The sequence below is a fragment of the Streptomyces venezuelae genome (assembly GCF_008642355.1).
GTDB classification, from domain to species: Bacteria; Actinomycetota; Actinomycetes; order Streptomycetales; family Streptomycetaceae; genus Streptomyces; species Streptomyces venezuelae_B.
The window spans coordinates 1,880,040-1,936,086 of sequence record NZ_CP029193.1 but is presented as its reverse complement, the minus strand read 5'-3'; the positions used below and the strand labels follow the sequence as shown (position 1 = coordinate 1,936,086).

The following is a 56,047-nucleotide window of genomic DNA, read 5'->3' as shown; positions in this document are numbered from 1 at the left end:
GTGATCGCCACGCTGGCCACGCAGGCGGAGGCGGCCGGTTTTGACGTGCTGATCGTCACGGGTGACCGTGACTCGTTCCAGCTGATCACGGACCACGTGACGGTGCTGTATCCGACGAAGGGCGTGTCGGAGCTGACGCGTTTCACGCCGGAGAAGGTCCAGGAGAAGTACGGGCTGTCCCCGAGTCAGTACCCCGACTTCGCGGCGCTGCGCGGCGACCCGTCGGACAACCTGCCCGGCATCCCCGGTGTGGGTGAGAAGACGGCCGCGAAGTGGATCAACCAGTTCGGTTCGTTCGCCGAGCTGGTCGAGCGTGCCGAGGAGGTCAAGGGCAAGGCGGGGCAGAACTTCCGCGACCACCTGGAGTCGGTCAAGCTGAACCGTGTGCTGACCGAGATGGTGCGTGACGTCGAACTGCCCAAGACCGTCGCGGACTTGGAGCGCGCTCCGTACGACCGTACGGCGCTGGCGATGGTCCTGGACACCCTGGAGATCCGCAATCCGTCACTGCGGGAGCGGCTGCTCGCCGTCGACCCGGGCGCGGCGGAGGCCGAGCAGGCCCCGGCGGAGCCGGGTGTGGAGCTGGACGGTTCGGTGCTCGGCGCGGGTGAGCTCGCGCCGTGGCTGGCGGAGCACGGCAAGGCGGTCCTGGGTCTGGCCACGGTCGACACATGGCAGCTCGGTACGGGCACGGTCACCGAGGTGGCGCTCGCCGCGGCCGGCGGGGCGGCCGCCTGGTTCGACCCGGCGACCCTGGACGAGGCCGACGAGAACGCGTTCGCCGCGTGGATCGCCGACCCGACGAAGCCGAAGGTGCTGCACAACGCCAAGGCGGTCATGCGCGTCTTCCCCGAGCACGGGTGGTCGGTGGCGGGCGTCACCATGGACACGGCACTCGCCGCGTACCTGGTGAAGCCGGGCCGTCGCTCGTTCGCACTGGACGCGCTGTCCCTGGAGTACCTGGGCCGTGAGCTGGCCCCCGCCTCGGCGGCCGACGGGCAGCTCGCCTTCGGTACGGAGGAGGACGACCGGGCCGAGGCCGACTCCCTGATGTCGCAGGCCCGCACCATCCTCGACCTCGGCACCGCGTTCGGCGAGAAGCTGAGGGAGGTCGGCGCGAGCGACCTCCTCACGGACATCGAGCTGCCGACGTCCGCGCTCCTGGCCCGTCTGGAGCGGCACGGCATCGCGGCGGACCGCGAGCATCTGCAGGCCATGGAGCAGCAGTTCGCGGGTGCGGTGCAGCAGGCCGTGAAGGAGGCGCACGCGGCGGCGGGCCACGAGTTCAACCTGGGATCGCCCAAGCAGCTGCAGGAAGTCCTCTTCGGTGAGCTGAACCTCCCCAAGACGAAGAAGACGAAGACGGGGTACACCACGGACGCGGACGCGCTGGCGTGGCTCGCGGCGCAGACCGAGAACGAACTGCCGGTCATCATGCTGCGCCACCGCGAGCAGGCGAAGCTGCGCGTGACGGTCGAGGGCCTGATCAAGACGACCGCGGCGGACGGCCGTATCCACACCACGTTCAACCAGACGGTGGCGGCGACGGGCCGGCTCTCCTCCACGGACCCCAACCTGCAGAACATCCCCGTCCGCACGGACGAGGGCCGCGCGATCCGCCGCGGCTTCGTGGTCGGCGAGGGCTTCGAGTCGCTCATGACGGCGGACTACAGCCAGATCGAACTGCGCGTGATGGCGCACCTCTCCGAGGACGAGGGCCTCCTGGAGGCGTTCTCCTCCGGCGAGGACCTGCACACGACCGTCGCCTCCCAGGTGTTCGGCGTGGACGGTTCGGATGTCGACGCGGAGATGCGGCGCAAGATCAAGGCGATGTCGTACGGCTTGGCGTACGGATTGTCCGCGTTCGGTCTGTCTCAGCAGCTGAACATCGAGGCGGGCGAGGCCCGCGCGCTGATGGACACGTACTTCGAACGGTTCGGTGGGGTGCGCGACTACCTCCGCCGCGCGGTCGATGAGGCCCGCGCCACGGGTTACACGGAGACGATGCTCGGCCGTCGGCGCTACCTGCCGGACCTCAACAGCGACAACCGCCAGCGGCGCGAGATGGCCGAGCGGATGGCTCTGAACGCGCCGATCCAGGGCACGGCTGCGGACATCGTCAAGATCGCGATGCTGAACGTCCACGGGGCGCTGACCGAGGCGAAGCTGGACTCCCGGATGCTGCTCCAGGTCCACGACGAAATCGTCCTGGAGATCGCTCCGGGCGAGCGGGCGAAGGTGGAGGAGCTGGTCCGGAGGGAGATGGCGGGGGCGGTGTCGCTCCGGGCGCCGTTGGACGTGTCGGTGGGGGTCGGGCCGAACTGGGAATCCGCGGCGCACTAGCCCTCCCGGGCCGGGGAGCGGATCCGGGCGCGGGTCCGCTCCCCGGGGTGTGCTTTCGACTGCGGGCCCGCTGTGGCTTGTCGCACAGTTCCCCGCGCCCCTGGGTGGGCCATGGCGCTCCAGCCCGGGACGCGGGACGGACAAGTGATTCCCAGGTGGACGAGTCAGGGGCGCGGGGAACCGCGCGACCGGCCACGACGCACCCGCAGTCGAGAACCGGCCCTCACCCACGTGGCCCCCAAGGGGACGCCCCCCGACCCCCCGAGGGTCAGGATGACCGCATGGCTCCTCACCTGCGAAAGCCCCGCGCAGCGTTCGCCGCGGCGCTCACCACGGTTCTCCTGGCTCCCATACCCGTCACCGCCGCCGAGGCCAGCCGCCCCCAAGACGGCGGCAGCGCCCCTCTCTGCACGGCGGGCCAGGACCGTGCACTCGCCGCCCGGATGTCCGAGGACATCCGGGCGGCGCTGTCGTCCAGGGCGGGCAGTGTCTCCGTGTCCGTCCACGACACCCGCACCGGACTCGCCTGCGCCCTCGCTGCGAACCGGCGCTACGACGCGGCGAGCGTCACCAAGGTCCTGATGATGGAGGCCGCGCTGCGCCGCGCGCAGGAGTGGAGCCGCAACCTCACCGCGTGGGAACGCCGCCGCATCCGCCCCATGATCACCACGTCGGACAACAACGCGGCGAGCCGGCTCTGGAACGACCTCGGTCACCCCTACCTCTCCCGTTTCCTGCGCCGCGTCGGCACGACGGCCACCACGCCGGGTCCGTACGGCCGTTGGGGCCTGACCCGGACCACCGCGGCCGACCAGATGCGGCTCCTCGGCGTGCTGACGGGGGATGGCCGCGCACGTGACGTACTGAAGGAGTGGGCGCGCGCATACGGCCTGCGGCAGATGGCCGACGTGCGGCGCGACCAGCGCTGGGGGGTGCCCGCAGGCATGCCGCACGGTGTCCGTGCGCACCTCAAGAACGGCTGGCTGCCCCGCGCGACCCTCGGCTGGCGCGTGCACAGCGTCGGTGTGTTCAAGGGCGGGAGACGGACGTACCGGATCGTCGTGCTCAGCCACGGGAACCCGTCGATGGCGTACGGCGTGCGGACCATCGAGCGCGTCGCGCAGGCCGTCCACCGCGGTCTGAACAAGGGCCGGTCCGCCGGGCAGGGGCTGACCCCGGAGAGCGAGATCAGCGAGGTCCCGGACGGCTCGGTCGAGCCGGAGGGGGAGACCTGGGACCCCGCTGCGTAACAGACCTGTCGCGGCGGTCTGGCCAACCGGTAAAAACCGGGCACGAACGGGTGCCTGGGCGCGTGAAGTTGTCGTAGTGTCGGCTGAGTCGATCCACTGAGAGCACGCGCGTGCGAAAGCAGCGTGCACCGGGGGTGGGGCGACGCGCAACAGTCGTCAATGGGGAGGGGTGACTCGGTCATGGCGCCGGTAATCGGCAGGCGGCTGCGCAGAGGAACGGTGACCGCCGCGGTGGCCGCGGCGGCGGTGGCGGCCCTCGCCGCGTCGCAGGCGCCGGGCGTGACGGACGTGGGACGTGAGGGTCCGGCGGCGGGCGCCGCCGACACCCCGCCGCCGTCCGGTGACTCCGCGACCGGCGACTCCCCCTACTACACCGACCTGCCGGACCTGAAGAGCCCCGTCCCGCCGAACGGTGGAAACACAAAGCAGGAGGCGGGCGTTCCGGCCACGGTCCTCGACGCGTACAAGAAGGCCGAAGCGGCCCTCAACAAGGACAAGCCGGGCTGCAACCTGCCCTGGCAACTCCTCGCCGCCATCGGCAAGGTGGAGTCCGGCCAGGCCCGCGGCGGCCGCGTCGACGCGAACGGCACGACGATCAAGCCGATCCTCGGCCCGCCCCTGAACGGCAACGGCTTCGCGAAGATCACCGACACCGACAAGGGCGCGTACGACGGGGACACCACGCACGACCGTGCCGTCGGCCCGATGCAGTTCATTCCGTCGACGTGGGCGACCTGGGGCCAGGACGGCAACGGCGACGGCGCGAAGGACCCCAACAACATCTACGACGCGGCCCTCGCCGCGGGCCGTTACCTGTGCGCGAACGACCGTGACCTGTCCGACGAGGACGACCTGCACAAGGCGATCCTGAGCTACAACCGGTCGACGGAGTACCTGAACACGGTCCTGTCGTGGCTGGAGTACTACCGCAAGGGCACCCACGAGATCCCCGACGGCACGGGAGCCCTGCCGGACGACCGCAGCGACACCCGCTACCCGGGCCTGCGTCCGGACCCGACCCCGTCGAACTCGCCGTCGTCCAAGCCGAAGCCGCGGCCCGGCTCCGGCGACGACAAGCCGGGCAACAACGGCGGCGGCAGCACCAAGCCGACGCCGCCGGGCAACGGCGGTTCGCAGAAGCCCACGCCCGCGGACGTCGACATGCTGGCCAACGCCGGGACGGGCGACCTCGTCGCGAAGACGGGCAACGCCTTCGGCGAACGCGTCGCGGTGCGCGCCCTGACCGAGTCGGGCGCGTCCGTGCCCAAGGTGAAGGTGCGGTTCACCGTGTCCGGCGACACGGACGCCCGCTTCGAGGGCGGCGTGCGCAGTGTCACCGTCACCACGAACGCGCAGGGCAAGGCCACCGCGCCGGTGCTGAAGGCGGGGCAGAAGGCCGGCCAGTTCGTCGTGCAGGCCCGGGTCCCGGGCAAGGCGGCGTCCCGCGTCGACTTCGCGGCGCAGACCCTCGCCCGCGTCGCCGACGCACTCGCCAGGACCAGCGACAAGGCGCTCGTCTGCGAGACGGACAAGGAGTTCGCCGACCAGGTCGAGGTCAGGGCGACGCACAAGGGCAAGGTCGCGGACGGCGTCGCGGCGACCGCCACGATGATCAAGTCGGCGACGGACGCGTCCGCCAACGACAAGGGCCCGTACTTCAAGGGCGCGGACGGCAAGCCGCTGCGCACCCTGACGGGTCTGAAGACCAACGCCAACGGCGTGCTGAAGCTCCCGAAGATGTACGCGGACGGCGCGGCCGGCACGTACCTGCTGCGCGTCGTCACGGAGGGCGGCGCCACGCTGACCGTCGAGCTGAAGGTGACCGCGGCGGAGCCCGACGCGACGCCGTCGCCGTCGGATTCCGCCGACGCCGGTGCCTCGCCCGGCGCGTCGCCGAGCGCCTCCACGAGCGCGTCGCCCGGCGCCTGACCGGACGGGCCCACCCGGGCCGCTCCGCGACTCCACAGGACCGCCCCTCCGCCCACCACGGCGGAGAGGCGGTCCTGTGTTGTGCAACGTGTTCTCATCTCACCCGTCCGTTGCTACGGTGCCCGGCCTGACGCCCTATCAGTTCCGGCCGTACGCCGAATCGGGAGGCCCCGCATGCGCGCTCTCATCGCCGCCGCCGCAGGTCTCGCCGCCGCGCTCGCCCTGGTCCTGACCATCACGGCGATCGGCGCCCCACCGGGTGAGACGTCCCCCGAGCCGCTCCTCACCACTGTCCCCAAGCACCCATAGACGTAGGGAGGGCCGCAGCGATGCGCCGCAAGGCCAGCCTCGTCCTGCTCGCCTTCGCCGTGTTCTGCACGGCCATGTCCCCGCTCATGCGCTGGTACGCCTTTCCGCGGCTCGCGAAGATCCCGCCGAGCCAGTACCAGGAGGCGGTCCTTGAGGCGGACGACCCGACCCTCATCGACTACGGCTCCATGAAGGCCAAGAAGATCGACAAAGTCACCATCGTGCAGACGCTCAAGGGCAACGTCGAGGCCTCCGAGAAGATCGAGAAGACCGCGGACCGCGACGTCGTCGTCTGGGACGCCCTCTCCTACGTCCAGGACGCCGACGGCAAGATGGTCTCCAAGATCCCCGAGCGCTACATCTTCGACGCGCACAGCCAGGAACCCGTCCACGCCACGGGAGAAGCGGTCGACGGGGACCCCGTCAAACGCGAGGGCATCGAGTTCAAGTGGCCCTTCCTCACCGAGAAGCGGGACTACGAGTACTTCGACGCACAGGCACGCATCACCCGCCCCATCCACTACAAGGGCACCCAGAACTTCCGCGGCCTGGAGGTCTACTACTTCGAGCAGACCATCCCCTGGACCAAAGTGCCCTTCCCGAAGACGATGCCCGTCAAAGGCATCACTCCGGAGTCCCTCGCCAGGACGGGCACCACCCGCTGGTACACCACCGTCCGCAAGTTCTGGGTCGAACCCACCACCGGAGCGCCCGTCTACGGAGAGGAGATCCAGAACAACGAGCTCCGCGGCGGCACCCTCCTCGGCGACCGGGACAAGGTCACCGTCTTCTCCGGGCACGTGAAGATGCGCGAGGACTACATCGAGGACACCGTCGACCTGGTCAAGTCCCAGCGCGTCCTCGTCCTCCTGCTGACCTCGTACCTCCCCTGGGGCTTCCTCGGCCTCGGCATCCTCCTGCTGGCCCTCTCCCTCTGGCTGGAGGCCCGCAGCCGCAGGCCGGGCGATCCGGCGCCCACCGCGGAGACCGACCCCGCACCACAGCCGGTCAACGCCTGATCCCCCGGAGGATCTCAGCTCTCGGAGCCCCGCGCGGCCTGCCTGGCCTTCGTGTAGCGGGTCGGCTCGGCCGTCGCCGGGTCCTCAGGCCATGGGTGCTTCGGGTAGCGGCCGCGCAGGTCGGCGCGGACCGCGCGGTAGCCGGACCGCCAGAAGGACGCCAGGTCGGCGGTGACGGCAGCGGGGCGCCCAGCGGGGGACAGGAGGTGGACGACGACGGGGACCGCGCCGTCCGCGATGCGCGGGGTCTCGGCGAGGCCGAACATCTCCTGCAGCTTCACGGCGAGGACCGGCTGCTCGGGATCCGCGTAGTCGATCCGGATCCTGGACCCGCTCGGCACCTCCATGCGCTCGGGAGCGAGCGCGTCGAGACGCGTCGCCTCGCCCGTCGCCCACGGCAACAGCCGCCCCAGCGCCTGCCCGGCGTCGATGCGCCCCAGGTCGGCCCGGCGCGCCGACCGGGAGAGCTCCGGCTCCAGCCACTCGTCCACGCGCGCGTGGAGCGCGCCCTCCGCTACGTCGGGCCAGGGCGCCCCGAGGTGCCGGTGCAGGAACGCGAGCCGCTCCCGCAGCTCCCGCGCGCCACGCGACCACTTCAGGAGGCCTGTCCCCTCCTCCCGCAGCCCGGCCAGCAGCGCCTCGCGCACCAGCCGGGGAGCGGACTCCTTCAAGGGGCGCACCGCCAGCTCGATCGCGCCGAGCCGCTCCACGTGCCGCGCCACGACGTCACCGCCGCTCCACGCCACCTCGTCGCCCTCGGAGCACAGCGGGGCCGCCGCGTCACGCGCCACGTCCTCGTCGATGTGCCCGCCGAGCAGCACGCGCGCGTGCCCCGCGCCCACCGGACGGTCGGCCACGGCGACGCCGACCCACTCCGAGCCCGCCAGCGCGGACCCCTGACGCACCTCGGCACGGGTGCCGCCGGCCATCAGATACACGCCGCCGCCCACGGCCCGTGCCACCCGCTCGGGAAACGCGAGCGCCGCGACCGTCCCGGCGACCCGGTCGTCACCTCGGAAGGGCCGGCCACCACTGCCGGAGTCCGGGTCCGCGGGATCGGGGGCGGCGGCGCGCCCCCGGCCCTCGACAGCCGACGCGAGACGCCGAGCCTCCTTGCGCCAGCGCGCCGCGTAGCCGTCGCCACCCTGCCGCGCGGTCCGCCACGCGGCCGCGAGGTCGTCCCCGTACTCGCGGGGCGGCTCCTCGCTCAGGAGCGCCACCACCTCCGCCGCCCGCCGGGCACCGACGACGGGAGCCGCGTCCAGGAGCGCCCGCGCGAGGCGGGGATGCAGTCCCACCCGGGACATCCGCGTTCCCCGCTCCGTCGCCCGCCCGGTGCCCGCGTCCACCGCGCCGACCGCCGCCAGGACCTCGCGGGCCGCCGCCATCGCGCCGCCCGGCGGGGGGTCGAGGAGCGCGAGCCCGGAGGCGTCAGGATCGCCCCAGCAGGCCGCCTGGAGCGCGAACGCCGCGAGGTCGGCCACTTTGATCTCCGGCGCGGGAAAACGCGGCAGACGCCCGTCCTCGGCCTCCGCCCAGCACCGGTACACGGCCCCCGGTGCCTCACGCCCGGCACGCCCCGCCCGCTGCCGCCCCACCGCCTGCGAGGCCCTCACCGTCGCCAGCGCGCTCAGCCCGCGCGCGTGGTCCACCCGCGGCTCCCGCGCGAGCCCCGAGTCCACGACCACCCGCACACCGGGCACCGTCAACGACGACTCGGCCACCGACGTCGCAAGGACCACGCGCCGGCCCGCCGATCCGGCGAGCGCCGCGTCCTGCACCGCCGCGGGCGCCCGCCCGTGCACCTGAAGCACCTCCACACCGCCGAGGTCCGACAGCTGCCCGGCGACCCGCGCGATCTCGCCGACCCCGGGCAGGAAACACAAGACGTCCCCGTCCCGCTCGGCCAGCGCCCGCCGCACCACCGACGCCACATGGGACAGCAGCGCGGGATCCACCCGCATCCCGTGCGGCGGCCGCACCGTACGCGGCGGCGGTGCCCACACCACCTCCACGGGGTGCGCGGTTCCGACTGCCTCCACCACGGGCGCGTCCCCGAGGAGCCGCGCCCAGCCCTCCGCGTCGGTCGTCGCGGACGCCGCCACCAGACGCAGCTCGGGCCGCAGCGCCGCCCGCACGTCCACCAGGAACGCCGCCACGGTGTCCGCGTCCAGATGCCGCTCGTGGCACTCGTCGAGGATGACCACGTCGACGCCGACCAGCTCCTGGTCGCGCTGGAGCCGTTGCAGCAGGACACCGGTCGTGACGACCTCCACGCGCGTGCGCGGGCCCACCACGCGCTCACCGCGCACGGTGTAGCCGACGCTGTCGCCCACCTTCTCGCCGAGCAGCCACGCCATCCGCCGGGCCGCCGCGCGCGCGGCGATCCGCCGCGGCTCGGCGACGACGACGCGGCGCGGACCCCGCGAGGCGTCGAGCAGCCCGGCCAGGTCCAGCGGCACCAGCGTCGTCTTGCCCGTCCCCGGCGGGGCACACAGCACGGCGCTGCCCGGCCCCTCCAGAGCGGACCGGAGGGCGGGCAGCGCGTCGCGTACAGGCAGGTCCAGCGCTTCGTTACGGAGTCCGGTCACGTACTCAGTCTCGTACGCACACGTAGATGGCCGTCCCCGGGATCAGGTTTCCCCGCAGCGGGGACCAGCCGCCCCACTCCTGGGTGTTCCAGGCGGGCCACTCCGGCTCCACGATGTCGACGAGGCGGAGCCCGGCGCCCACGATGTCCCGCACGCGGTCGCCGATCGTCCTGTGGTGCTCCACGTAGACGGCGTTGCCCTGTTCGTCCTGCTCCACGTAAGGAGTGCGGTCGAAATAGGAGGCCGCCACGGAGAGGCCCTCCGGGCCCGGCTCGTCCGGGAACGCCCAGCGGATCGGGTGCGTCGCGGAGAAGACGAAGCGGCCGCCGGGCCGCAGCACGCGCCGCACCTCCTTGAGGACGAGCACGGGATCGGCCACGAAGGGCAGCGCTCCGTAGGCGGAGCAGGCCAGGTCGAAGGAGCCGTCCTTGAAGGGGAGCACTCCGGCGTCGGCCTGCACCAGGGGAACGTTTCCGCCGATCCGCAGGGCATGCTGGAGCTGGCGGTGCGAGAGGTCGAGAGCCACCGGCCTGGCGCCCTGCGAGACCAGCCAGCGGGAGCACTGCGCGGCGCCGGCGCCGATCTCCAGGATGTCCTTGCCCTTGAGTTCCTCCGGCGGACCGAGCAGCTCGGCCTCCACCTCGTCGAGCCCCTCGGGACCCCACACGAAGCGGTCGTCCCCGAGGAACGTGCCGTGCTCGATCTGGTACTCGTCGGCGTTCCGGTCCCACCAGCCGCGGTTCGCGCGGCTGCTCTCCGTGACGTTCGCGTCACGCCGGGTCGCTTCGGGCTCGGGCAGCTCGGACTCTTGGATGATCGGCTCCATCGTCGTACTCTTCCGTGTCTTCCGTCGAACCTCGTCGCGAAGGGGGCGCGGTTCGGCCCGTGTGGCCTCATGCGACAGGTTTTGTGCCGGGTATGCGGCGATCCGCCCCGGGTGTGCGCCTTCGCGCATTGACCCTGTCCGGCTGCCCCCGTATGCTACAAGTTGCGCTGCGAGCCTGCGCTCCTCAGACATAGCAGGCTGCGCTCGCGTCTGTTGTATGTCCCCTCGGTTGTCGAGGCGCCTTCCGTTTCGCGGAAGTCGCGCTTCCAAGGCTGTCCGGCTTCTACAGAGTGCGAAATCGGCTCCGGCGTTGCAGTACCTACGACTTCAATGTCCGTACCGGAGCCCTTTCCCACATGACGAGCAGCACCGAGACCACCGCCACCACTCCGCAGGTAGCGGTCAACGACATCGGTAACGAGGAAGCCTTCCTCGCCGCGATCGACGAGACGATCAAGTACTTCAACGACGGCGACATCGTCGACGGCGTCATCGTGAAGGTCGACCGGGACGAGGTCCTGCTCGACATCGGTTACAAGACCGAAGGCGTCATCCCCAGCCGCGAGCTCTCCATCAAGCACGACGTCGACCCGAACGAGGTCGTCGCCGTCGGTGACGAGATCGAGGCCCTGGTTCTCCAGAAGGAGGACAAGGAAGGCCGTCTGATCCTGTCCAAGAAGCGCGCTCAGTACGAGCGTGCCTGGGGCACGATCGAGAAGATCAAGGAAGAAGACGGCATCGTCACCGGTACCGTCATCGAGGTCGTCAAGGGTGGTCTCATCCTCGACATCGGCCTCCGTGGCTTCCTGCCGGCCTCCCTCGTCGAGATGCGCCGCGTCCGCGACCTTCAGCCCTACGTGGGCAAGGAGCTCGAGGCCAAGATCATCGAGCTGGACAAGAACCGCAACAACGTGGTCCTGTCCCGCCGTGCCTGGCTCGAGCAGACCCAGAGCGAGGTCCGCCAGACCTTCCTCACGACCCTGCAGAAGGGCCAGGTCCGCTCCGGCGTCGTTTCCTCGATCGTCAACTTCGGTGCGTTCGTGGACCTCGGCGGCGTCGACGGTCTCGTCCACGTCTCCGAGCTCTCCTGGAAGCACATCGACCACCCCTCCGAGGTTGTCGAGGTCGGCCAGGAAGTCACCGTCGAGGTTCTCGACGTGGACATGGACCGCGAGCGTGTCTCCCTGTCGCTCAAGGCGACGCAGGAAGACCCGTGGCAGCAGTTCGCCCGCACGCACCAGATCGGGCAGGTCGTTCCCGGTAAGGTCACCAAGCTCGTTCCGTTCGGTGCGTTCGTGCGCGTCGACGAGGGCATCGAGGGCCTGGTCCACATCTCCGAGCTGGCCGAGCGCCACGTGGAGATCCCGGAGCAGGTCGTCCAGGTCAACGACGAGATCTTCGTCAAGGTCATCGACATCGACCTCGAGCGTCGCCGGATCTCGCTGTCGCTGAAGCAGGCCAACGAGTCCTTCGGCGCCGACCCGTCGGCCGTCGAGTTCGACCCGACCCTGTACGGCATGGCCGCGTCCTACGACGACCAGGGCAACTACATCTACCCCGAGGGCTTCGACCCCGAGACGAACGACTGGCTCGAGGGCTTCGAGTCGCAGCGTGAGGCCTGGGAGGGTCAGTACGCCGAGGCGCAGCAGCGCTTCGAGCAGCACCAGGCCCAGGTCATCAAGTCCCGCGAGGCGGACGCCCAGGCCGAGGCCGAGGGTGCGGCGGCTCCGGCCGGCGCGGCCCCGTCCGCCGGTACCGGTGGCGGCGGTTCGTACTCCTCGGAGTCGGACGACAACTCCGGCGCCCTTGCTTCCGACGAGGCGCTCGCCGCGCTCCGTGAGAAGCTCGCGGGTGGCCAGAGCTGAAGCTCGCCCTTGGGCGTAGCTGAGTGACGCTGCGGGCCCGCGTCCCCCTCCGGGGGGACGCGGGCCCGTCGTTGTTCTCGCAGTGCGGGTCCGTGGGGGCTGGTCGCGCAGTTTCCCGCGCCCCTGAAGAGCTCGTCCCCGCGGGACTCGTCTCAGGCCCGCTACGGAGTCACCGCGACATTCGTCAAGCCTCTGCCGCCCGTCACCGTGTTGCTCGCGTACACCGTCGTCCTGCACGACGTGCTGTGGTTCGTCACGTTGATCGCCAACTGCTTGTCTCCCGTGGCGCCCGTCAGGGTGGACCTGTTGGCGCGGAAGACCGTGCCGCAGCCCCAGCCGGACTGCTGGGAGTGGGTTTCGTAGCCGTTGTTCGTGGTGTTCTTGCCCGTGTTGTTCTCGATGGCGTAGTTGTTGCCCTTCACGTCGATCCACGAGTCGTCGTAGTGGTTGCCGGTCAGGCCCCTGCCGTCGAACGTGTTGCCCGAGACCTTGCCGCCCGTCGTGCCCTCCTTGAGGTCGACCGCCTCGCCACCCACGTCCGGACCGATCGTGTTGCCGAGGATCTGCACGCGGTCGCTCTTGTCCGAGAGCGTGTTGGCGGTGCCTACGTAGACTCCCTCTCCCATGCCCCGGCCATCGTTGCCCGTGTCGTGGATCCGCGAGTTCCTGATGACGCCGTCGCTGCTCGACTTGCGGAAGTGGACGCCCTCCATGTCGAGGCCGTGGACCGTGACGGTGTCCACGACGACGCCGCGTGCGGAGTCGATCATGATGCCTTTCTGGCCGCCCGTGACGGTGATGCCCTTCACCGTCCAGTACGCGGCACCGTTCAGGTGGAGGCCGTAGCCGCCGCCTGCCCTGAGTACTGCCCTGGGCGAACCGGTCAGCGTGATGCGGGAGTTGGCGCTCGCCGCCACGGAGGTCTTGAAGTTCCCGGAGTACGTTCCGTCGGCGAGGTGGATCGTGTCGCCGGGGGAGGCGTCGCTGAGCGCCGCCTTCAGTTCGGCGGCGGTGGAGACGTCGATGGTCCGCGCGGGGGCGGGTGACGCGGTCGCGGCGGAGGGTGCGACCAGGAGTGCCGTGGTGGCCGTCGTGGCGAACAGGGCGGTGAGGAACGGGCGTCGGGTGCGCATGGGGGGTGGCCTTCCCGTCGGCGGGGTCCGGAGGGCGTTCATGAGTACGTTCTCGTACATGAACGCTGGATGTGCCTATGAACGTAGAGGTGGGACATGTCCGCGTCAAGGTATGGACCAGGTCTTCAACTCCGCCGCTGCGCAAGGACGGCCGGGAATGCCCGTGACGCTGCGCGTGTTCTTCACTACGAACACGAGGAGGAGCGGTCACAGTGCTTGATCCGCAGGGTTTGTACGCATGGGAGCCGAAGGGTCTCGCCGTGGTCGACATGGCGCTCGCCCAGGAGTCGGCCGGACTTGTCATGCTCTACCACTTCGACGGATACATCGACGCGGGCGAAACCGGCGACCAGATCGTCGAGCGGCTCACGGACAGCCTGCCCGGGCAGGTGGTGGCCAGGTTCGACCACGACCGGCTCGTGGACTACCGCGCCCGCCGCCCGCTGCTCACCTTCCGGCGCGACCGCTGGAGCGACTACGAAGTGCCGACGCTCGACGTCCGCCTCGTCCAGGACGCCACCGGCGCGCCCTTCCTGCTGCTCTCCGGACCCGAGCCCGACGTCGAGTGGGAGCGGTTCGCGGCGGCCGTCAAGCAGATCGTGGAGCGGCTCGGCGTGCGGCTCTCCGTGAACTTCCACGGCATCCCCATGGGCGTACCGCACACACGCCCCGTGGGCCTCACCCCGCACGGCAACCGCACCGATCTGGTGCCGGGCCACAGAAGCCCCTTCGACGAGGCGCAGGTGCCGGGCAGCGCCGCGTCCCTCGTGGAGTACCGCCTCCTGGAGGCGGGCCACGACGTGCTGGGCGTCGCCGCGCACGTGCCGCACTACATCGCGCGCTCCGCGTACCCCGACGCCGCCCTCACAGTCCTCGAGGCCATCACGGGCGCGACGGGCCTGGTGCTGCCGACCGTCGCCCACGGACTGCGCACCGAGGCGCACCGGACCCAGACCGAGATCGACCGGCAGATCCAGGAGGGCGACGAGGAACTCGTCGCGCTCGTCCAGGGACTTGAGCACCAGTACGACGCGGCGGCGGGCGCGCAGGAGCGGGGCAACATGCTCGCCGAGCCGCTGGACATCCCGTCGGCGGACGAGATCGGCCGTGACTTCGAGCGCTTCCTCGCCGAGCGCGAGGGCGACGCGTGACGCGTAAGGCCAGGGCCTAAGCTTCCGGGCATGCTGAAAGTTGGCCTGACCGGCGGCATCGGTGCCGGCAAGAGCGAGGTGTCGCGGCTGCTCGTCGCGGCCGGAGCCGTGCTGATCGACGCGGACAAGATCGCGCGGGAAGTCGTGGAGCCCGGAACACCCGGTCTGGCGGCCGTCGTCGATACCTTCGGCGAGGACGTCCTGGCTCCGGACGGCTCGCTGGACCGGCCGAAGCTGGGCGCGGTCGTCTTCGCGGACGCCGGGAAGCTGGCCGCCCTCAACGCGATCGTGCACCCCTTGGTGGGCGCCCGCTCCGCCGAGCTCGAACAGGCCGCGTCCGCCGACGCCGTCGTCGTCCACGACGTGCCCCTCCTCACCGAGAACGGCCTCGCCCCGCTCTACGACCTGGTGATCGTCGTCGACGCGAGCCCAGCCACCCAGTTGGACCGCCTGGTGCGGCTGCGTGGCATGAGCGAGGAGGACGCCCGCGCGCGGATGGCCGCCCAGGCCACCCGCGAGAAGCGCCTGGAGATCGCCGACATCGTGATCGGCAACGACGGCCCGCTGGAAGGCCTCCCGGAACGGGTCGCCGAGGTCTGGGCGGACCTGGAACGCCGGGCACGCGCGTAGCACTCACATAGCGGTGGCGGCGGGCTCGGCGATGGCGGTGGCAGTGGCCGTTCCGGCGGCGGGCAGTCGCGTGGTGATGCTGGGCTGGGGCGGGCGGAGGCTGTCGCGCGCGTGGGTTGAGGCAGGAAAGAACCGTCACGCGCGCGTGTGCTGAGGTAGCTGAAGATTGTCACGCGTGCGTGGGGCGCGTCGCGTGTTCCCGCGCGGGCGGAATAGGCCGGGATGGGGCGGGCGTTGACGCGGGGGAGTGAGGGAAGGAGCCCGGCGTGCCCGACATCACCCCGGAGACCCATGTCATCGACTTCAGGGCGGCTGAGCAGCTTCTTGCCGCCCGGGACCCGCGCGGCGCGGTGAAACTGCTCGACACCGTCATCGCCGCCCACCCCGAGAACACGGCCGCCCGTCTGCTGCGGGCCCGCGCCTTCTTCGCCGCCGCGCAACTGCGCGCCGCCGAGCTGGAGTTCAGCATCGTCCTGGAGCGCGAGCCGGACAACGCGTTCGCGCACTTCGCGCTGGCCCGCACCTACGAACGCGGCGCGCGGCCCGAGCAGGCGCGCCGCCACTTCCGGCTCGCGGCCGCCCTCGATCCGCAGCCCGAGTACCTGGCGGCGGCCCGCTTCGACGAGGAGTAGGCCGGCAGCGGCGTGCCACCGGCGTCCGATGGCCGGCGGGTGCCTGATGGCTACCGGGCGTCCGGTGGCTGCCGGGCGTGCGGTGGCTGCCGGGCGTGCGGTGGCTGCCGGGCGTGCGGTGGTTCGTACGGCGGCACGCCCCTGCCCGGCTGGTAGTGCGGGCCCTGCCGCATCCGGTGTACGACCCACGCCAGGTCGGCGGCGACCACGACGAGCAGCGCCCCGCACGCCGCGGCCCACCCCGTCCGGCCGGCGAGCGCGAAGGCCACGGTGCCGAAGACGGCCCAGGCCAGGCCCCATACGCTGAACCAGAAACGCATCCGCAGGGGACTGCGTGCGGTCACCGGTTCACTGCCTGTACGCATCATGGAGGTCATCTCCTCCTTTACAGGATAAAGAGGGTGAGAACGTGCTGGAAGCGCTCAGGGCCGACGAGAACCTCGCCGCGTGGCTGCGGGACCTGGAGAGCGCGGGGGAGCCACGGGCAACCGCGGTGCTTCCGGACGCCGATGACCTGCCGGAGGTGCTCCTCGACCTCGCCGTGCCGCACGAGGACATCAACCCGCTCGTGGCGCTGCGCGACCGGCTGTGGGCGGACCCGGAGGCGCGCTGGCTGCTCGACCGCTGCGCGGACGCCGTCGTGCGCGACACGGGGAAGGTCGTCGGCGGGCAACTGCCCGTACCGCCCGTGCTGCCCGAGGCGTGGGGTGAGCTCGGGCGCTGCTTCTTCGTGTACGTGTACGTGGCGGCGCTGGAACACGTGCGTGCGTACCACCGCGGCCGTGGCGTCCCCGACGACGTCTCGCGGCGCACCCTCGCCGACCTCGGGCGCCATCTGGCGGTCCACCGCAGGGCGCGCGGCAGCCGGGGGCTCCTCGTGCCGGAATGGCTCGGCCTGCACTTCAGGGGCGAGCTCTACCAGTTGGGGCGGTTGCAGTTCCAGCGTGCCGTGCTGGGCGAGCGCATGGGCGGTGCGACCGCGGCGGCCGGGCACCGGGCGGGTCCGGGGGACCTCTGCCTGAACGTCCACATCACCGATTTCCGGGGCGCGTTGACGCCCGAGGCCTGCGACCGGTCGATATCCATGGCGCGGGAGTTCTTCGCCCGCCACTTCCCCGAGGAACGTTTCGAGACAGCCGTCTGTCACTCCTGGCTGCTCGACCCGCAACTGCGGACGTACCTGCCCGACGATGCGAACATCGTCCGCTTCCAGCGGCGATTCCGCCCGGCGGCGGGGTATGGGCAGGAGCCGTCGGACGGCGACCCCGTCGCCTTCGTCTTCGGCGACCGGGACCTCCCCGTGGCCGGACTTCCCAGGCGTACGCGGGTGGAGAGGGCCGTCGGCGACCATCTGCGGGCGGGCGGCCACTGGTACACGGGGCATGGCTGGTTCCCGCTGTAGCCGACGGGACGGCTCGGACGACGGGAACCGGGCGCGCCACACGCTTCGTTGGGGCGGGCATGAGCGTGGAGATGCGTGAGGGATACGAGGGGACAGGACCCGGTGCGATCACGCCGGACGGGTGCGCGGTCGAGCTGTACACGCGCCTGTCCGTCGGGGACGAGCCCGATGTCATCGAAGCCGCGGTGCCCGCCGGGGCGCACATCCTGGAACTGGGCTGCGGCGCGGGCCGGGTGACGCGTCCGCTCCTGGAGCGCGGGTTCCGGGTGACGGCCGTGGACGAGTCCGCCGAGATGCTGGAGAAGGTCGCCGTGCTGGACGGCGGGGTGCGGACGGTCCGCAGCCCCATAGAGAAGCTCGACCTGGACGAGAAGTTCCCCGTGGTGATGCTCGCGTCGTTCCTGGTGCACACGGGCGACGAGGCGGTCCGGCGCGGGATGCTGCGCGTCTGCCGGAACCACGTCACGGAACAGGGCTGCGTGCTGATCCAGCGGGAGGGCGCGGACTACCACACGAACCTGCCGAGGGAGCGCGTCGACCCGGGCGGCTACACCGTGCGGATCGTGTCGGCGACGCCGGTCGGCGACGGCGTGAACGAGGTGCGCGCGGAGTACATATTCCCGGACGCCGAATGGACCCAGACCTTCCGGGCCAGACCTCTCGACAAGGAGCAGTTCGAGACGGCGCTCGCGGAGGCGGGCCTGAAGGTCGACGCGTACCTCACGGACGACGGCACGTGGGTGCGGGCCGTCCCGGTGGCCCTCTAGCCGTCAGTCCCTCAGCCCTCCGCTCCCCGCAGCCGCTCCATCTCGCGGCGGTCGCGTTTCGTGGGGCGGCCGGTGCCGCGGTCCCGGATGCCCGCGGGGGCGACCGCCTCGCGGGGCGGCGGGGGCGGCGAGTTGTCGACGTAGCACTCGACGGCGACCGGCGCTCCGACGCGCTTGCGGATGAGGCGCTTCACGACGACGATCCGCTCCCGGCCGCCGGGCTGCCGCAGGCGGATCTCGTCGCCCACGTGCACGCCGTACGCCGGCTTGACGCGGTCCCCGTTGACCCGGACGTGGCCGCCCTTGCACGCGGCGGCGCCTGCCGAGCGGGTCTTGGCCAGCCGGACCGACCAGATCCATGCGTCGACGCGCACGGAACCCTCTCCCGCCGGACCACTGCCCTGCCCGGCACCCGGACCACCGCTCGGTCCGGCGCCCCGGCCGTTGCCCGGCGCGGCTCCCTGTCCGCCGTCTCCTGAACTCTCCGCAGCCATGTGCCGACCTTAGTCCGGCTTCGGCGTGGCATGTCCGCCTCCCGGCGAGCCGTCCGGAATCCGCTGACCCGGGCCGCCGATAATTCGGACTGATCGCATCAAATCGGTCGCGACTCCCGGGAGTGCTGTCCATGACGTCTTTCGAAGCCACCGTCGACGGTCTGATGGACGGACTCCGCGCCGACCTGGAACGGCTCGCCGCGATCCCTTCCATCGCGTTCCCGGGGTTCCCCGCGGGGCCGGTCGAGGAGGCGCACGACCTGGTGGCCGGGCTGCTGCGGGATGCCGGTGTCCCGCGTGTCGAGCGGCTCGACCTGCCGGACACGGCCCCCGTGGTCTACGGAGAGATCCCGCCTCCGTCGCCGGACGCGCCGACCGTCCTGCTCTACGGCCACTACGACGTGCAGCCGCCCGGCGACGCCTCCCTCTGGACGTCCCCGCCCTTCGAGCCCACGCCGGTCGAGGGCGGGCTGCGCGCCCGGGGCATCGCGGACGACAAGTCCAACGTCATCGCGCACCTCGGGTTGGTGCGGGCGTACGAGGGTCGGCCACCGGTCGGGATCAAGATCGTCATTGAGGGACAGGAGGAGTACGGCAGCTCCTTCGACGGCTATCCGCCCACCGACCCGGAGCGGTTCTCCTGTGACGCCATGGTCATCGCCGACCTGGGCAACCTGCGTCCCGGCACCCCCACCCTCACCACCGGACTGCGCGGCGCCGCCGAGGTGACCGTCGAGGTCCGCACCCTCGACGAGCCGCGCCACAGCGGCGAGTTCGGCGGGGCGGCACCCGACGCGCTGCTCGTCCTCCTCAAGGCCCTCGCCACCCTGCACGACGTCCACGGAGACGTCGCCGTCGAAGGGCTGCGGCGCGAGGAGTGGACCGGCACCTCTTACACCGAGGAGGAGTTCCGCTCGCTCGCGGGCGTCCGCGAGGACGTGCCGCTCGTCGGCAGCGGCAGCCTCGGCGAGCGGCTGTGGAGCGGGCCCGCGATCACCGTCATCGGTCTGGACGCACCCAGCGTGCAGCACGCCGCCTCCGCCGTGGTGCCGTGCGCGAGAGCCAAGCTCAACCTCCGCTTCCACCCGAGGCAGGACCCGAGGGAGGCGCAGGACAGGCTCGTCGAGCACCTGCGCTCCCTCAAGCCCTTCGGCGTCCCGCTCACGGTCACGCCCGGCGACACAGGGCCCGGCTTCGAGGCCGCCACCGGTGGTCCCGCCCACCGCGCCGCGCTCACCGCGCTGCGGGAGGGCTGGGGGCAGGACGCCTCGTACGTGGCGACCGGCGGGTCCATTCCGCTCGTCAACGGGCTCGCGAAGGCGGCACCCGGCGCCGAGGTGCTGCTGTTCGGGGCGCAGGACAGCATGTGCAATCTGCATGCCCCGAACGAGCGTGTCCTCTTCTCGGAGCTGCGCGGTACGGTCATCGCGCTGTGCGCCTTCGTACGGGAGTACGCGGCCGGCTTCGGCGGGCAGGGTGGGCAGTCGGGAGCGTCGGGAGGCGGTGCCGCGTGAGTATCGCGCCGGCACCTTCGCAGGAGAAGCCGCCCGAGAAGGCGAAGTTCACCTTTCCCAGCGCCCTGACCGTCCTCGCGGTCGTCACCGTCGCCGTCTGGCTGCTCGCCTTCCTCGTGCCCTCGGGACAGTACGACCGCAACAAGTCGGGCGCCCCCGTAGAAGGCAGCTACCACCGCGTCGACTCCGGGCAGTCCTTCGTCGACCGCCTCAACGACCTCTTCCTGTCGCCCGTCAACGGGCTCTACGGCATCCAGGACGAGAAGACCTCGCTGGTCGCGCCCGACAACACGGGATCGCTGTACGGCAGCGCCGGCGTCGTCCTCTTCGTCCTCGCCATCGGCGCGTTCATCACCGTCGTCTTCGCGACCGGCGCGCTCGACCGCGGCATCGGACGGCTCGCACACCGGCTGCGCGAGCGCGGAGCGCTGCTCATCGCCGGAGTCATGGTCGTGTTCTCGCTGCTCGGCACGGTCGAGGGCTTCGCCGAGGAGACCCTCGGCTTCTACGGTCTGATCGTGCCGCTGATGCTCGCCCTCGGGTACGACCGCATGACCGCGGTCGGCGTGATCATCCTCGGCGCGGGCGTCGGCGTGCTCTGCTCGACGGTGAACCCCTTCGCGACGGGCGTCGCCTCGTCCGCCGCGGGCATCTCGCTCGGCGACGGCATCGTCCTCCGCTCCGCCATGTGGATCGTGCTGACCGGCGTCACCGTCGCGTACGTCATCCGCTACGCACAACGCGTCCGACGCGACCCCGAGCGCTCCCTCTCCGGCTTCCTGCCCGGCGACCGGGACCGCGACCAGGACCGCGAGCGGGCCTCCGACGACGCCTCCGAAGTGCCCGAACTCACCGGTCTGCACCAGGCGGTCCTCGTCACCACGGGCCTCGTCTTCGCCTTCATGATCTTCTCGGTCGTGCCCTGGTCGAGTGCGCTGACGGGCAAGGCCGACGCGACACCGTACGGCTTCGAACTCGGCTGGTCGTTCCCGCAGCTGGCCGCGCTCTTCCTGGGTGCCGCGGTCCTCGTCGGGCTCGTCGCGCGCATGGGGGAGCAGCGGCTCAGCTCGACGATCATCCAGGGCGCCGCCGACTTCGTCTCGCCCGCGCTGGTCATCCTGCTCGCCCGCGGCGTCACGACGATCATGAACAACTCGAGGATCACGGACACCGTGCTCCACTCCATCGAAGGAGTGGTGAAGGGCACGTCCTCCGGGCTCTTCGCCGTCATCGTCTTCCTGGTGAACCTGCCGCTCGCCTTCCTGATCCCCTCCACCTCCGGCCACGCCACGCTCGCCATGCCGATCCTCGCCCCGCTCGCCGACTTCGCCGGTGTCCCGCGCGCGGTCGTCGTGACGGCCTGGCAGGCGGCCAGCGGCTGGATGAACCTGTGGGTGCCGACGACGGCTGTCACCATCGGCGGCGTGGCGCTCGCCAAGGTCGGCTACGACAAGTACCTGCGGTTCGTGTGGCCGCTCCTCGCCGTTCTCGCCGTGCTGATCTGCGGGTTCGTGGCGCTGGGGGCCGTGGCGACCTGAGCGGGCCCGGCGCGGAAGCGGGCACGGACGTACGTACGGTGGGGGCATGGACGGCCTGAGCGAACTGGACCAGCGGATCACCGCGTGCCGCGCCTGCCCCCGCCTCGTCGCATGGCGCGAGGAGGTGGCGCGCACCAAGCGCGCTGCCTTCGAGGACTGGGACTACTGGGGACGGCCCGTGCCCGGCTTCGGGCCGCACGACGCCGCGCTCCTCATCGTCGGCCTCGCACCCGCAGCGCACGGCGCCAACCGCACAGGACGCATGTTCACCGGCGACCGCTCCGGCGCGTTCCTCTACCCGGCGCTGTACGACGTCGGCCTCGCCTCCCGGCCCACGGCCGAGAGCGCCGACGACGGCCTGACGCTGTACGGCACCCGCATCACCTCGCCCGTGCACTGCGCGCCGCCCGCCAACAAGCCCACCACGGAGGAGCGCGACACGTGCCGCTCCTGGCTGGTGAGCGAACTGAAGCTGCTCGCCCCGACGCTCAGGGCGGTCGTCGTGCTCGGCGGCTTCGGCTGGCAGGCCGCGTTCCCCGCCTTCGCCGCCGCGGGCTGGCAGGTGCCGAGGCCGCGCCCGACGTTCGGGCACGGGGCGCACGTACGGCTCGCGGGCGACCCGGAACGCCCGGAGCAGGAGCCCCTCGACGTGTTCGGCTGCTTCCACGTCAGCCAGCGCAACACGTTCACCGGACGCCTCACCCCGGAGATGCTGCGGGACGTGCTGCGCACGGCGGCCTTCGAGGCGGGGCTGCACCCGAACGGCCCAGCAGAGTAGCCGCGCGGGGCGCTCATTCCTAGCGTGAGGACGTGGACGAGACACGCGCAGCCAAGCCCTCCGGTGCCGCCTACCGCAACCTGGTGCTGGCGACCATCGGCTTCACGCTCACCTTCTGGGCGTGGGACCTGGTGGCCCCGCTCGGCAGCGACTTCAAGGACCGGCTGAACCTGAGCTCCTTCGAGCAGTCGCTCCTGGTCGCCGTGCCGGTGATCGTCGGCTCGCTGGGTCGCGTCCCGGTCGGCGCGCTCACCGACCGCTACGGCGCCAAGAAGATGTTCCCGCTCGTCTCGGCGCTCACCATCATCCCGGTGCTGCTGATCATCCCCGCCAAGCACAGCTTCGGCGCGATGCTCGCGGTCGGCTTCCTGCTCGGTCTCGGCGGTACGACGTTCGCCATCGGCATCCCGCTGGTGAACTCCTGGTTCCCGCCCGCCCGCAGAGGCTTCGCGCTCGGTGTCTTCGGCATGGGCATGGGCGGCGTGGCGCTCTCCGGATACTTCACCCCGCGCATCGCCGAGCACGGTGAGAACCTGCCGTTCGTCGTCGTGGCGATCGCGCTGGCCGTCTTCGCGGTGCTCGCCTTCTTCCTCATCAGCGACCGCCCCGACCGGCCCGTCCCCACCAGTTCCCTCGGCACCCGGCTCGGCCGGGCGGGACGGCTGAGGGTGACGTGGGAGCTCTCCGCCCTCTACGCGATCGGCTTCGGCGGCATCGTCGCGTTCGGGGTGTACCTGCCCACGTATCTGAAGACCTGGTACGACCTCTCGCCCACCGACGCGGGCACCAAGGCCGCCGGCTTCGCACTCGTCACCGTGATCTTCCGGCCCATCGGCGGCTGGCTCTCCGACCGGATCCACCCGGCCACGGTCACCACGGTCGCCCTCGCGGTCGTCGCGCTCTTCGCCGTCGTGCAGGCCTTCGACCCGACGCTGAACCCGGTGGGCACGGTCTGCTTCCTGCTCATGGCGGCGGGCCTCGGCACCGCGAGCGGCAGCGTCTTCGCCCTCGTCTCCCAGGTCACCCCGCAGCCGCAGGTCGGCTCCGTCACGGGCATCGTGGGCGCGGTGGGCGGTCTCGGCGGGTTCCTGCCGCCGCTGGTCATGGGCGCGATCTACAGCGCCAAGGACTCGTACTCCATCGGCTTCATGCTCCTCTCCGACCTGGCGCTCGCGGGCTGCGTGTACGCGTACGGGCGCATGCGAAACGCGAAGGCGGAGTGAGACGGGGCGCGGTTACCCTGCCCCGATGGCTCTCTATCCGGACATCGAACCCTACGACCACGGCATGCTCGACGTCGGTGACGGCAACCGCGTGTACTGGGAGACCTGCGGCAACCCGCACGGCAAGCCGGCCGTGGTGCTGCACGGAGGCCCCGGATCCGGCTGTACCCCCTTCTTCCGCCGGTACTTCGACCCCGACGCGTACCGGATCGTCCTGCTCGACCAGCGGGGCGCGGGCCGCTCCACGCCGCACGCGAGCGACCCGGCGACCGACATGTCCGTCAACACGATCAAGCACCTGACGGCCGACCTGGAGCTGCTGCGGCGCCACTTGGGCATCGGGCGGTGGCTCGTGTGGGGCGTCTCGTTCGGTTCGGTGCTGGGTCTGCGGTACGCGCAGACGTACCCCGACCGTGTCTCGGAACTCGTCCTCACCGGGATCGCCACGGGCAGCCGCGCCGAGGTCGACCTGCTGACGCGGGGGCTCGGGCGGATCTTCCCCGAGGCGTGGGAGGCGTTCCGCGACGGCGTGCCGGAGGCGGAGCGCGACGGGGACCTGGCCGCCGCCTACAACCGCCTCCTGGAGTCGCCCGACCCGGACGTACGGGCCACCGCGGCGCGGGCCTGGACGGACTGGGAGACGGCGTGCGTGCCGGCGCCGCCGCGGTCCGTGCCGCGCTACGAGGACGAGGCGTTCCGGGCCGGCTTCGCGCGCACCGTCACGCACTACTTCGCCCACGACCACTGGCTGGGCGGCGACGAGGTCGTCCTGCGCGACGCGGATTCCCTCCGGGGGATCCCGGGCGTGATGGTGCAGGGCACCCTGGACTTCGGGAACCTCCTCGGCATCCCGTGGCGGCTGCGGGAGGCGTGGCCCGACAGCGAACTGGTGCTCGTCGACCTCGCGGGGCACAACGCGGGGGCGAGCGGGATCGCGGAGCAACTGACGGCGGCGACCGACCGATTCCGCCGATCCTGAGAGCCTGCCTCACAACCCCGGCCGGCCGCCGTCGGAGTGATTTTCGGGTGAAGCGTGGCCGCGACGGCGGGGGCGTGCGGTGCGGTGCGGGCGGGCCGGTCGCAGACTCCGGGAAAGCGCCGGGCAGGACCGGTGCCGAGCAACTGGAGCCGCCCGGTGTCCCCGTCGCCATCCCGCCGTCTCCGCTCGGGCGTCTCTTGCCTCACCTCTTCCTTCTCTCCCCGCCTGCGAGTCGCCCTCGCCGCGGCACTGCTGCTGGGCGCGCTGGGGGCAGGCCCTCCCGACACCGACACCGACACCGACACCGACACCAAGACCGACACCGCTCCCGCCGACGCCCCCGCGTTCTGGGTCGACCCGCAGAGCGCCGCCGCCCGGCAGGCCGCTGAGTGGCGGCGGACGGGGCGGACGGAGGACGCCCGGCTCATCGAGCGCATCGCGGAGCGGCCCCAGGCGGTCTGGCTGCACAGTGACGGGGCCGGTGCCGAGGTGCGGGCGCACGTGGAGGCGGCGGCCGCGGCGGGGCGCACGGCGGTGCTCGTGGCGTACTTCATTCCGCACCGCGACTGCGGCGCGTACTCGGCGGGCGGCGCGCACGACGACGCGCACTACCGCCGGTGGATCGACGACTTCGCCGCGGGCCTCGGCTCGCACGGCGCGTACGTGATCGTCGAACCGGACGCCGTCGCCCATCTGGTGGCGGGCTGCCCGGGGGCGGACGCGGCCGAGCGGTACGGGCTGCTCGCCCACGCGGTCCAGCGCCTGAAGCGTCAGCCGCACACGAAGGTGTACGTCGACGCGGGCAACGCGAGCTGGATCCCCGACGAACGCCGCCTGGTCGCCCCACTGCGCAGCGCGGGTATCGCCGAGGCCGACGGCTTCGCCGTGAACGTCTCCAACCACCAGACCAACGAGGTCAGTTCCGCGTACGCGCACCGCCTCGCCCGGGAACTCGGCGGCGGCAAGCACTTCGTCATCGACACCAGCCGCAACGGAAACGGCCCGTACCGAGGCACCCAGGCCTGGTGCAACCCGCCCGGCCGCGCCCTGGGCACGCCCCCCACCGCCACGACCGGCGACCCCTCCCTCGACGCCTACCTGTGGATCAAGCGCCCCGGCGAATCGGACGGAACGTGCCGGGGAGGCCCTGAAGCGGGCCAGTGGTGGCCGGAGTACGCCTTGGGGCTGGCCGGACGGGCCCGGGGCTGAGCCCCGGGCCCGAACCGGGAGTTCACCGCACCGCCGCCGGTGAACTCCCGTCGCGTATCCGCAGAGTGGGACGCCCCGAGCCGTCCGCCCGGGTGGTCCAGATGTCCTGTTTGCGGCCGTCCGCGCCCGGCAGGGCGTACGCGAGGGTGTCGTCGTCAAGCCAGGCCGCCTGGTCGTCGACGCTGTGCCGTTCGGCGAGCGGGTGCTCGCGCATCGTGCGCAGGTCGAGGACGTACAGCCGCCACGGGTCCCGCGTTCCCTTCCGCACCCGCTTCTTGAAGGCGATGCGCGTGTTGTCGGGGGAGAGGGACGGGCACTCGACGTTCGAACGCAGGGTGGTCGCCGACCACTTCGCCATGTCGCCGCGTACCAGGTACGTCTTGCCCTTGGTGGACACCGTCGCGTAGAAGCGGTTGTCGTCCTTCGCGAAGGTCACGCCCCAGTAGTTGACGTCGGGGGAGTGGTAGCGACGGCCGTCGAGGGTGAGGGGGATCTCCTCCATGTTCTTGATGAGGTAACCCGTACGGGTGTCCAGGATCGACGTACGGGTGGAGAACGAGGAACCCGCGTACGAGTCGCCCGTCGCGAACATCGTCCAGGACAGCATCCGCCCCGACGCCGAGACGCGCGCCCGGTTGGGGATGCCGGTCAGGGCGATCCGGCGCTTCTCGCGGAGCCGGTCGTCCAGGACGACCGCGTACGACTTGGGCGGGATCCCCGACCTGCGCTGGAGGCAGAGACCTGTGCCCGCGGCGGCGTAGAAGCGCTCGCAGGACGGGCCGCCGGTGGTGCGCGTGCCGCCGCCCCCGCCTCCGGAGGCCGGGACGCGTGCGACCCGGCCCGCCGCCTCCGTCGTACTGCGGAAGTAGAGCTTGCCCCGGTCCAGGCCGAACTCCGAGGTCGCGTCGGCTGATTCGGCGCGCTCCGCCGCCTGCAGCGTGTACGTGACGGCGACACCCGCGAGGACCGCGGCCGCCGCGGCCACGGCGACGACTCGGGAGCGGAGGGAGGAGAGTGGGGACGGGGGTGAGGACTGTGATTTCACGTGGGGCCTCCGGAAGATGTGTGCGACTGCGGAAGCAGCGCCGCCGCCCCCGCGACCGCCACCGTCAGCGCGACCACCGCGCAGGTCAGCGCGGTCCCGACGCCCCACAGCGTCCACGCCGCACCGAACCCGGCCGCGGCGACGAGCCGCGCGAGCGCCTGGCCGGTCTGCAGGACGGCCATACCGCTCGCCCGCCGTTCCTGCGCGACCACGGGGGCGACCAGCGCCATCAGGACGCCGTCGGTGGCCGCGTAGAAGATGCCGAGCAGCAGCAGTACGCCGATGAGGAGCGGCCAGCCGTCGGTGGGCGCGAGGAGGAGGACGTAGCCGCCGAGCAGCGCGACGTGTCCGGCGAGGAAGGGCACGCGGCGCCCGACGCGGTCGGCGAGCCGCCCCGCGGGAACGGCGAGCAGCAGGTAGACAGCGGCGGCGCCCAGCGGCAGCAGCGGGAACCACGAGATGGCGAAGTCGAGCCGTCGCTGGAGGAGGAGGTAGAGGAACGCGTCGCCGATGGTGGCGGCGCCGAGCAGTGCCGCCGCGCACAGGACGCGCCGGAAGGCGGGGACGCGGAGGAGACCGAGGGCGCGAGGACGCGGGGCGGCGGGCCGGTGCCGCTCGGGGGCCGGGCGCGATGGCCGCGGTGAGACCTGCGACAAGTGCCCCGGCACGAAAGCGACCAGCATCAGCACCCCGAGCAGCCCGAAGCAGAAGCTGACGACGAACACGGCGTCGTACGCGTCCGCCGTCGCCCACAGCAGCGCGAACGCGGCGAGCGGCCCGAGCAGCGCGCCCGTCGTGTCCATCGCCCGGTGCACACCGAAGGCGCGGCCCAGTGTGTCGGGCGGGCTGCTCAGCGAGATGAGGGCGTCGCGCGGCGCGGTGCGCACGCCCTTGCCGATGCGGTCGGCGGCGAGCGCGGCGCCGATCCCCGCGGTGGCGCCGCCCGCGAGGAGCAGCCCGAGGCGGGAGAGCGCGGAGAGTGCGTAGCCGCCGCCCGCGACCAGTTTGTGCCGGCCGCCGCGGTCGGCGGCGTATCCGCCGGCCAGCCGCACAAGAGCCGTGACTCCGTTGTAGAGCCCGTCGAGGAAGCCGAACTGGAGAGGGGAGAGACCGAGTTGGAGGACGAAGTAGAGCGGCAGGACGGCGGTGACCATCTCGGAGGAGATGTCCGTGACCAGGCTGACCGCGCCGAGCGCGAGGACGGGTCCCGCGACGCGGCCGCGCCGGACCCCGGACTGTTCCTGTTCCGAGGCCTTGGCGACCGCGTCGGTGGTGGCCAGATACATGGCGTTCGCGTTCGTCCGGCTCAGCGGCAGCTGTAGGACGGGCTGGTGTCCTTCGTGGAGCCGTCCGTGCCGACGAGGTTCCAGGAGAAACCGGTGTCGGTGAAGTTCAGCTTCACGACACCGAAGGTGTCGGTGAGCCGCTTCTGACTGTTGGGCTGGACCTCCTCGATGTCGTACGGGTTGGCTCCGCCCATGCCGCCGAGCACCTCGACGATGCCGTTGGCGTCGGCCTTGCCGTCCGCGTTCTGCGGGGCGAACCGCTCGTAGTGGTGGTCGTGGCCGTTGAGGACCAGCTCGGCCTTGTTGGCCTGGAGCAGCTTCCAGACCGGGCGGCCGACCGGGTTGTTGCCGTGCTCGCCGGAGGAGAAGAGCGGGTGGTGCCAGTACGCGGCCACGCACTTCTTCGAGTTGGCGGCGAGGTCGTCCTTGAGCCAGTCGATCTGCTCGTCGTCGTCGAACTTGTTGGAGTCGAGGGCGATGAAGTGCCAGTTGCCCTGGTCGAAGCTGTAGTAGCTCTCGCCGTCGGGGTAGGCGACGGACCCGAAGTAGGACTTGTAGCCCTTGAAGGCGCCCGCCGGGTCGTAGCTCTCGTGGTTGCCGGGGGTGGGCCTGGTCTTGCTCTTGAAGGCGCCCCATGTCTTGTCGTAGTACTTCTGGAAGTCCTTCAGGCGAGCGTCGTCGTACTGGTTGTCGCCCATGGTCATCACGAAGGACGGGTTGATCTGCTTGACCAGGGCGGCGGTCTTGGGGTGCTTGCAGCTGCTGCTGCTCGCCGTGCACTGCTCCGCGATGTCACCGGCGGCGACCGCCGTGAACCCGGCGCGGGCCGCGGCGGGTGCCGCGGCCGGGGAGGCGTCGGCCTCCCCGGCAGGGGACCACAGCAGTACGCCGCCGACGAGGGCGAGCGAGGCGCCGGCGGCGATGGGGATGCCGAGGCGGGCCTTGCGGGTGCGGGAATTTGTGCGGGAACCGGTCGTGCGAGGGGTGAGCGGCATGTCCGTCTCCTCGGGAGGCGTGGGGGGTGCCGAACCGTCAATCCGGAATCCTGGCGACGCGGCATGTGCGCGTCAATAACTTGGGATGAATTATTGTTAGGAAAGTTTCCTGCCAGTGTTCATGTGGGGCGGGTGGGGGACGGGGGCCCGGGTGGCCAGGTGTTCGTGGGGCGGCGGTTCGGGGCGGGCGGCCGGTTGCGTGGGCGTTGTCAGTGGCCTCGCCTAGGGTGGCGAGCACGAATGACAGGCACGTGAGCAGGGACTGAACCGGGCGGTGGTGGCGATGGGGGTGGTGGTGCCGGAGGGCGGCGGCGAGGCCGCTCGCGTACGCGCCCGTGCCGCTCTCGTACGTTCATGCGCTGCCGTCTTCCTTCCGGCGGAGGTGCCCCGGGAGGGGCGGGTCGCCTTCTGGAACCCGGATCCGGACGCGGCGGACGGGCTCGATGAGGCGGGCGTAGGCGTACGCGGTGACCTGGTCGTCGCCCGCAGGCACGGCAAGGGCGCGCGGAGCCGCACCGTGCCCGCGCTGTTCCTGCCGGTCGCCGCAGCGGTGCCGCTGCTGCTCCACGCCGAACACCCGCATCCCGCGGTGGCCTGCTGGGGCGCCGCCGCCCGGCACGCGCTGCACTTGGCGGCGCGCGGCAGGCTGCTTCCCGGACTGACTGCGGGGGACGTGGACGCGTGGCGTGCGGGCCCGCTGGACGAGGCCGACGTCGTCCACCTGCGCGCCATCGCCGCGGCGCTCCCCGCGGAGGCGCACGCGGTGCCGCTGCCGGGGCGCGGCCCCGGCCCCCTGCTCCTCCCGCAGCCGTTCGCTCTGATCAGAGCCTTCGTGGACGCGGTGCTCGACGCCCTGCCCCGCACGCCGGCCGCCGCGCACGCGGTCGGCGCCCCCTTCGCCGCGCGCGAGCCGCAGCACCTGCCGGGCGCCCGGGAGTGGGCGGCCGAGGTGGCCGCCGGGATGGACGCGGGGGTACGCGTGTCACTCCGCCTCGACCTGCGGGCGCACGAAGTGTTCGACGGGGGTGAGAGCGAGAGTGAGGGCGAGGGCTCCCGGGGCGGAGCGGGCACCGCCGGTGGGCGGTCCGGCGACGCGGGGGTGTCCGGTGCCGTGGACTGCACCGCCGTCGCCAGTCCCGCCGCCGCTGTCGTCCAGGTGCACAGCCTCGCCGACCCCGCGCTCGTCGCGGACGTGCCCGAGCTGTGGGCCGGTACCGATCACTTCGGGCCGCGCGCACGCGTCGACACGCTGCTCGCGCTGCGCCGCGCGGCACGCGTATGGCCTCCGCTCGGCAGGCTCCTGGAGCGGCCGCGCCCCGACGTGCTGCCGCTGGGCGAGGAGGAGTTGTACGACCTCTTGGGCGCCGCCGCGGGCCGCCTCGCCGCGGCGGGAGTGGCCGTCCACTGGCCCAGGGAGCTCACCCGCGGCCTCACCGCCACCGCCGTCGTCCGCCCCGCCCCCGGTACCGCCGCCGACAACTTCGACTTCTTCAAGACCGAGGAACTCCTCGAATTCCGCTGGCAGTTGGCGTTCGGTGACCAGGCGGACGACCCGCTGACCGAGGCGGAGCTCGACCTCCTCGCGGAGGCGCACCGTCCCGTCGTCCGGCTCCGGGACCAGTGGGTCCTGGTCGACCCCGCGCTCGTCCGCAAGGCGCGCAAACGGGACCTGGGGCTGCTCGACCCGGTGGACGCCCTGTCGGTCGCGCTGACCGGCACCGCCGAGGTCGACGGCGAACAGGTGCCCGCGGTGCCGGTCGGCGCGCTGGCGAGACTCCGCGAACGCGTGACGGGAGATCTCGACGTACCGGCCCCGCCGCCGGGCCTGCACGCGACCCTCCGCGACTACCAGCTCAAGGGCCTCGCCTGGCTCGACCGGATGACCTCCCTCGGCCTCGGCGGCTGTCTCGCCGACGACATGGGCCTCGGCAAGACGATCACCGTCATCGCCCTGCACCTGCACCGCGGCGGTTCCGCACCGACCCTCGTGGTCTGCCCGGCCTCGCTGCTCGGCAACTGGCAGCGCGAGATCGAACGGTTCGCGCCCGGCGAGCCGGTCCGCCGCTTCCACGGCACGGGCCGTACGCTCACCGGCCTGACGGGCGGCTTCGTCCTCACCACGTACGGCACGATGCGCACGAGCGCGCCGGAACTGGCCGCCCAGAAGTGGGGTCTCGTCGTCGCGGACGAGGCGCAGCACGTCAAGAATCCGTACGCGGCGACGGCGAAGGCGTTGCGCACGATTCCGTCCCCGGCCCGGGTCGCGCTCACCGGCACCCCCGTCGAGAACAACCTCTCCGAGCTGTGGGCGCTGCTCGACTGGACGACGCCGGGTCTGCTCGGCCCCCTGAAGGCGTTCCGGGCTCGCCACGCGCGCCTGGTGGAGGGCGGCGACCCGTCCGGCAGTGGAGCGGACGACGAGGCACTGGACCGCCTCGCCCGCCTGGTCCGCCCCTTCCTCCTGCGCCGCAAGAAGTCGGACCCCGGCATCGCGCCGGAACTGCCGCCGAAGACGGAGACCGACCACCCGGTGACGCTCACCCGCGAGCAGACGTCGCTGTACGAGGCGGTGGTGCGCGAGACCCTCGCCCGTATCGAGGCATCGGACGGAATGGCGCGGCGCGGCCTGGTCATGAAGCTGCTGATGGCGCTCAAGCAGATCTGCAACCACCCGGCCCAGTACCTGAAGGACGGCATGCTCACGACCCGGACGGGCCGCCCCCGCTCGGGCAAGCTGGAACTCCTGGACGAGCTCCTCGACACGATCCTCGCCGAGTCCGAGAGCGCGGGCGCGGTCCTGATCTTCACGCAGTACGTGGAGATGGCACGCCTCCTGGAGGCGCACATGGCCGCGCGCGGCATCGTCTCCCAGCTCCTGCACGGCGGCACGCCGGTCGCGCGGCGCGAGGAGATGGTGGACCGCTTCCAGTCGGGTGAGGTCCCGGTCTTCCTGCTCTCCCTGAAGGCGGCGGGCACGGGCCTGAACCTGACCCGGGCGGGCCACGTGATCCACTACGACCGCTGGTGGAACCCCGCGGTGGAGGAGCAGGCCACCGACCGTGCGTACCGCATCGGCCAGACCCAGCCGGTCCAGGTCCACCGTCTGGTCACCGAGGGCACGGTCGAGGACCGCATCGCCGAACTCCTCGCCGCGAAGCAGGCGTTGGCGGACGCGGTGCTCGGCGACGGCGGCGAGGCGGCGCTCACGGAACTGTCCGACGCGGAACTGGCGGATCTGGTCGCGCTGAGGAGAGCGGCATGACGCCGCGGGGCAGTGGGCCGGGTCCGGGCGGCGGGCCGGGACGAAGTGGCAGGCCGGGGCGGGGCGGCGGTGTGGGACGGGGCGGCGGTCTGGGCTGGGCCAGCGGCATGAGCGAGACGAGCCGCATGGGCAGCGGCCGCGTCTTCCCCGCCCTGCCGAAGCACCCCGACCCAGGGGCGCCGTTCGCCACGTCGTGGTGGGGCAACGCGTGGATCGACGCGCTGGAGGAGAGCGCCCTGGACCAGGCGCGGCTGGCCCGTGGCCGCACGTATGCGCGCGAGGGCGCGGTCGACACGATCACCGTCGCGCCGGGCCGCATCGTCGCGTACGTCCACGGCAGCCGTCCGCGTCCGTACCGCGCGGAGATCCGCATGCGGACGATGCTTCCCGAGCACTGGGACCGCTTCCTGGACGTGGTCGCCACGGATCCCGCGCGCATCGCCGCGCTGCTCGACCAGGAGATGCCGCACGCGCTGGCCGACGCGGCGGACCGGGCGGACGTCCCCCTCCTCCCCGGCGCCCGCGAACTCGCCCCCTCCTGCACGTGCCCCGACCGCGGCCACCCCTGCAAACACGCGGCAGCCCTCGCCTACCAGACGGCCCGCCTCCTGGACGCGGACCCGTTCGTGCTCCTGCTGCTGCGCGGCGGCGAGGAACAGGACCTCCTGGACGAACTCGCACGCAGGAACGCGCGCAGGGGCGCGGCGGAGGCGGCGGAGGCGCGGCGGGGACCGCTGCGCGGGGCGGAAACCACGGACGAGCCCCGCGCCGCGAGGGCGCCGAGAGACCCCCGCTCGGCGGCGGGGGAGCGCACGGGCACGGAGTCGGCCGGGGAACACCCGTCCGACCGACCGGAGCCGGCTGCCGAGGCCACCCCTCCGGACGAACACGAGCCGGGCCCGTACCTCGCGCCCGCGTTCGTGGACGGCAACCACGTAGCCACCGGCAGGCATCAGGCGCCCGCGACCGACGGCACCGCCCCCGCGGTCGAGGAGCAGCACGCGGACGACAGCCCGGCCCCGCAGGCCGGACGACAGCCCGGCCCGCACAGCGCTCCCGCCCTGCCCGGCGAACAGCACCCGCACCCGTACCCGGGCGGCGACCGGCAACTCCACGTGGCCGGTGCCTCCGTCCCTCCCGGCGGGCGGCAGTCGGACTCGGGCAGTGCTCCCGCCGTGCCCGGCGAACAGCACCCACCCGCCACCGGCGCCCCTGCCCCCGCGGCCAGCACCCCTGCCCTGCCCGGCGAACAGCAGCCGCACCCGTACCCGGGCGGCGATCAGCAACTTCACGCGGCCGGTGCCCCCGCCCCGGCCGGGGGCGGCCGGCAGCCATCCCCGGGCAGCCCCTCCGCCCGCACCGGCGAGCAACCGGCGCCCCCGGACCACGGTCTCGTCCTCCCCGGCGTTCCGGCCCGGGAGGCTCTCGCCACGACCTGTCGCTCACCGTTGCCTGCCCCGCTTCCGCCGCCCTCGCACCCGGGCGAGCCCCCCGTGTTGCCCGCACTTCCCGGGGCGCCGGACCCTACGGCGTTGGAGTTTCTGATCACGGACGCGGCGCGCAGGGCCCACGCGTTCCTGACGGCGGAGACAGGCGCGGAGGCCTTCCCGGCGGACGACTCCCCCTGGCACGACGCGGTCCGACTCGCGGCCTCGCATCCCGGGCTCACGGGTCGCCGCACCTTCAGCCGTCAGTTCGCCGAACTGGCCAGGTCGGTGGGGCGCACCCCCGCCGACCTCTCCCGCGCCGCCGCGGCCTGGCGGCAGGGCGGCGAGGCGGGCCTGGCGACCCTGGAGACTTCCTGGGATCCGCCGGCCGGGCCCTTCGACCGGGCCCGCGGCGCCCTCGTCGCGGCCGACCTGCCCCGGATGACGATCCACCGCAACCGGCTCACCAACGCGGAAGGCACGCTCCAGCTCCGCTACGGGACGGATGGCCGCTGGTACCCGTACCGGAGCGAGCCGGGCGGCGACGACTGGTGGCCCGAAGGGGAGGCGGACGTCGATCCGGTGGGGGCGCTGGCGGGCGTGGCGGAGGCGTAGAGGTAGAGGTAGACGTAGACCAGGCTCGGATCAGGGCCGGAGGTGGGACAAGAGGTCGTCGCCCGCCGGGTACGGGCGCTCTTCCGGCAGCAGCCGCGCCGCCGACTCCTCGTCCCCGTCCCGCACGAGTCCGTGGATCTCCCGGGCGCGGTCGGTGACGTCGGTGATCGAGACCGTCCATTCGTCCGCGAAAGAGCGGGACGCCTCGCCGGAGAGCCCCAACTGGAGGCTCCGGTAGGGGAGCGTGTCGAGGTGGAGGTCGCGTTCCGGGTCCCACTGGACGCGAGCGGGAGAGCGTCGCAATGCGCGCTTCCACGTGTCGCGGTCGGCGTGGAGGCCACGCACGTAGTGCGAGAGGCACGCGTGGCGCAGCGCCCAGTCGAAGCCCTCACGGGTGATCTCAAGGGCAAGGACCGTCTGCTGGCCCTCTTTGGTGGCCCACCCGCAGCGGTACATCATCCACAGAAAGGACGGCTTGATCCACGTCATCCGGTCCCGCTTCCAGGCGGCGGGAAACCGCCCGGTGCGGGCCGCGGGGACGCCGAGTTCCGGGGCGTACGCCTGGTAGACGGTGATGGTCGTGTCGGTGTGCAGGGCCCGTATCCGGTGGTTCATAGGGGATCAGCCTGCAGCCGCCAGGCGACGGCGCGCCAGCGAATTTCGCCCGGTCAGGGGCGCGTTGGAGGAACGCAGGGATCCGCAGGGATCGATCCGCAGGGATCCGCAGGGATCCGCAGGGATCGATCCGCAGGGACCCGCAGTGATCCCCACGAGTCCTCAGGACGTCTCAGAAGTCCACTCGGGTCCGCTCGTCGAGCCGCGCCACCGAGTCCTGCCCGAACTTCTTCTCGTAGTCGCTGCGGATCTCCTCGATCTGGACGTCCCGCCCGCGCGCCTCGGTCGTCGGGTACAGCAGGATCAGCTCGTACGAACGCTCCCGCTCGATCCTGCCGTTGGAGTCGCGCCACTGCCCCCGCCCGTTCTGGATGGTCAGCCCGTCGGGGAAGCCCGGCGTGACCTCCTCGTCGATGAAGGCCATGAACTGCTTGTCCGTCACGGCGGGTCCGCCGTCGGGACGTTCCGTACCGAAGAAGAGCCGCGTCTCGGTGAAGGGCTTGCCCCGGGCGACGGTCGACGCGGCGGCAGACGACGAGGCGGTTGTCGACGAGACGGTTGTCGACGAGGCAGAGGAAGACGTGGGCTTCGTTTCGTCGTCCAGCGAGGCGTAGGCGGCCGGAGCGCCGACGGCCAGCACGGCGGTCGCCGCGGCGGCCACGGCGAGGCGGGTACCGGAGAGGCGGGGGAGGGTGAGGGCCATGGCGGCACACCGTAGCGGAGCCGGGTGCGTTCGATGCCCTTCTTCCAGCGTTATGGCCTTTTTGGCCCCCTGTCGGTGTCACGCGGGGGTGGCACCCGCCCCGCCCCCAGCCGGTATGTCCTGAGGTCCCGCCAGCCCTTCCCCGGGCCGTCCGTCACGATCAGGTGGACGGTGGTCACGTGGCTGGTCAGGGGGAGACATGGGGCGAGTTGGGACTGCAGGGCGTCGTAGGCCGCCTCGCAGGTGTCGGGGCCCTCGTCGTTCGCCAGGGTGAGGTGGGGGGCCAGGGGCGGGGTGAAGATGCCGCGGTAGGGGAGCGCTTCCGGCCAGCGGGTGGTGAGGGAACGAGTGAGGGCACGCACGGGGGTCTCGGGGGTCGGTGCGAGGTACAGGACTCCCGGGTAGCGGCGGAATGCGTCGAACGTGAGGGTGAACGCGGGATGCGCGGCGAAGAGGTCCGTCAGGTCTGCGTGGGCGCTCGGGGTCAGGCGGGACTCGTTGAGGAACGGGTAGAGCACGGTCACGTGGGCGGGGAAACCGGCCCGCACCAAGGGGTTCGCCTCGGGGACGCGGATCGTCAGGGCCGTGTCGCCGGGGAGGTCGGGCCAGCCGTGCGAGTCCGTCGCCCCGGCTTCCTCCGCGTGTTCGCGTGTCTCCGTGCTCACCGCGTGCGGCGCAGGCGTGCCGAGAGGTGGTGCTGCATCGGCTGGTCCACCGCCGCCATGTCGTGGGTGAAGGTCAGCGTGTCGTCGCCGGTCAGCGTGTAGCGGCGGCGGGTCGCCGTGACGTCCTTGGCGGTGGGGGTGAGCGCCACGCCATGGGTGGAGAGGTCGACCGTGCCGTCGACCGCGTGGCCGACCGCGATCTCCGCGATGCCGGTGGGCTGGGTGACCAGCGCCTCCACGCGGCCGTCGGGCTGCAGCCGCCACCAGCCGCTTTCGCGCGCCGCTGGCCGCAGCGGGGCGTCGTCGGCGTCGAGCAGCCAGGCCCTGGCCTCGTAACGGAGGAAGGGCCGGCCGTCGTGGCTGAACGTCACCTCCTGGGCGTACGTGAAGTCCGCGGACAGCGTCGGGTACTCGCCCCGGCCCCGGCCGCGCCACCGGCCGAGCAGCCCGAGCACGGGTACGAGGAGGGCGTGCGGGGCGGGCGCCTGCCCCGCTTCGGTGTCGCCGCTGTGGCTCTCGGCGTACGGGTAGGGAGAGGGGGACGCGGACCGGTGCTCCGGCGCGGGATCGAACACGGTGGGGCTCCTGAGGGCGGGCGCGATCAGTGGGGTGTGGTGACTGGGCGAAGCCTAGGGCTTCCCTTGCTGCTCAACCTCAACCCACCCGCGCCGCCACCCCGAACCCCCATACAGACCTCGCCCTCCTGGGGCCTGACCCCCGGGGCCCCGACCCCCGGGGCCCTGCCCCCGGCCCTACGGCTGGATCCGTATCCACACCGGCGCGTGGTCCGACCCCGCCGCCTCCCTCCGAACCGCCGGGTCCCCGTCCTCCACCGACGGCAGCGCACTCGCCGCGGCGCCCGGAGCGCCCGTGCCCGCGCCGCGGACCTGGTCCATCAGCCCGCGGCTCACCAGCACGTGGTCGATGAGTTCGCGGCGGCCCGCGTGGATGCGGGAGAAGCGCTGATCGGCCGGGATCAAGGGCGCGACGTTCCACAGCCGCGTCGCGTCGCCCTTGTCCGGGCGGTCGAAGCCGGGCGTGCCGATCTCGGAGCCGGGCGGGCCGAGCAGGATCTGCGTCGTCGCGGCCCCGACCTCGTCGTTGAGGTCCCCGAGCACGGCGACCCCGTGCTCCCGGCCGTCGCCCCGCAGCCGCTGGTCGGCGACGGCACGTACCGCCGTCGCCTCGGCCGAGCGGCGGTACAGGGCGTACGCGCCGTACCGCGCGCGTTCGCCCTCGTTGTGCGGGAAGAAGCGCCCGCCGGGGTACGACAGCAGCTTCGACTTGAGGTGGCAGACCACCGCGTCGAAGAAGAACGCCCGCGTCGACACCGTCACCGCCAGGACGCCCCGTCCGGCCCGCGTTGTCGTCCGGCCCGAGTCGTCGACCTGCACCGGCCGCACCGGCTCGGGGAACCCGACCTCGTCGGCGACGACGAAGACGGGGAGGCTGGTGAGGAAGCCGACCCGTATGCCCCGGTCGTCGGCGTGCTGCGAGAGCGTGACGTGCCAGGTGCCCTCGAGGAGACCCGCCAGATCCTCCAGCGCCGCCGGGTCGCCGACCTCCTGCACCCCGAGGACGCTCGGCCGCAGTGAGGTGATCGTCGCCGCGAGCGAGGCCAGCTTCGCCTCGTACGCGGCCTTGTCCTTGGGGCCGAACTGTCCGCCGGGGCGGTAGAGGTTCTCCAGGTTCCACGTGCCGATGATCATCGCCCGACTCCCTCGTCCGACTGCCTCTTCCGACTGCCTGGTCCCTGTCCCCTCGGCCGATCGGCGGGTAGGGCCAGCGTGCCCGCGAAACCGTCCCCGCGACAGGGCTGCCGGATGCGCACTCGCACTACCTTGAAAAGATGACGCCGCCTCCCGCGCCAGGACCCGCCGGTTTCACCGCGTATGGCCCCGACGGCCCCGACGGCCCCGACGGCCCCGTAGGCCCCGAGAGGCCCGCAGGCCCCAACAGCCACGAAGGCCCCGCCGACCTCGTCATCACCGGCTGCACCGCGCTGACCCACGACCCGCGAGGCCAGATCGTCTTCGTCGAGGACGCGACGATCGCCGTACGGGACGGATTCATCACCTCGGTCGCACCGGGTGCCCACGACCCCGGGGGCAGCCCCACATCCACCCCCGCTTCCACCCCCGCCTTCACCCCCACACGCACCACACACCTCGACGGCCGCGGCACCCTCGCCCTCCCCGGCCTCATCAACTGCCACACCCACACACCGATGGTCGCCCTGCGCGGGCTCGCCGAGGATCTGCCTGCGCACGCGTGGTTCAACGACTGGATCTGGCCCGTCGAGTCCAACCTCACCGAACGCGTCGTCGGGCTCGGCGCGCGGCTCGCCTGCGCCGAGATGATCTGCGGCGGCGTCACCACCTTCGCCGACCACTACTTCGCGATGGACGAGGTCGCCGCCGCCACCGAGGAGAGCGGCCTGCGCGCCGTCCTCGGCCAGGCGTACTTCAGCACGCAGGGCCCCGAAGGACGCGCCGCCTCCCTCGACTTCGCGCTCCGGCAGCGTGGCGCGGCCGACGGGCGCGTCACCACGTGCCTCGCCCCGCACGCCCCGTACACCGTCGACGAGCCCGACCTCGCCGCGACCGCCGAACTCGCCCGGCGGCACGGCCTCCTCGTCCACATCCACGCCGCCGAGAACCGCGAACAGACCGACAACAGCCTGGCCCGCCACGGCCTTACCCCCATCGAGATCCTGGAACGGGCCGGGCTCCTCGACACCGACGTGCTCCTCGCCCATGTCACCGGTCTCGACACCGCCCGCGACCTGCCCGTCCTGCGCCGGGCAGCGGAGCGCTCCGGCCGTGTCGCCGTCGCCTCCGCGCCCCGCGGCTACCTGAAGTTCGGCTGGGACACGACACCCGTACGGGCTCTGCGTCAGGCGGGCGTCCCGGTCGGCCTGGCCACCGACGGCGCCGCGTCCAACAACACGCTCGACGTGTGGGAGTCCATGACGCTCACCGCGCTCGTCCAGAAGTCCGTGGAGCGCGACCCCACCTGGCTCACCGCCCGCCAGGCGCTGGACCACGCCACCCTGCAGAGCGCGCGGGCCGTCGGGCTGGGGGACGAGATCGGCAGCCTCGCCGCCGGGCACCGGGCCGACCTTGTCCTCGTCGACATGACGGGCCCGCACACCCAGCCCGTGCACGACCTCGCGGCCACCCTCGTGCACAGCGCGCGTTCCGCCGACGTACGCACGACGATCGTTGCCGGACGAGTCCTGATGCGCGACCGCGAGCTGCTGACCCTCGATGTGCCGGACATCGTCGGCGAGTTGAGCGGACTGCTGCCCGAGCTCGTCGACCGCAGCCATGGGAAGCGGATCCAGGAGTACGAAGGGTAGGGCGGCTGCCCGACCGCCTCCCCCTCGACCGCGCCACCGCGGGACACGTCGCCCTCCTCGCCCCGGCCGTCCCCAGGGACGAGATCCGGTGGCGTCCGTCGATGGGATCCAGGGTCTGCTCGAACACCCCGCGACGCTCTGAAAGTTCTCCGGAACTTCTTCACCCGCGAGCGATGAGTTCCGCGAAGCCCGCCGGTCCACCCTTCGCAGACGTATCGAAGCCGTATCGAAGCCGTATCGCAGACGTACGCGCCCGACGGGTGGAGGAGACACACCATGGGACTTCCGGAGATCGTCACGCGCGAGGAGTGGCTCATCGCGCGTGAGGAGCTGCTGGCCAAGGAGAAGGCCGCCACCCGCGCGCGCGACGCGCTCAACGCGGAGCGGCGGGGGCTGCCGATGGTCGAGGTCGACAAGGAGTACTACTTCGACGGATACGACGGGAAGGCCACCCTGCTCGACCTGTTCGACGGCAGGGACCAACTGATCGTCTACCACTTCATGTTCGCCCCGGAATGGGACGCGGGCTGCCGCAGCTGCTCAGGGTTCCTCGACCAGATCGGGCACCTCGCGCACCTGCGGGCCCGCAACACGAACTTCGTGGCCGTGTCCCGCGCGCCGTTCACCAAGCTGCTGACGTTCAAGGCGCGGATGGGCTGGACCGTGCCCTGGTTCTCGACGAACGGCGGTGACTTCAACTACGACTTCCTGGCGTCCTCGGCCGAGGAGCCGCACGACGTGCCCGCGATCAACTGTTTCCTGAGGTACGGCGACCGGATCTTCCACACGTATGCCACGTTCGCCCGCGGCCTGGACGGCATCGGCTCCACCACGAGCCTCCTCGACCTCACCGCGCTCGGCCGGCAGGAGGAGTGGGAACAGCCCGCGGGGCGCGCGTCGGTGTTCGGGGCGCCGGCGGGCAGCGCACGGGTCCGGTACCACGACGAGTACGACGACTGAGCGAAGAGCCGGGAAGGTTCCGGCAGAACCCGGAGGCGGTCCCGGGGAGAACCCTGGGAAATGCCCCGACTCCGTCTCGATTCCGTCACGTCGCGCATCCATGGGACCGTCCCGCGCGTTCTCTTCGATACGGCGCACGCAACGACAGCGCGCGCGAAGGAACGACGACGGGGGACAGGGATCATGATGAACGGACGAGTGGTACTGGAACGTTTTCCCGCGGGCGGACCGCGAGGCTCATGGCCCGCGGAGGAGTTCGCGCGAAACCGACGGCAGGAGGGCCAGCCCGCCGAGGTCGTCATGGACCTCGCGTCGGACGCCTTCCTGGTGATCGTGCGCGTGACGGAGGAGTCCGAGGCGATGGCAACGGCCGCCTGACACGGACACGGGCATCCTCGGACGCGGGCGCGGGGAACTGCGCGACCAGCCCCCACCCGCCCGCAGACGAAGCACCGGACCAACCCGGAACCCGGGCCCAGCGGAACGCTACGCGCTCACGCGGTCAGGGCCCGAGACCACCCCGGCACCGTCCCCGTCACCCGGCACAGCTCCAGGTACAACGGAATCGGCGGCGTATAGGGGACGTCGTCCGCAGGACGGTTGATCAGCACCGGACGGCAGTCCGCGTCCCGCACCACCGCCCCCGCCGAGTACGCGACCGGCGCGGGCCACTCCATCGCCACGTCGGAGTCCGCGGGAACGATCCACCACCACCGCGCCCCGTCCTCGTACACACACCCCACCCGGGCCAGCCGGGACATCAGGCCGGGGCCCAGCGCCGCGGGCACCGCCACCGCGTCGCGGCCGAGCGGCTCGGTCATCCCCTCGGGCAGGTCGAGCCGCAGGGGCCGCGGTGCCGGTGGTCCACCGGCACGCTGCCGCCGTCGCGACAGACGGACCAAGGTGTTCAAGTCCAACGGCCGCACCGTACCCGCGCTCACATGCCCCCCGCCCGTGCCACTGCCCTCGCAGTCACTGCCACGCTCGATCGTTCCGTTCCGTGCCTCTACGCGTACGCCGCCGCTGTCGTCGTCACCGACGGCGCCGTCCGCCGCAACTCCGCCCACACCGTGCGCCCGATATCGGGCCCCGCTTCGTGGACGCCCCACGCGCTGCTCACCGCGTCGACGAGAAGCAATCCCCTCCCGTGCTCATCGTCGGCCCCCCTGTGCACCGGGCGCGGCATCCCTGAACCGCAGCCTTCGTCACGTACGGCTATTCGCAGCTTCTCCGAATCCGCGCAGAGCTCGCAGATGATCCGCCGGCTCGCGGTGTGCACCACGGCATTGGTGACCAGTTCGGAGAGAACGAGTGCCGCCGCGTCGCAGGCGTCGTCGTCGCGCACCGCCCACCCGTCCAGCTGCGTCCGCATCAGGCGTCTGGCCTGTGCGACGGAGCCCGGACGAGGTGCGAGGGCGAAACTGACGCAGACCTCGGCGCCCTCGGGCGACGCCTCGGCGAGAACGCCAGGACGGCCTTCGGTGGCTTCGGTTCGTAACGGCGCGGGCGGAGTCACGCTCTCCACTATCGCCCCGCCCAGAACACCTTGGCAAGACCCACTCTGAAAAGTGCACAGTGGCGTGTTCCTCCGAGACGGCACATGGCACACTGCTCGCTACAGCTCGCGGTGCGGTGTGAGTTGAGGCAACGCGGAGTCAGGTGGAGGTAGGAGACGTGAGCGAACCGCGGTCCGCGCCGACCGTCGGCCAGGTCGTTCTCGGTCGTCGCCTGCAGGACCTGCGCGAAGGCGCCGGTCTCAAACGCGAGGAGGCGGCGAAGATCCTGCGCGTCGCCCCCGCCACCGTCCGGCGGATGGAGACGGCCGAGGTCGCGCTGAAGATCCCGTACCTCCAGCTGCTCCTGAAGTCGTACGGGGTCGCCGACGACGAGGCCGACGCCTTCGTCATGCTCGCCGAGGAGGCCAACAAGCCCGGCTGGTGGCAGCGGTTCCACGACATCCTGCCGAACTGGTTCAGCATGTACGTCAGCCTGGAGGGGGCCGCGAGCCTCATCAGGTCGTACGAACCCCACTTCGTGCCGGGGCTCCTGCAGACCGAGGAGTACGCGCGCGCGGTGATGCGCTCCGGCGCCATCGGCCAGACCCGGCCCGCGGACATCGAGCGGTACGTGGCACTCCGGATGGAGCGTCAGGCGCTGCTCACCCGTGAGGACGCACCCCGCCTGTGGGTGGTGATGGACGAGACCGCGCTGCGCAGGCCCGTCGGCGACGCGGACCTGATGCGGGACCAGATCGACCGGCTCCTCGAAGCCGCCGAACTGCCCCATGTCACCCTGCAGGTCGCGACCTTCGCGGCGGGCCCGCACCCCGGCACGTTCGGACCGTTCGTGCTCTTCCGCTTCGCCATGGCGGAACTGCCCGACATGGTCTACAGCGAGTACCTGACCGGCGCCGTCTACCTCGACGCGCGGACCGAGGTGGCCACCCACCTGGAGGTCATGGACCGCATGGCGGCGCAGGCCGCCACCGCACAACGCACGAAGGAGCTCCTCCGGGACCTCCGCAAGGAGCTGTGACATGGACCGACACCGATCCGGAACGCGCCCTGCCGGTCCGCGTTCACCCGGGGCCCGCGACGACTCGCGCAGTGAGATCAGGGAGTCCCGGATCTACAACGGCATGCCCGCCCGAGACCTGGGCACCGAGGGCTGGCACAAGCCCTGGAGCGGCGGCAACGGCGGCAACTGCCTGGAAGCCATGAAGCTCGACGACGGGCGCGTCGCCGTGCGCCAGTCCGCCGACCCCGACGGTCCCGCGCTCATCTACACCCACGGGGAGATCAACGCGTTCATCCAGGGCGCGAAGGCCGGCGAGGCGGACTTCCTGCTGTCCTGACCGCCGTCCGTCCGTCCCCCTCGCCGCCGCTTGGAGTTCGCATGACCGACTCGTCGTACATCGACACCAGCAAGCCGCACCCCGCACGGATGTACGACTGGTTCCTCGGGGGCAAGGACAACTACCCCGTGGACGAGGAGATGGGGCGGCAGCTCGTCGCGATGGACGGACGGGTCCTGACGACGGCGCGCGCCAACCGCGCGTTCATGCAGCGAGCCACGCGCTGGCTCGCCTCCCAGGGGGTACGGCAGTTCCTGGACATCGGCACCGGCATACCGACCGAGCCGAACCTCCACCAGATCGCCCAGGGGATCGCCCCCGAGTCCCGGATCGTCTACTGCGACAACGATCCCATCGTCCTCGCCCACGCGGAGGCGTTGCTGCGCTCGACGCCGCAGGGCGTCACCGAGTACATCCAGGCGGACTTCCGTGAGCCGGAGAGGATCCTGGACGAGGCCTCGAAGGTCCTGGACCTCGAACGGCCCGTGGCCCTGTGCCTGGTCGCGCTGCTGCACTTCATCGCGGACGAGGACGGCGCGTACGACCTGGTGGACCGGCTGATGCGGGCGCTGCCCGCCGGCAGCCACCTGATGCTGTCGCACGGCACGTCCGACTTCACCCCGGAGACGGCGAAGCAGGCCGGCGAGCTCTACAAGGCACGCGGCATGACGCTGGCACTGCGCACGCAGGCCGAGGTGGAACGCTTCTTCGAGGGTTACGAGCTGGTGATGCCCGGCGTGTCGGTGCTCGACCGCTGGAAGCCGGAACTGGGCGAGTGGACACCGGAGTCGGAGGAGGGTCCCACGCCGGGGTACGGGGCGGTGGCGCGGAAGCCCTGAGGGGCCCGTTCTTCCGGTATTCCGGTCACCGGCCGGGTCAGGTCAGCGCGAGGATGAAGGCCGCCGTCGCGGCGAGCGAGGCGCCGGTGCGGACGTGGTTCCACAGGGTCCACTCACGGACGTACGTGCGCCAGTACGCGGCGCCCTCCGCGCTGTCCGGGTCCACCTTCGCGAGGGCGTCGTTGCGGGGAACGTTCGCCACGACGGTCACCCCGAACGAGCCGACGACGTGGAGCGCGCTGCCGAGCAGCAGCTCGACGGTGCCCTCCTCGGGCCAGAGAACGAAGGTCACGACGGCAAGCACCGCACAGAGCCCGGTCGCGCCGAGGAACACGGCCATGAAGGCGGGGGCGACCGCGGCGACGTTGATGCGGTTCATCGCGGCGATGCCCTGGGCCGGGGGCAGCGCGGCGAGACCCCGCATCACGAAGGTCGAGAACGCGGCGAAGACTCCGGCGGCGAGGCCGCAGGCGAGCGCCCCGAGCACGGTGAGCACGAAGTACGGTCCGGCGATCATGACAACTCCCGTGAGCCTTGGGCGGTTGCGGCGGGTGGTGGGCGGGGCGAGTGATCCTGCAGGCTTCACCCCGCCACCACAAGTCAATTGCCGCGGGGCCACGGAGGCCATACGCGACGCTCGCGGCCGCATGCGCCGTCGTCTCGCACGGTCCGGGACGACGGTGCGCGTCTCACGGCTCGCGCCAGGCGCGCAGGGTCGACTCGACCGCCGCGGCGATCCGTCGCCGCGCCTGCCCGCGAGGCACTCCGCTCATCAGCAACTGGTCGTAGGGCGTCGCCGTGTGGCGTACCGCCGCCACGACGGCCGCCGTCACCGCTCCCTTCGACAGGGCCCGCCCCGCCGCGCTGCGCCCTACCCGGCCACTGCCCCGCACCGACGCGTGCGCGGCGATGGCGTGGGCGCGGTCCAGGGGGCAGCCGGGGAAGAGCCGGTGGATCTCCGCGGCGAACGCCTCAGTGAACCGGACGTCCTCCGCGGCCCGGCGCGCCGCGTCCCTGGCCCGGCGGCGCGCCCGTGCCTCCGCGTCCGCGAGACAGCGCCGCTCGGCACGGGCCAGCGCGGCCTCCTCGACGAGGACGCCCTGCCGCTCGTGCCGGCCGCGGCGCCGGTGGAAGCGGACCACGACCGCCGAGAGCCCGCTGTCCTCGCGGGCCCGCCGGGTCAGCGCGGTGTCGCCACGCGGCAGATACACGAGGTGCCCGAGGTCGGCACAGTCCAGGCAGCGCGGTTCGCCGCCCTCCAGGGCGAGCATCGCGAGCGGCCCTGCGCCGCACTCCGCGCAGCGCCGCCGCTTCAAGGGCTGGACCACCAGGGGACCGGCGGAGTCGGGCGCGGCGGCGGCGTCGCGTGGGGCGGCGGGGTCGCGTGGGGCGACGGAACGACCGGGTGGGCTCGCCATGTCCTGTTCATCCCCGGCACCGCTCCCCGCGAAGCCGCGCCGCCGTCACCGCGCGGCATCATGGGCCCGTGCGACTCGAACCGATCACCTGGGAACGACTGGCCGACACGCTGGCCGACCGCCTGCTCGGCCTGAAGACGGCCGACGGGGGCTCCTGGCCGCGCGTCGCCGTCGACGGGGCGCCGGCCGACGGCGCGGGCGGCACCGGCGAACTGGCGCACCGGGTGGCCGATGCCCTGCGGCTGCGCGGGCGGAGCGCCCTGGTGGTCGGCACGGAGGGCTTCCTGCGGCCCGCGTCGCTGCGGTTCGAGTACGGCCACGAGGACGTGGAGGCCTACTACAGCGGCTGGTTCGACACCGGCGCGCTGTGGCGCGAGGTCTTCGGGCCGCTGGACCCCGGCGGCTCGGGGCGGGTCCTGCCCGACCTGTGGGACCCGGTGGCGGACCGGGCGACCCGCAGCCCGTACCTGGAGCTGCCGCCGGGCGGCGTGCTGTTGCTGCACGGCCCGCTGCTCCTCGGCCACTGGTTCCCGTTCGACCTGACCCTGCACGTGCGGCTCTCGCCGGGCGCCCTGGCGCGGCGCACGCCGGAGGGCGAGCGGTGGAAACTCCCCGCGTTCGAGCGGTACGAGTCGGAGGTCGACCCCGCGGCGACGGCGGATGTGGTCGTCCGCGCGGACGACCCGCGGCACCCGGCGTGGCGGGGATGAGAGCGGGACTCCGGATGCGTGACCTTCCGGCCACCGGGACAATGGACGGGGCCGGGACCAGGCGAGCCCTCGCGTCGCCGTACCGGACACTGCCCGGCAACGGGAGGTAGAGATGACCACCGCCGGAGACATCATGCACCGGGGCGCCCGGTGGATCCCCGAACACGAGACCCTGGACCGCGCCGCACAGCTGATGAGCGAACTCGACGTGGGCGCCCTGCCCATCAGCGACGAGAACGAACGGCTCTGCGGCATCCTCACCGACCGCGACATCGTCGTCGGCTGTGTGGCCAAGGGCCACGACCCGTCCCGGACCACCGCGGGCGAGATGGCCAAGGGCACCCCGCGCTGGATCGACGCGGGCGCCGATGTCGGCGAGGTCCTGCGGGAGATGCAGGGCCACCGGATCCGCCGACTGCCGGTGATCGAGAACAAGCGGCTCGTCGGCATGATCAGCGAGGCCGACCTGGCCGTTCACCTCACCGACGACCAGCTCGCGGGCTGGGTCGAGAGCGTGTACGCCAAGGGGTGAGCGGCGACTCTCATGAGGGGGCGGGAGGTCCGCCTCAGAGCCAGCCGTTCCTCCGGAAGCCCCGGTACAGCGCCACACAGGCCACGGTGATCAGGGACATCGCCAGCGGATAGCCGAACCGCCAGTGCAGCTCCGGCATGTGGTCGAAGTTCATGCCGTACATGCCGCACACCATGGTCGGCACCGCGATGACCGCCGCCCATGCCGTGATCTTCCGCATGTCCTCGTTCTGCGCGACCGTCACCTGGGCCAGATGGGCCTGGAGGATCGAGTTCAGCAACTCGTCGAAGGCGGCGATCTGTTCGGTGGCCCGCTTCAGGTGGTCGTCGACGTCCCGGAAGTACGCCTGTATCTCCGGGGCGATGACGCGCATCGGCTGGGTGGCGAGGATCTGGAGCGGGCGGCCGAGCGGCACCACCGCCCGCTTCAGTTCGAGGAGTTCGCGCTTGAGCTGGTAGATGCGGCCGGGGTCGGTCCGGGCGCCGTCCGGTGCGAACACGTCGGTCTCGACCTGGTCGATGTCCGCCTGCACGGCGTCCGTCGCCGCGAGGTAGCCGTCCACGACGTGGTCCGCGAGGGCGTGCAGCACCGCGGCCGGGCCCTGGGCGAGCTGCTCGGGCGAGGACTCCAGCTCCTCGCGCATCGGTCCGAGCGAGCCGTGCCTGCCGTGCCGGACCGTGATGACGAAGTCCCGGCCGACGAAGACCATGATCTCGCCGGTGTCCACCACCTCGCTGGTCGCGGTCAGTTCGGTGTGCTCCACGTAGCAGACCGTCTTGAAGACGGCGAACAGCGTCTGGTCGTACCGCTCCACCTTCGGGCGCTGGTGGGCGTGGACGGCGTCCTCGACGGCGAGGGGGTGCAGGCCGAAGAGGTCGGCGATGTCGGCGAACTCGTCCTCCGTCGGCTCGTGCAGCCCCAGCCAGACGAAGCCGTCGCCGGTCTTGCGGATGCGCTCCACCGACTCGACCAGGTCGCGTCCGGGCGGCTGGCGCACCCCCTCCCGGTACGTCACGCAGTTCACCACGGACGAGCCCAGCGGGGAGCGGGCCGGGTGGCTCAGATCGACACGTGCGCCGCGGCGGGCCAGCCGCGCGACCTTCCGGAGGCCGCCGACCCCGCGCAGGCCGCCGACCTTGCGCAGGCTGGTCACCTTGCGCAGATTGCCTGCCATCGACATGTGGGCTCCTCGCACCGACGATTGGCGTGCCAGTCTGCCAGTACGGTCCGACGGCACGCCAAGGCCTGGGGGAACGGATGACTCCGTTCCGGATTGTCCGGTTCTGCCTCCCGAGGGCAAGCGGGACAACTGGGATGATTTGCGACATGACGCGAATCGACGGTCATCTCCTCGACCCCCGGCAGTACTCAGGTCCCCGTGCCCTCTCCGACCACCGTCAACTCCTGGACTCCCGATCGTCCGGGGCGCGGTCGTGCTCGGACGCCTTCGCCGCGCTCTTCGACGCCACGACCTTCGGCCACATGGAACGCCTCGGCATCGGGCCGGGCTGGCGCTGTTGGGAGGTCGGAGCGGGCGGCACGTCCGTGATCTCCTGGCTCGCCAAGCGGGTCGGGCCCACGGGACGGGTCCTCGCCACCGACATCGACATCTCCTGGCAGACGCGTGCCGCGCGCTCGCCCCTGGAGGTGCGGATCCACGACATCGCGGCGGACCCGCCACCCGCCGGCGGCTTCGACCTCGTGCACGCGCGGCTCGTCCTCGCCGACGTGTCCGACCGGGAACGGGCGCTGGCGTCGATGCTCAGGGCGCTGCGCCCCGGCGGCAGGCTCCTCGTCGAGGAGCCCGACTTCGCGCTCCAGCCGCTGGCCTGCCCCGACGAGTACGGTCCCGCCCAGGAGGCGGCGAACCGGCTGCGCCACGGGGTGCACGCACTGCTCACGGAGCGGGGCACGGACCTCGCGTACGGACGCCGGCTGCCGCGTCTCCTGCGCGACGCGGGCCTGCGCCAGGTGGCGTCCGACGTCTACTTCCCCCTCGCCTCCCCGGCTGCCGCGGCCCTGGAGACGGCGACGCTCCAGGACCTGCGCGCGGACCTCACCGCGGCGGGCCTGGCCTCACCCGAGGACATCGATCACCACGTGTCGACGGTGGCGACAGGCACCTTGGACCTGGCGACGGCGCCGCTGGTCTCGGCCTGGGGCAGGAAGGCGTAAGGGCGCGGAGAGGGGAGCCCCTCGGGGCGGTGCGGGGGCTACGTTCCCGACGCCCGGTCCGGGGGTCTGCCGCCGGTCAGCCGCACCGCTCGGGCCCCCGCGTCGCATCCCTCCGCCACCGCCTCGCCCAGACCCGCCCCGGCCAGACGTGCCGCCAGGAACGCGCCGGTGAAGGCATCGCCCGCCCCCGTCGTGTCGCGGGCCCGGACAGGGGGAGCGGGGACGCGGTGCAGCACCTCGCCGTTCCGGGCCACCAGGGCTCCCTCCGCGCCCAGTTTGACGACCACGGCCGGGAAGCGGTGGCTCAGCTTCGATGCCGCGTCCGCCGGGTCGGGCAGGCCGGTGAGCAGTTCCGCCTCGTCCCGGCTGGGGAGCAGGACCGCCACCCCGTCCACCGCCGACAAGAACCGTTCCGGGCCCGTCTCCGCGAGGAACCCCGCCGACGCGGGATCCACGCTCACCGGCACGCCACGCGCGTGGGCCGCCGACAGCGCCGCGCGGGCGGCCGCCCGGCCCGGCTCCGCGAAGAACAGATGGCCGGAGAGGTGCAGCAGGGCCACGCCGTCGAGGTCCCGGGGCGACCAGTCGGCGGGGGAGAGGCGCAGCGCGGCACCGCTGTCCGTGAGGAACGTCCGCTCCGCCGCGGCGCTCCCGTCCACCAGACAGATCACCGCCCCCGTCGGCGCCTGCGCGTCGACGACGAGCCGGGACCGTACCCCCGCGCGCGTGAGAGCCGTTTCGTGCCATGCCGCCGAGTCGGCGCCGACCCGGCCGACGAGCCGTACGTCGGGACAGCCCCGATACGCGGCCCAGCACGCCACGTTGGCGCCCGCCCCACCCGGCACGGTACGGATGGCCGCGACCGTGTCGGTGCCCGGCGCGAGCGGGGTACGGTGCCGGGCCACGATGTCGGTGACGACGTCCCCGACGACCAGCAGCGCGCCCGGACCCGCGGTGGCGTCCCCTGCCCTCAACGCGCCGCCCAGGCCGCCGCCACCCGCCCCGCGAGCCGCACGTTGCCGCGGACCGCGGCGAGGTTGGCCTCCAGCGACGCGCCCCCGGTGCGCCGCACCAACTCCCCCAGCAGGAACGGCGTGATCGCCTGCCCCGTGATGCCCCGCTCCTCGCACGCCGCCAGCGCCTCGGCGAGCACGCGCGCGTGGAGTGCTGGATCCAACTGCGCGGCGCGCGGCACCGGGTTGGCCACGACGAGCGCCGAGTCGGGGCCGCCGAGCGCGTCCTGGGCCCGTATCACCTCGGCGACCTCGCCGGGCGTGCGCAGCGTCCAGTCCACCGGATGCCCTGAGTCGGCGAGATAGAAGCCGGGGAAGCGGTCGGTCCCGTACCCCGCGACGGCGACGCCCAGCGTCTCAAGGCGTTCCAGCGTCGCCCCGACGTCCAGGATCGACTTCACGCCCGCGCACACCACCGCGATCCTCGTGCGGGCCAGCAGCCCCAGATCCGCCGACTCGTCCTGGGACTGCGTCCACTGTCGGTGCACCCCGCCGAGCCCGCCCGTGGCGAACACCCGCACGCCCGCGCGCGCGGCGAGCAGCGCCGTCGCCGACACCGTGGTGGCCCCGCTCGCGGCCGTCGCGACGGCGAGGGGCAGATCGCGATGGCCCAGCTTGCGGATGTCCTCGTCGTTCGCGACGCGTTGCAACTGGTCCTTGGTCAGGCCCACGCGCGGGACGCCGTCCAGTACGGCGATCGTCGCGGGTACGGCGCCCTCGTCCCGGACGACCGCTTCGAGCTCCTCGGCCACCTGGAGATTGCGCGGCCGCGGCAGGCCGTGCGCGATGATCGTGGACTCCAGGGCCACCACGGGACGGCGCTCCGCGACCGCCGTCCGCACCTCTTCGGACACCACCAGCACGGGCCTGCCTCCTGCCTGTCGGGTCTCCCTCTGATCCCTGGCGGGCGGCGCCTCCCGTCAAACCCCCGCTGCCGAGGGGCCTCCCGGCCCCGGGCTAGGGTGACCGGCCATGACCACAAATGATCAGACTGTTTCGTCTTTTGCCGTGCACATTCCGGACGTTGAGCTGGAGGTCGAGCCCCTCGATCCGGCGCAGATCGTCTCCGGGGACCCGGTCGTCACCGGCAAGGTGCTCTGGGAGTCCGCCGACGGCAAGCAGCTGCGCGGCATCTGGCAGATCACGCCGGGCGTGGTCACCGACACCGAGGCCAACGAACTCTTCGTGGTCGTCAGTGGCCGCGCCACTGTCGCGGTCGAGGGCGGCGACACCCTGGAGATCGGTCCGGGCGACGCCGCCGTGCTGCGCGAGGGCGACCGCACGACCTGGACGGTGCACGAGACGCTGCGCAAGGCGTACCACATCACGCTTCCGTGACGCGGCGTACGCCATGGCCCCTCACGCCTTCTTGAGGGACCTGCGCACGGCGAGCGCGGCCATCGGCAGCAGCAGGCAGACGCCCACCAGGTTGAGCCAGCCGTAACTGGCGCGCGCGACGATCAGTCCCGCGGCGGCGCCGCCGATGCCCGCCGCCGCGTTCATCGTCAGGTCCGAGAGCCCCTGCACGGCCGCCCGCGCGGGCTGCGGCACCGAGTCGGTGAGCAGCGCCGAGCCGGAGACCAGCCCCGCGGACCAGCCGAGACCCAGCAGGAAGAGCCCGGCGGCGGTCTGGCCATGGCTGGGCCCCGCCGTGCCGGCGAGCAGCGCGGCGCAGCACAACAGCCCCACCGCGAGCCCGATCACGGAGAGCCTGCCGAACCGGTCGGCGAGCCACCCCATCACCGGCGAGAACGCGTACATGCCCGCGATGTGGCCGCTGATGACCAGACCGACCAGTTGCAGGCTCGCCCCGTGGTGCCCGAGGTCGACCGGGGTCATCACCATGATCGAGACCATCACGGTGTGCGAGACCGCCACCGTCACGAGGGCGAGACGCGCCATCGGCGAGGCGGCCACCGCCGCGATGCCGGCCTTCAGCGAGCGGCTCTGCGGGGTCCCGCTCTCCTGCGGCGCCAGCGCGCGGGCCGTGAGCAGCGGATCGGGCCGCAGCAGCACCGCCACCACCACGGCGGCGGCCGCGAAGATCCCGGCGGCGAAGAGGAAGGGCCCCGCCTCCTCGGGGATCGAGGTGTCGGTGAAGACCCGGCTCGCGGGCGCGGAGATGTTCGGCCCGAGGACGGAGCCGACCGTCGTGGCCCAGATGACGTGGGAGATGGCGCGCCCGCGCCGGTCGGGCTCCACGAGGTCGGCCGCGGCGAACCGTGCCTGCAGCGTCGCCAGCGAACCCGCGCCGAAGGCCGCCATGCCGAGCAGCAGCAGCGCGAAGCTCTCGGCGACCGACGCGAGCACGACGAGCCCCGCGCCCAGCGCGCCGATCACGTAGGCGAGGACGAGCCCGGCGCGCCGCCCGCGCGCGTTCATCAGCGCGGCGAGCGGCAGCGAGAGGAGGGCGGTGCCCGCCACGGAGGCCGTCGGCGCGAGCCCGGACAGCGCCTCCGTCCCGCTCACGTCCGTGGCCAGCATCGGGGCCAGGGCGATGCCGATGGGCACGCCCAGGCCGCCCAGGATCTGGCTGGCGATCAGTACCGCGTTCGTGCGGCGTCGCAGGGCGGCGAGCGCCTCCGGGCCGGGTATGTCAGGGGCGTCGACGGTCGAAGTCACTGACGCAGTGTGCCAGGGCGCCCGCACGCCCGGAACAGGGAATTGTCGGACAGGGTTACGTCAGATCGGACGGGGCTACGTCAGATCGGACAGGGTTCCGTCAGAACAGCGGCTGGGGAAGCACCCCCTCCAGGGCGAGCAGTTGCCGCTTGGTCTCCAGGCCGCCCCCGAAGCCGCCGATTCCGCCGTCGCTCTCCACCACGCGGTGGCACGGCACCACGACCGGCAGCGGGTTGGCGCCCATCGCGAGGCCCACGGCCTGGGCCGCGCCCGGACTGCCGACGCGGCGGGCGAGGTCTCCGTAGCCCACCACCGCTCCGTACGGCACGCCTGCCGCGAGTTCGCGCAGCACCTGGCGGTTGAAGCCGGTGACCAGGGACCAGTCGAGCGGCAGCTCGAAGTCGTGCCGCTCGCCCGCGAAGTACTCCCGGAGCTGCGCCTTCGGCCCGGCGAGCAGGGGTGAGTCCGGCGCGTGGACCGGCTCGGCGCCCAGGCGGGAGCCGAGCCGGTCCAGGGTCTTGTCGCGCACCGCCTCCGTGGCGTGGAAGCCCACGGTGACCAGTCCGTCGTCGGTCGCGACGAGCAGCAGCGGGCCGATGTCGCTGTCGACGACGGCCCACACGGCGGCCGTGCGCCCGTCCTGCGCGGTGGGGTTCATGACGACACCGTACGACCGCCCACTGACAACGCCGTCAGTCGCCGTCAGCCGCCGGCGGCCGGCGCGGTCAGCCGTCGCGCAGCGCCTTGCGCACGACGTCCGGCGTGTTGGTGATGATCCCGTCCACGCCGAAGCCCGCGGCCCGCTTGGCGTTCGGGGCGTCGTTCACGGTCCACGTGAAGATCTCCAGCGGCTTGCCGTGCGGGCCCCTGAGCGCGTGGATCGCGGAGACGTACGCGGCCGAGATGGACGTGTGCGTCGAGTTGATCTGGTCGGCGAAGCGCGCGTACGCGGGGAGGTCGGCGACCGAGTGGGTGCCGAGGAAACCGGTCTTCACGTCGGGCCGCAGCTTGTGCACCGTCTTCACACTGTCCGCGCTGAAGCTCTGGATCACCAGCTTGCTCTTCACGTGGTGCTTGTCGAGCCAGCCCTCGTTGCGCAGGATCCGCAGGCCCTGCTTCTCGATGCCGGGGTACAGCTCGGGCTTCTTGAACTCGAAGACCAGCTTCTGGTGGTTGTGGGAGACCCGCCGCATGTACTGCTTCAGGGTGGGCACGCGCTGACCCGCGTACTTCTCGCTGAACCAGCTGCCCGCGTCGAGCTTGGCTATCTCGGCCGCAGTGAAGTCCTTGACCTTCCAGGGGGCGCGGTCGGGGTAGAGCTCCTCGACGTTGGTCGTCCGCTTCAGGGTGTCGTCGTGCATGATCACCAGCTCGCCGTCCTTGGTGCGCTGGACGTCGTTCTCGACCCAGCGGAACCCCATGTCGCGGGCCTTGTCGATGGCCGCGATGGTGTTCTCCGGGGCGTAGGCCGAGGCGCCGCGGTGCGCGACGACCAGCGGCTGGTCGTGTTTGACGGTGCCCGGCGCCGGGGTCTGCGCGGAGGCGGTGGCGGTGGGGAGGACGAGTGCACCGGCTCCCAGGAGGGCAGCGGTGGTGGCGGCAGCACGTGCGTACACGGGTACTCCTCGCGTCGTGTGATCGCGGACGGCTTGAGAGTGACAGTCCACGGCCAACGGGAGACAGGTGCAGGATGGCCACAGGTTGAACGGAGTCGTCAAAGACAAGGACCCCGCGCGTGGGGATGGCGATTCTTTGCCGGAAAATCGTTCGTACGTTCCGGGCTGAGCTTTACTCTCAGCCTCAGCCGACGGCCTTTCAGATGGCCGCCGGACGGGGGTGCATGGAGCGTATTCAGGGCATTTGTTCACGACAGGCGGAAGGGCTACCGGGCATGCAGGGCACGGTCGACGGGTTCAGCTACGGAGTCGTCACGCCGGTGGTGGCCTACCTCATGGCGTGTCTGGGAGGGGCGCTCGGGCTGCGCTGCACGACCAGATCGCTGCTCGTGGAGCACTCCTGGCGGCCCGGCTGGCTGGCACTCGGCTCGGCCGCGATCGGCTCCGGGATCTGGACCATGCACTTCATAGCCATGATGGGCTTCACCGTCGAGGAAGCCCCGATCCACTACGACAAGCCGCTGACCTTCGCGAGTCTCGCCGTCGCCATCGTCATGGTCGGCATCGGGATCTTCATCGTCGGCTACCGCGGCGCGACGGGCACCGCCCTCTTCACCGGCGGGACGATCACCGGACTCGGCGTCGCCACGATGCACTACCTGGGAATGGCCGGTATGCGTCTTCGCGGGACGCTGGAGTACAACACGCTGACCGTCGCCGCGTCCGTGGTGATCGCCATGGTCGCCGCGACCGCCGCGCTCTGGGCGGCCGGGCAGGTCAGGGGGATCCTGTGGAGCCTCGGCGCCAGCCTCGTCATGGGACTGGCCGTGAGCGGCATGCACTACATGGGCATGGCGGGCCTCAGCGTCCATCTGCACGGCTCGGGCGCCGCCCCGCCCGGTGACTCGCCCGCGGAGATCCTCGCGCCCATGATGATCGGCCCGCTCGCCTTCCTGCTCCTCGCCGGGGTCATCGTGATGTTCGACCCGCTCATGGTGATGGGCGGCCAGGCGGACGTCAGGAACCCCGCGAACGGCAACCGCACCCGGCAGGCCTACCCCGTCCCGCGCTCCGGCGACCGGCACGTGCCCGTCTCCCGCCGCAGGACCCGGCCGCGCTCCCGCACCCGCCCCGGCTCCCGCACCCCGCAGAACTGGTGAGGTCGGCCGCACCCGGCGGCGCCCCGCGGGACCGAACCGGGGCGCCGCCGGACGGCCGGTCCCGCCCCGTTGTCAGTGCGGAGTCGTACGGTTGATTCCATGCGGCCCGTATCCAAGATCGAACGCACGGTGGCACCTTTCGAGGTCGTCAGTCCGTACCAGCCCAGCGGCGACCAGCCGACCGCCATCGCCGACCTCGAGCGGCGCATCCGCGCGGGTGAGAAGGATGTCGTCCTGCTCGGCGCGACCGGCACCGGCAAGTCCGCCACCACCGCGTGGATGATCGAGAAGCTCCAGCGCCCCACCCTCGTGATGGCGCCGAACAAGACACTGGCCGCCCAGCTGGCGAACGAGTTCCGTGAGCTCCTGCCGAACAACGCCGTCGAGTACTTCGTCTCGTACTACGACTACTACCAGCCGGAGGCGTACGTTCCGCAGTCGGACACGTACATCGAGAAGGACTCCTCGATCAACGAGGAGGTGGAGCGCCTGCGCCACTCCGCCACGAACTCGCTGCTGACCCGCCGCGACGTGGTCGTGGTCGCCTCCGTCTCCTGCATCTACGGCCTCGGCACCCCGCAGGAGTACGTGG

General features: G+C 72.1%; 54 protein-coding genes (2 of these 54 only partly in view). 31 read left to right on the top strand and 23 right to left on the bottom strand.

Annotated elements, in window-relative coordinates; translation table 11 throughout:
- From polA to DEJ47_RS08990, 5 genes are all read left to right on the top strand, one after another.
- Positions 1–2,343: the 3' portion of a DNA polymerase I gene (gene polA / locus DEJ47_RS09010; RefSeq protein ID WP_202456478.1), read on the top strand. The gene continues 327 nt to the left of window position 1, outside the view; only the last 2,343 of its 2,670 coding nucleotides appear in the window; its start codon lies beyond the left edge, outside the window; the stop codon is at positions 2,341–2,343.
- Between the two features lie 281 nt (positions 2,344–2,624).
- Positions 2,625–3,593, top strand: coding sequence for a serine hydrolase (locus tag DEJ47_RS09005; RefSeq protein ID WP_150166647.1), 969 nt, complete (start codon positions 2,625–2,627; stop codon positions 3,591–3,593).
- 180 nt (positions 3,594–3,773) lie between these two features.
- Positions 3,774–5,522, top strand: a complete 1,749-nt coding sequence (locus DEJ47_RS09000) for a lytic murein transglycosylase (RefSeq protein WP_150166645.1) — start codon at positions 3,774–3,776, stop codon at positions 5,520–5,522.
- A gap of 174 nt (positions 5,523–5,696) precedes the next feature.
- Positions 5,697–5,831, top strand: coding sequence for an SPW_0924 family protein (locus DEJ47_RS08995; RefSeq protein ID WP_150166643.1), 135 nt, complete (start codon positions 5,697–5,699; stop codon positions 5,829–5,831).
- A gap of 20 nt (positions 5,832–5,851) precedes the next feature.
- The gene (locus tag DEJ47_RS08990) at positions 5,852–6,850 is read left to right on the top strand and encodes a DUF3068 domain-containing protein (protein ID WP_150166641.1); all 999 of its coding nucleotides are present in this window, start codon (positions 5,852–5,854) and stop codon (positions 6,848–6,850) included.
- A 14-nt stretch (positions 6,851–6,864) separates the two neighbouring features.
- Here DEJ47_RS08990 and hrpB read toward each other — a convergent pair whose 3' ends face one another.
- Together hrpB and DEJ47_RS08980 are read right to left on the bottom strand one after the other, a co-directional pair.
- The gene (hrpB, locus tag DEJ47_RS08985; RefSeq protein ID WP_150166639.1) at positions 6,865–9,441 is read right to left on the bottom strand and encodes an ATP-dependent helicase HrpB; all 2,577 of its coding nucleotides are present in this window, start codon (positions 9,439–9,441) and stop codon (positions 6,865–6,867) included.
- Between the two features lie 4 nt (positions 9,442–9,445).
- On the bottom strand, positions 9,446–10,396 hold the full coding sequence (locus tag DEJ47_RS08980; protein WP_150166637.1) for a class I SAM-dependent methyltransferase: 951 nt from the start codon (positions 10,394–10,396) through the stop codon (positions 9,446–9,448).
- Positions 10,397–10,623: 227 nt separating this feature from the next.
- On the opposite strand from DEJ47_RS08980, the gene rpsA reads away from it, so the two are divergent.
- Positions 10,624–12,132, top strand: coding sequence for a 30S ribosomal protein S1 (gene rpsA, locus DEJ47_RS08975; RefSeq protein WP_150166635.1), 1,509 nt, complete (start codon positions 10,624–10,626; stop codon positions 12,130–12,132).
- A gap of 161 nt (positions 12,133–12,293) precedes the next feature.
- Here the strand turns inward: rpsA and DEJ47_RS08970 are convergent, their stop codons facing one another.
- Positions 12,294–13,265: a right-handed parallel beta-helix repeat-containing protein gene (locus DEJ47_RS08970; RefSeq protein ID WP_150166633.1), complete on the bottom strand. Its 972-nt coding sequence runs from the start codon at positions 13,263–13,265 to the stop codon at positions 12,294–12,296.
- A 212-nt stretch (positions 13,266–13,477) separates the two neighbouring features.
- Here DEJ47_RS08970 and DEJ47_RS08965 point away from each other — a divergent pair, with 212 nt between their 5' ends.
- From DEJ47_RS08965 to DEJ47_RS08955, 3 genes are all read left to right on the top strand, one after another.
- Positions 13,478–14,416: a PAC2 family protein gene (locus DEJ47_RS08965; RefSeq protein WP_150166631.1), complete on the top strand. Its 939-nt coding sequence runs from the start codon at positions 13,478–13,480 to the stop codon at positions 14,414–14,416.
- A 30-nt stretch (positions 14,417–14,446) separates the two neighbouring features.
- Positions 14,447–15,046 carry a dephospho-CoA kinase gene (gene coaE, locus DEJ47_RS08960; RefSeq protein WP_150166629.1) on the top strand — a complete coding sequence of 200 codons (600 nt, stop codon included), beginning with the start codon at positions 14,447–14,449 and terminating at the stop codon, positions 15,044–15,046.
- A 266-nt stretch (positions 15,047–15,312) separates the two neighbouring features.
- Positions 15,313–15,678 carry a tetratricopeptide repeat protein gene (locus tag DEJ47_RS08955; protein ID WP_150166627.1) on the top strand — a complete coding sequence of 122 codons (366 nt, stop codon included), beginning with the start codon at positions 15,313–15,315 and terminating at the stop codon, positions 15,676–15,678.
- Positions 15,679–15,728: 50 nt separating this feature from the next.
- On the opposite strand, the gene DEJ47_RS08950 is transcribed toward DEJ47_RS08955, so the two are convergent.
- On the bottom strand, positions 15,729–16,022 hold the full coding sequence (locus DEJ47_RS08950; protein ID WP_398333279.1) for a DUF6343 family protein: 294 nt from the start codon (positions 16,020–16,022) through the stop codon (positions 15,729–15,731).
- Positions 16,023–16,171: 149 nt separating this feature from the next.
- On the opposite strand from DEJ47_RS08950, the gene DEJ47_RS08945 reads away from it, so the two are divergent.
- The gene (locus tag DEJ47_RS08945; RefSeq protein WP_150175515.1) at positions 16,172–17,080 is read left to right on the top strand and encodes an acyltransferase domain-containing protein; all 909 of its coding nucleotides are present in this window, start codon (positions 16,172–16,174) and stop codon (positions 17,078–17,080) included.
- Between the two features lie 71 nt (positions 17,081–17,151).
- A complete protein-coding gene (locus DEJ47_RS08940; RefSeq protein ID WP_150175514.1) occupies positions 17,152–17,847 on the top strand; it encodes a class I SAM-dependent methyltransferase in 696 nt (231 codons plus the stop codon).
- 11 nt (positions 17,848–17,858) lie between these two features.
- Here DEJ47_RS08940 and DEJ47_RS08935 read toward each other — a convergent pair whose 3' ends face one another.
- Complete coding sequence (locus DEJ47_RS08935; protein ID WP_150166625.1) at positions 17,859–18,341, bottom strand: RNA-binding S4 domain-containing protein; 483 nt, start codon at positions 18,339–18,341, stop codon at positions 17,859–17,861.
- A gap of 131 nt (positions 18,342–18,472) precedes the next feature.
- Here DEJ47_RS08935 and DEJ47_RS08930 point away from each other — a divergent pair, with 131 nt between their 5' ends.
- The 6 genes from DEJ47_RS08930 (at position 18,473) to DEJ47_RS08905 (ending at position 25,582) form a co-directional block, all read left to right on the top strand.
- A complete protein-coding gene (locus DEJ47_RS08930; protein ID WP_150166623.1) occupies positions 18,473–19,855 on the top strand; it encodes a M20/M25/M40 family metallo-hydrolase in 1,383 nt (460 codons plus the stop codon).
- Positions 19,852–21,393 carry a YfcC family protein gene (locus DEJ47_RS08925; RefSeq protein ID WP_223828282.1) on the top strand — a complete coding sequence of 514 codons (1,542 nt, stop codon included), beginning with the start codon at positions 19,852–19,854 and terminating at the stop codon, positions 21,391–21,393. The genes DEJ47_RS08930 and DEJ47_RS08925 overlap by 4 nt, the downstream gene beginning before the upstream one ends.
- Before the next feature lie 46 nt (positions 21,394–21,439).
- Entirely contained in the window at positions 21,440–22,171 is a 732-nt protein-coding gene (locus DEJ47_RS08920; RefSeq protein WP_150166621.1) for a uracil-DNA glycosylase, read from the top strand.
- 32 nt (positions 22,172–22,203) lie between these two features.
- Positions 22,204–23,394: a nitrate/nitrite transporter gene (locus DEJ47_RS08915; protein ID WP_150166619.1), complete on the top strand. Its 1,191-nt coding sequence runs from the start codon at positions 22,204–22,206 to the stop codon at positions 23,392–23,394.
- Positions 23,395–23,419: 25 nt separating this feature from the next.
- Positions 23,420–24,373: a prolyl aminopeptidase gene (gene pip, locus DEJ47_RS08910; protein ID WP_150166617.1), complete on the top strand. Its 954-nt coding sequence runs from the start codon at positions 23,420–23,422 to the stop codon at positions 24,371–24,373.
- A 264-nt stretch (positions 24,374–24,637) separates the two neighbouring features.
- The gene (locus DEJ47_RS08905; RefSeq protein WP_398334492.1) at positions 24,638–25,582 is read left to right on the top strand and encodes a glycoside hydrolase family 6 protein; all 945 of its coding nucleotides are present in this window, start codon (positions 24,638–24,640) and stop codon (positions 25,580–25,582) included.
- A gap of 22 nt (positions 25,583–25,604) precedes the next feature.
- On the opposite strand, the gene DEJ47_RS08900 is transcribed toward DEJ47_RS08905, so the two are convergent.
- From DEJ47_RS08900 to DEJ47_RS08890, 3 genes are read right to left on the bottom strand one after another with little or no spacing between them, the layout of a single operon-like run.
- Positions 25,605–26,627 carry a hypothetical protein gene (locus DEJ47_RS08900; RefSeq protein WP_150166615.1) on the bottom strand — a complete coding sequence of 341 codons (1,023 nt, stop codon included), beginning with the start codon at positions 26,625–26,627 and terminating at the stop codon, positions 25,605–25,607.
- Positions 26,624–27,913, bottom strand: a complete 1,290-nt coding sequence (locus tag DEJ47_RS08895) for an MFS transporter (protein WP_150166613.1) — start codon at positions 27,911–27,913, stop codon at positions 26,624–26,626. The genes DEJ47_RS08900 and DEJ47_RS08895 overlap by 4 nt, the downstream gene beginning before the upstream one ends.
- A 20-nt stretch (positions 27,914–27,933) precedes the next feature.
- Positions 27,934–28,908, bottom strand: coding sequence for a metallophosphoesterase family protein (locus DEJ47_RS08890; RefSeq protein WP_150166611.1), 975 nt, complete (start codon positions 28,906–28,908; stop codon positions 27,934–27,936).
- A gap of 283 nt (positions 28,909–29,191) precedes the next feature.
- Here DEJ47_RS08890 and DEJ47_RS08885 point away from each other — a divergent pair, with 283 nt between their 5' ends.
- Together DEJ47_RS08885 and DEJ47_RS08880 are read left to right on the top strand one after the other, a co-directional pair.
- Positions 29,192–32,170, top strand: coding sequence for a DEAD/DEAH box helicase (locus DEJ47_RS08885; RefSeq protein WP_150175511.1), 2,979 nt, complete (start codon positions 29,192–29,194; stop codon positions 32,168–32,170).
- 107 nt (positions 32,171–32,277) lie between these two features.
- Positions 32,278–34,212: an SWIM zinc finger family protein gene (locus DEJ47_RS08880; RefSeq protein WP_150166609.1), complete on the top strand. Its 1,935-nt coding sequence runs from the start codon at positions 32,278–32,280 to the stop codon at positions 34,210–34,212.
- A gap of 30 nt (positions 34,213–34,242) precedes the next feature.
- On the opposite strand, the gene DEJ47_RS08875 is transcribed toward DEJ47_RS08880, so the two are convergent.
- The 5 genes from DEJ47_RS08875 to DEJ47_RS08855 all read right to left on the bottom strand — a co-directional run bounded on the left by DEJ47_RS08875 (position 34,243) and on the right by DEJ47_RS08855 (position 37,904).
- Entirely contained in the window at positions 34,243–34,827 is a 585-nt protein-coding gene (locus DEJ47_RS08875; protein WP_150166607.1) for a DUF4291 domain-containing protein, read from the bottom strand.
- A gap of 172 nt (positions 34,828–34,999) precedes the next feature.
- Complete coding sequence (locus DEJ47_RS08870) at positions 35,000–35,530, bottom strand: DUF3574 domain-containing protein (protein ID WP_150166605.1); 531 nt, start codon at positions 35,528–35,530, stop codon at positions 35,000–35,002.
- A 50-nt stretch (positions 35,531–35,580) separates the two neighbouring features.
- A complete protein-coding gene (locus DEJ47_RS08865) occupies positions 35,581–36,195 on the bottom strand; it encodes a 2'-5' RNA ligase family protein (protein WP_150166603.1) in 615 nt (204 codons plus the stop codon).
- On the bottom strand, positions 36,192–36,770 hold the full coding sequence (locus tag DEJ47_RS08860) for an FABP family protein (protein ID WP_150166601.1): 579 nt from the start codon (positions 36,768–36,770) through the stop codon (positions 36,192–36,194). Before DEJ47_RS08860 ends, DEJ47_RS08865 begins: the two co-directional genes overlap by 4 nt.
- A gap of 177 nt (positions 36,771–36,947) precedes the next feature.
- Positions 36,948–37,904 (bottom strand): endonuclease/exonuclease/phosphatase family protein, encoded by a 957-nt coding sequence (locus DEJ47_RS08855; RefSeq protein ID WP_150166599.1) that lies wholly within the window; start codon positions 37,902–37,904, stop codon positions 36,948–36,950.
- A gap of 140 nt (positions 37,905–38,044) precedes the next feature.
- Here DEJ47_RS08855 and DEJ47_RS08850 point away from each other — a divergent pair, with 140 nt between their 5' ends.
- The 3 genes from DEJ47_RS08850 (at position 38,045) to DEJ47_RS08840 (ending at position 40,894) form a co-directional block, all read left to right on the top strand.
- On the top strand, positions 38,045–39,556 hold the full coding sequence (locus DEJ47_RS08850) for an amidohydrolase (protein WP_150166597.1): 1,512 nt from the start codon (positions 38,045–38,047) through the stop codon (positions 39,554–39,556).
- Between the two features lie 276 nt (positions 39,557–39,832).
- Entirely contained in the window at positions 39,833–40,516 is a 684-nt protein-coding gene (locus DEJ47_RS08845; protein ID WP_150166596.1) for a DUF899 domain-containing protein, read from the top strand.
- 186 nt (positions 40,517–40,702) lie between these two features.
- On the top strand, positions 40,703–40,894 hold the full coding sequence (locus tag DEJ47_RS08840; RefSeq protein ID WP_150175510.1) for a hypothetical protein: 192 nt from the start codon (positions 40,703–40,705) through the stop codon (positions 40,892–40,894).
- A gap of 116 nt (positions 40,895–41,010) precedes the next feature.
- On the opposite strand, the gene DEJ47_RS08835 is transcribed toward DEJ47_RS08840, so the two are convergent.
- Positions 41,011–41,433, bottom strand: coding sequence for a hypothetical protein (locus DEJ47_RS08835; RefSeq protein WP_202456562.1), 423 nt, complete (start codon positions 41,431–41,433; stop codon positions 41,011–41,013).
- An 89-nt stretch (positions 41,434–41,522) separates the two neighbouring features.
- Positions 41,523–42,032, bottom strand: coding sequence for an ATP-binding protein (locus DEJ47_RS08830; RefSeq protein ID WP_223828280.1), 510 nt, complete (start codon positions 42,030–42,032; stop codon positions 41,523–41,525).
- A gap of 158 nt (positions 42,033–42,190) precedes the next feature.
- Between DEJ47_RS08830 and DEJ47_RS08825 the strand changes: the two genes are divergently transcribed.
- From DEJ47_RS08825 to DEJ47_RS08815, 3 genes are all read left to right on the top strand, one after another.
- Positions 42,191–43,051, top strand: a complete 861-nt coding sequence (locus tag DEJ47_RS08825; protein ID WP_150166592.1) for a helix-turn-helix domain-containing protein — start codon at positions 42,191–42,193, stop codon at positions 43,049–43,051.
- A 103-nt stretch (positions 43,052–43,154) separates the two neighbouring features.
- The gene (locus DEJ47_RS08820; RefSeq protein WP_223828681.1) at positions 43,155–43,370 is read left to right on the top strand and encodes a DUF397 domain-containing protein; all 216 of its coding nucleotides are present in this window, start codon (positions 43,155–43,157) and stop codon (positions 43,368–43,370) included.
- 41 nt (positions 43,371–43,411) lie between these two features.
- Positions 43,412–44,209 (top strand): SAM-dependent methyltransferase, encoded by a 798-nt coding sequence (locus tag DEJ47_RS08815; protein WP_150166588.1) that lies wholly within the window; start codon positions 43,412–43,414, stop codon positions 44,207–44,209.
- A gap of 37 nt (positions 44,210–44,246) precedes the next feature.
- On the opposite strand, the gene DEJ47_RS08810 is transcribed toward DEJ47_RS08815, so the two are convergent.
- Both DEJ47_RS08810 and DEJ47_RS08805 read right to left on the bottom strand, forming a co-directional pair.
- Entirely contained in the window at positions 44,247–44,726 is a 480-nt protein-coding gene (locus tag DEJ47_RS08810) for a DUF1772 domain-containing protein (protein ID WP_150166585.1), read from the bottom strand.
- 172 nt (positions 44,727–44,898) lie between these two features.
- The gene (locus DEJ47_RS08805) at positions 44,899–45,627 is read right to left on the bottom strand and encodes a DUF2293 domain-containing protein (protein WP_150166583.1); all 729 of its coding nucleotides are present in this window, start codon (positions 45,625–45,627) and stop codon (positions 44,899–44,901) included.
- Positions 45,628–45,695: 68 nt separating this feature from the next.
- Between DEJ47_RS08805 and DEJ47_RS08800 the strand changes: the two genes are divergently transcribed.
- Positions 45,696–46,337, top strand: a complete 642-nt coding sequence (locus DEJ47_RS08800; RefSeq protein ID WP_150166581.1) for a uridine kinase — start codon at positions 45,696–45,698, stop codon at positions 46,335–46,337.
- A gap of 112 nt (positions 46,338–46,449) precedes the next feature.
- Positions 46,450–46,869 carry a CBS domain-containing protein gene (locus tag DEJ47_RS08795; RefSeq protein ID WP_150166579.1) on the top strand — a complete coding sequence of 140 codons (420 nt, stop codon included), beginning with the start codon at positions 46,450–46,452 and terminating at the stop codon, positions 46,867–46,869.
- A 34-nt stretch (positions 46,870–46,903) separates the two neighbouring features.
- Here the strand turns inward: DEJ47_RS08795 and DEJ47_RS08790 are convergent, their stop codons facing one another.
- Positions 46,904–48,049 carry a magnesium and cobalt transport protein CorA gene (locus tag DEJ47_RS08790; RefSeq protein ID WP_150166577.1) on the bottom strand — a complete coding sequence of 382 codons (1,146 nt, stop codon included), beginning with the start codon at positions 48,047–48,049 and terminating at the stop codon, positions 46,904–46,906.
- 146 nt (positions 48,050–48,195) lie between these two features.
- Here DEJ47_RS08790 and DEJ47_RS08785 point away from each other — a divergent pair, with 146 nt between their 5' ends.
- Positions 48,196–49,044 (top strand): methyltransferase domain-containing protein, encoded by an 849-nt coding sequence (locus tag DEJ47_RS08785; protein WP_150166575.1) that lies wholly within the window; start codon positions 48,196–48,198, stop codon positions 49,042–49,044.
- A gap of 38 nt (positions 49,045–49,082) precedes the next feature.
- On the opposite strand, the gene DEJ47_RS08780 is transcribed toward DEJ47_RS08785, so the two are convergent.
- Together DEJ47_RS08780 and DEJ47_RS08775 are read right to left on the bottom strand one after the other, a co-directional pair.
- A complete protein-coding gene (locus DEJ47_RS08780) occupies positions 49,083–50,018 on the bottom strand; it encodes a carbohydrate kinase family protein (RefSeq protein WP_150166573.1) in 936 nt (311 codons plus the stop codon).
- Positions 50,015–50,920, bottom strand: a complete 906-nt coding sequence (locus DEJ47_RS08775) for a pseudouridine-5'-phosphate glycosidase (protein ID WP_150166571.1) — start codon at positions 50,918–50,920, stop codon at positions 50,015–50,017. Before DEJ47_RS08775 ends, DEJ47_RS08780 begins: the two co-directional genes overlap by 4 nt.
- Before the next feature lie 109 nt (positions 50,921–51,029).
- Here DEJ47_RS08775 and DEJ47_RS08770 point away from each other — a divergent pair, with 109 nt between their 5' ends.
- Entirely contained in the window at positions 51,030–51,395 is a 366-nt protein-coding gene (locus DEJ47_RS08770) for a cupin domain-containing protein (RefSeq protein WP_150166569.1), read from the top strand.
- 21 nt (positions 51,396–51,416) lie between these two features.
- Here DEJ47_RS08770 and DEJ47_RS08765 read toward each other — a convergent pair whose 3' ends face one another.
- The 3 genes from DEJ47_RS08765 to DEJ47_RS08755 all read right to left on the bottom strand — a co-directional run bounded on the left by DEJ47_RS08765 (position 51,417) and on the right by DEJ47_RS08755 (position 54,295).
- Positions 51,417–52,679, bottom strand: a complete 1,263-nt coding sequence (locus DEJ47_RS08765) for an MFS transporter (protein WP_150166567.1) — start codon at positions 52,677–52,679, stop codon at positions 51,417–51,419.
- A 100-nt stretch (positions 52,680–52,779) separates the two neighbouring features.
- Positions 52,780–53,337 carry a methylated-DNA--[protein]-cysteine S-methyltransferase gene (locus DEJ47_RS08760; protein WP_150166565.1) on the bottom strand — a complete coding sequence of 186 codons (558 nt, stop codon included), beginning with the start codon at positions 53,335–53,337 and terminating at the stop codon, positions 52,780–52,782.
- 67 nt (positions 53,338–53,404) lie between these two features.
- Positions 53,405–54,295, bottom strand: coding sequence for a glycerophosphodiester phosphodiesterase (locus DEJ47_RS08755; protein ID WP_150166563.1), 891 nt, complete (start codon positions 54,293–54,295; stop codon positions 53,405–53,407).
- A gap of 275 nt (positions 54,296–54,570) precedes the next feature.
- Between DEJ47_RS08755 and DEJ47_RS08750 the strand changes: the two genes are divergently transcribed.
- Positions 54,571–55,455: an MHYT domain-containing protein gene (locus tag DEJ47_RS08750; protein WP_150166561.1), complete on the top strand. Its 885-nt coding sequence runs from the start codon at positions 54,571–54,573 to the stop codon at positions 55,453–55,455.
- Positions 55,456–55,554: 99 nt separating this feature from the next.
- Positions 55,555–56,047, top strand: partial view of an excinuclease ABC subunit UvrB gene (gene uvrB, locus DEJ47_RS08745; RefSeq protein ID WP_150166559.1) — the beginning only. Its footprint extends 1,661 nt past the window's final position; only the first 493 of its 2,154 coding nucleotides appear in the window; its start codon is at positions 55,555–55,557; its stop codon lies beyond the right edge, outside the window.

Bases quoted from the DNA above. Each gene is read 5' to 3' on its own strand.
- DEJ47_RS09005 (WP_150166647.1), top strand. From the start codon at position 2,625: ATGGCTCCTCACCTGCGAAAGCCCCGCGCAGCGTTCGCCGCGGCGCTC.
- DEJ47_RS09000 (WP_150166645.1), top strand. From the start codon at position 3,774: ATGGCGCCGGTAATCGGCAGGCGGCTGCGCAGAGGAACGGTGACCGCC.
- DEJ47_RS08995 (WP_150166643.1), top strand. From the start codon at position 5,697: ATGCGCGCTCTCATCGCCGCCGCCGCAGGTCTCGCCGCCGCGCTCGCC.
- DEJ47_RS08990 (WP_150166641.1), top strand. From the start codon at position 5,852: ATGCGCCGCAAGGCCAGCCTCGTCCTGCTCGCCTTCGCCGTGTTCTGC.
- DEJ47_RS08980 (WP_150166637.1), bottom strand. From the start codon at position 10,396: ATGCGCGAAGGCGCACACCCGGGGCGGATCGCCGCATACCCGGCACAA.
- rpsA (WP_150166635.1), top strand. From the start codon at position 10,624: ATGACGAGCAGCACCGAGACCACCGCCACCACTCCGCAGGTAGCGGTC.
- DEJ47_RS08970 (WP_150166633.1), bottom strand. From the start codon at position 13,265: ATGCGCACCCGACGCCCGTTCCTCACCGCCCTGTTCGCCACGACGGCC.
- coaE (WP_150166629.1), top strand. From the start codon at position 14,447: ATGCTGAAAGTTGGCCTGACCGGCGGCATCGGTGCCGGCAAGAGCGAG.
- DEJ47_RS08940 (WP_150175514.1), top strand. From the start codon at position 17,152: ATGCGTGAGGGATACGAGGGGACAGGACCCGGTGCGATCACGCCGGAC.
- DEJ47_RS08935 (WP_150166625.1), bottom strand. From the start codon at position 18,341: ATGGCTGCGGAGAGTTCAGGAGACGGCGGACAGGGAGCCGCGCCGGGC.
- DEJ47_RS08930 (WP_150166623.1), top strand. From the start codon at position 18,473: ATGACGTCTTTCGAAGCCACCGTCGACGGTCTGATGGACGGACTCCGC.
- DEJ47_RS08920 (WP_150166621.1), top strand. From the start codon at position 21,440: ATGGACGGCCTGAGCGAACTGGACCAGCGGATCACCGCGTGCCGCGCC.
- pip (WP_150166617.1), top strand. From the start codon at position 23,420: ATGGCTCTCTATCCGGACATCGAACCCTACGACCACGGCATGCTCGAC.
- DEJ47_RS08895 (WP_150166613.1), bottom strand. From the start codon at position 27,913: ATGTATCTGGCCACCACCGACGCGGTCGCCAAGGCCTCGGAACAGGAA.
- DEJ47_RS08890 (WP_150166611.1), bottom strand. From the start codon at position 28,908: ATGCCGCTCACCCCTCGCACGACCGGTTCCCGCACAAATTCCCGCACC.
- DEJ47_RS08885 (WP_150175511.1), top strand. From the start codon at position 29,192: ATGGGGGTGGTGGTGCCGGAGGGCGGCGGCGAGGCCGCTCGCGTACGC.
- DEJ47_RS08880 (WP_150166609.1), top strand. From the start codon at position 32,278: ATGAGCGAGACGAGCCGCATGGGCAGCGGCCGCGTCTTCCCCGCCCTG.
- DEJ47_RS08875 (WP_150166607.1), bottom strand. From the start codon at position 34,827: ATGAACCACCGGATACGGGCCCTGCACACCGACACGACCATCACCGTC.
- DEJ47_RS08870 (WP_150166605.1), bottom strand. From the start codon at position 35,530: ATGGCCCTCACCCTCCCCCGCCTCTCCGGTACCCGCCTCGCCGTGGCC.
- DEJ47_RS08855 (WP_150166599.1), bottom strand. From the start codon at position 37,904: ATGATCATCGGCACGTGGAACCTGGAGAACCTCTACCGCCCCGGCGGA.
- DEJ47_RS08850 (WP_150166597.1), top strand. From the start codon at position 38,045: ATGACGCCGCCTCCCGCGCCAGGACCCGCCGGTTTCACCGCGTATGGC.
- DEJ47_RS08845 (WP_150166596.1), top strand. From the start codon at position 39,833: ATGGGACTTCCGGAGATCGTCACGCGCGAGGAGTGGCTCATCGCGCGT.
- DEJ47_RS08840 (WP_150175510.1), top strand. From the start codon at position 40,703: ATGAACGGACGAGTGGTACTGGAACGTTTTCCCGCGGGCGGACCGCGA.
- DEJ47_RS08820 (WP_223828681.1), top strand. From the start codon at position 43,155: ATGCCCGCCCGAGACCTGGGCACCGAGGGCTGGCACAAGCCCTGGAGC.
- DEJ47_RS08815 (WP_150166588.1), top strand. From the start codon at position 43,412: ATGACCGACTCGTCGTACATCGACACCAGCAAGCCGCACCCCGCACGG.
- DEJ47_RS08810 (WP_150166585.1), bottom strand. From the start codon at position 44,726: ATGATCGCCGGACCGTACTTCGTGCTCACCGTGCTCGGGGCGCTCGCC.
- DEJ47_RS08805 (WP_150166583.1), bottom strand. From the start codon at position 45,627: ATGGCGAGCCCACCCGGTCGTTCCGTCGCCCCACGCGACCCCGCCGCC.
- DEJ47_RS08795 (WP_150166579.1), top strand. From the start codon at position 46,450: ATGACCACCGCCGGAGACATCATGCACCGGGGCGCCCGGTGGATCCCC.
- DEJ47_RS08790 (WP_150166577.1), bottom strand. From the start codon at position 48,049: ATGTCGATGGCAGGCAATCTGCGCAAGGTGACCAGCCTGCGCAAGGTC.
- DEJ47_RS08785 (WP_150166575.1), top strand. From the start codon at position 48,196: ATGACGCGAATCGACGGTCATCTCCTCGACCCCCGGCAGTACTCAGGT.
- DEJ47_RS08770 (WP_150166569.1), top strand. From the start codon at position 51,030: ATGACCACAAATGATCAGACTGTTTCGTCTTTTGCCGTGCACATTCCG.
- DEJ47_RS08760 (WP_150166565.1), bottom strand. From the start codon at position 53,337: ATGAACCCCACCGCGCAGGACGGGCGCACGGCCGCCGTGTGGGCCGTC.
- DEJ47_RS08750 (WP_150166561.1), top strand. From the start codon at position 54,571: ATGCAGGGCACGGTCGACGGGTTCAGCTACGGAGTCGTCACGCCGGTG.